50 protein-coding genes, 1 tRNA gene, 2 pseudogenes and 1 other annotated feature are annotated in these 55,514 nt (G+C 73.3%); of the genes and pseudogenes, 24 read left to right on the top strand and 29 right to left on the bottom strand.

Annotation, left to right across the window (positions count from 1 at the left end):
* Positions 1-63: 63 nt before the first annotated feature.
* Positions 64-1,308, bottom strand: coding sequence for a cystathionine gamma-synthase (locus SPI96_RS04820; RefSeq protein ID WP_321081231.1), 1,245 nt, complete (start codon positions 1,306-1,308; stop codon positions 64-66).
* Positions 1,309-1,338: 30 nt separating this feature from the next.
* Positions 1,339-2,916: a pyridoxal-phosphate dependent enzyme gene (locus tag SPI96_RS04825; protein WP_321081276.1), complete on the bottom strand. Its 1,578-nt coding sequence runs from the start codon at positions 2,914-2,916 to the stop codon at positions 1,339-1,341.
* 129 nt (positions 2,917-3,045) lie between these two features.
* Here SPI96_RS04825 and SPI96_RS04830 point away from each other — a divergent pair, with 129 nt between their 5' ends.
* Positions 3,046-4,068: a 3-methyladenine DNA glycosylase gene (locus SPI96_RS04830; protein WP_321081232.1), complete on the top strand. Its 1,023-nt coding sequence runs from the start codon at positions 3,046-3,048 to the stop codon at positions 4,066-4,068.
* Positions 4,069-4,267: 199 nt separating this feature from the next.
* Positions 4,268-4,765: a hypothetical protein gene (locus tag SPI96_RS04835; RefSeq protein ID WP_321081233.1), complete on the top strand. Its 498-nt coding sequence runs from the start codon at positions 4,268-4,270 to the stop codon at positions 4,763-4,765.
* A gap of 51 nt (positions 4,766-4,816) precedes the next feature.
* Here SPI96_RS04835 and SPI96_RS04840 read toward each other — a convergent pair.
* Positions 4,817-4,898: transfer RNA gene (locus SPI96_RS04840), tRNA-Tyr, on the bottom strand.
* 145 nt (positions 4,899-5,043) lie between these two features.
* Between SPI96_RS04840 and SPI96_RS04845 the strand changes: the two genes are divergently transcribed.
* Both SPI96_RS04845 and SPI96_RS04850 read left to right on the top strand, forming a co-directional pair.
* A complete protein-coding gene (locus SPI96_RS04845; protein ID WP_321081234.1) occupies positions 5,044-5,532 on the top strand; it encodes a YajQ family cyclic di-GMP-binding protein in 489 nt (162 codons plus the stop codon).
* A gap of 28 nt (positions 5,533-5,560) precedes the next feature.
* Entirely contained in the window at positions 5,561-6,067 is a 507-nt protein-coding gene (locus tag SPI96_RS04850) for a hypothetical protein (protein ID WP_321081235.1), read from the top strand.
* A 104-nt stretch (positions 6,068-6,171) separates the two neighbouring features.
* Here SPI96_RS04850 and SPI96_RS04855 read toward each other — a convergent pair whose 3' ends face one another.
* Positions 6,172-7,584, bottom strand: a complete 1,413-nt coding sequence (locus SPI96_RS04855; RefSeq protein WP_321081236.1) for an FAD-dependent oxidoreductase — start codon at positions 7,582-7,584, stop codon at positions 6,172-6,174.
* Positions 7,585-7,729: 145 nt separating this feature from the next.
* On the opposite strand from SPI96_RS04855, the gene rarD reads away from it, so the two are divergent.
* From rarD to SPI96_RS04870, 3 genes are read left to right on the top strand one after another with little or no spacing between them, the layout of a single operon-like run.
* Positions 7,730-8,740, top strand: coding sequence for an EamA family transporter RarD (rarD, locus tag SPI96_RS04860; protein ID WP_414601907.1), 1,011 nt, complete (start codon positions 7,730-7,732; stop codon positions 8,738-8,740).
* A gap of 9 nt (positions 8,741-8,749) precedes the next feature.
* On the top strand, positions 8,750-9,247 hold the full coding sequence (locus SPI96_RS04865) for a hypothetical protein (RefSeq protein ID WP_321081237.1): 498 nt from the start codon (positions 8,750-8,752) through the stop codon (positions 9,245-9,247).
* On the top strand, positions 9,244-9,750 hold the full coding sequence (locus SPI96_RS04870; protein WP_321081238.1) for an HIT family protein: 507 nt from the start codon (positions 9,244-9,246) through the stop codon (positions 9,748-9,750). Before SPI96_RS04865 ends, SPI96_RS04870 begins: the two co-directional genes overlap by 4 nt.
* 43 nt (positions 9,751-9,793) lie before the next feature.
* On the opposite strand, the gene SPI96_RS04875 is transcribed toward SPI96_RS04870, so the two are convergent.
* The 6 genes from SPI96_RS04875 to SPI96_RS04900 form a co-directional block, all read right to left on the bottom strand.
* Positions 9,794-10,858, bottom strand: coding sequence for a polyprenyl synthetase family protein (locus tag SPI96_RS04875; RefSeq protein WP_321081239.1), 1,065 nt, complete (start codon positions 10,856-10,858; stop codon positions 9,794-9,796).
* Positions 10,855-12,294 carry a geranylgeranyl reductase family protein gene (locus SPI96_RS04880; RefSeq protein ID WP_321081240.1) on the bottom strand — a complete coding sequence of 480 codons (1,440 nt, stop codon included), beginning with the start codon at positions 12,292-12,294 and terminating at the stop codon, positions 10,855-10,857. Before SPI96_RS04880 ends, SPI96_RS04875 begins: the two co-directional genes overlap by 4 nt.
* Positions 12,291-14,150, bottom strand: a complete 1,860-nt coding sequence (gene menD / locus SPI96_RS04885) for a 2-succinyl-5-enolpyruvyl-6-hydroxy-3-cyclohexene-1-carboxylic-acid synthase (RefSeq protein WP_321081241.1) — start codon at positions 14,148-14,150, stop codon at positions 12,291-12,293. Before menD ends, SPI96_RS04880 begins: the two co-directional genes overlap by 4 nt.
* Positions 14,151-14,336: 186 nt before the next feature.
* Complete coding sequence (locus SPI96_RS04890; protein ID WP_321081242.1) at positions 14,337-16,490, bottom strand: PhoX family phosphatase; 2,154 nt, start codon at positions 16,488-16,490, stop codon at positions 14,337-14,339.
* Positions 16,491-16,682: 192 nt separating this feature from the next.
* Positions 16,683-17,762: an o-succinylbenzoate synthase gene (locus tag SPI96_RS04895; RefSeq protein ID WP_321081243.1), complete on the bottom strand. Its 1,080-nt coding sequence runs from the start codon at positions 17,760-17,762 to the stop codon at positions 16,683-16,685.
* A 39-nt stretch (positions 17,763-17,801) separates the two neighbouring features.
* Positions 17,802-18,464 (bottom strand): hypothetical protein, encoded by a 663-nt coding sequence (locus SPI96_RS04900; RefSeq protein ID WP_321081244.1) that lies wholly within the window; start codon positions 18,462-18,464, stop codon positions 17,802-17,804.
* Between the two features lie 138 nt (positions 18,465-18,602).
* On the opposite strand from SPI96_RS04900, the gene SPI96_RS04905 reads away from it, so the two are divergent.
* On the top strand, positions 18,603-19,481 hold the full coding sequence (locus tag SPI96_RS04905; protein ID WP_321081245.1) for a phosphatase PAP2 family protein: 879 nt from the start codon (positions 18,603-18,605) through the stop codon (positions 19,479-19,481).
* A 27-nt stretch (positions 19,482-19,508) separates the two neighbouring features.
* Here the strand turns inward: SPI96_RS04905 and SPI96_RS04910 are convergent, their stop codons facing one another.
* From SPI96_RS04910 to SPI96_RS04920, 3 genes are read right to left on the bottom strand one after another with little or no spacing between them, the layout of a single operon-like run.
* On the bottom strand, positions 19,509-21,044 hold the full coding sequence (locus SPI96_RS04910) for a dihydrolipoamide acetyltransferase family protein (RefSeq protein WP_321081246.1): 1,536 nt from the start codon (positions 21,042-21,044) through the stop codon (positions 19,509-19,511).
* On the bottom strand, positions 21,041-22,096 hold the full coding sequence (locus SPI96_RS04915) for an alpha-ketoacid dehydrogenase subunit beta (RefSeq protein ID WP_321081247.1): 1,056 nt from the start codon (positions 22,094-22,096) through the stop codon (positions 21,041-21,043). The genes SPI96_RS04910 and SPI96_RS04915 overlap by 4 nt, the downstream gene beginning before the upstream one ends.
* Positions 22,097-22,098: 2 nt before the next feature.
* The gene (locus SPI96_RS04920; RefSeq protein ID WP_321081248.1) at positions 22,099-23,268 is read right to left on the bottom strand and encodes a thiamine pyrophosphate-dependent enzyme; all 1,170 of its coding nucleotides are present in this window, start codon (positions 23,266-23,268) and stop codon (positions 22,099-22,101) included.
* Positions 23,269-23,468: 200 nt separating this feature from the next.
* Between SPI96_RS04920 and SPI96_RS04925 the strand changes: the two genes are divergently transcribed.
* From SPI96_RS04925 to SPI96_RS04960, 8 genes are all read left to right on the top strand, one after another.
* Entirely contained in the window at positions 23,469-23,939 is a 471-nt protein-coding gene (locus SPI96_RS04925) for an Lrp/AsnC family transcriptional regulator (RefSeq protein WP_321081249.1), read from the top strand.
* A 133-nt stretch (positions 23,940-24,072) separates the two neighbouring features.
* A complete protein-coding gene (locus SPI96_RS04930; protein ID WP_321081250.1) occupies positions 24,073-25,563 on the top strand; it encodes an NCS2 family permease in 1,491 nt (496 codons plus the stop codon).
* Between the two features lie 45 nt (positions 25,564-25,608).
* Positions 25,609-27,828: a S9 family peptidase gene (locus SPI96_RS04935; RefSeq protein ID WP_321081251.1), complete on the top strand. Its 2,220-nt coding sequence runs from the start codon at positions 25,609-25,611 to the stop codon at positions 27,826-27,828.
* 187 nt (positions 27,829-28,015) lie between these two features.
* The gene (locus SPI96_RS04940; protein ID WP_321081252.1) at positions 28,016-28,636 is read left to right on the top strand and encodes a GNAT family protein; all 621 of its coding nucleotides are present in this window, start codon (positions 28,016-28,018) and stop codon (positions 28,634-28,636) included.
* A 344-nt stretch (positions 28,637-28,980) separates the two neighbouring features.
* Positions 28,981-29,961 (top strand): 1,4-dihydroxy-2-naphthoyl-CoA synthase, encoded by a 981-nt coding sequence (locus SPI96_RS04945; protein ID WP_321081253.1) that lies wholly within the window; start codon positions 28,981-28,983, stop codon positions 29,959-29,961.
* Between the two features lie 51 nt (positions 29,962-30,012).
* Positions 30,013-31,581: an aspartate:alanine exchanger family transporter gene (locus tag SPI96_RS04950; protein ID WP_321081254.1), complete on the top strand. Its 1,569-nt coding sequence runs from the start codon at positions 30,013-30,015 to the stop codon at positions 31,579-31,581.
* 120 nt (positions 31,582-31,701) lie between these two features.
* The gene (locus SPI96_RS04955; protein ID WP_321081255.1) at positions 31,702-32,925 is read left to right on the top strand and encodes an AMP-binding protein; all 1,224 of its coding nucleotides are present in this window, start codon (positions 31,702-31,704) and stop codon (positions 32,923-32,925) included.
* Positions 32,926-33,077: 152 nt separating this feature from the next.
* Positions 33,078-33,950: a 1,4-dihydroxy-2-naphthoate polyprenyltransferase gene (locus SPI96_RS04960; protein ID WP_321081256.1), complete on the top strand. Its 873-nt coding sequence runs from the start codon at positions 33,078-33,080 to the stop codon at positions 33,948-33,950.
* A 103-nt stretch (positions 33,951-34,053) separates the two neighbouring features.
* Here the strand turns inward: SPI96_RS04960 and SPI96_RS04965 are convergent, their stop codons facing one another.
* A complete protein-coding gene (locus SPI96_RS04965) occupies positions 34,054-34,344 on the bottom strand; it encodes a DUF4229 domain-containing protein (RefSeq protein WP_321081257.1) in 291 nt (96 codons plus the stop codon).
* Between the two features lie 49 nt (positions 34,345-34,393).
* On the opposite strand from SPI96_RS04965, the gene SPI96_RS04970 reads away from it, so the two are divergent.
* Positions 34,394-34,834, top strand: coding sequence for a PLD nuclease N-terminal domain-containing protein (locus tag SPI96_RS04970; RefSeq protein ID WP_321081258.1), 441 nt, complete (start codon positions 34,394-34,396; stop codon positions 34,832-34,834).
* Between the two features lie 296 nt (positions 34,835-35,130).
* On the opposite strand, the gene ccsB is transcribed toward SPI96_RS04970, so the two are convergent.
* The 5 genes from ccsB to SPI96_RS04995 form a co-directional block, all read right to left on the bottom strand.
* Positions 35,131-36,189 (bottom strand): c-type cytochrome biogenesis protein CcsB, encoded by a 1,059-nt coding sequence (ccsB, locus tag SPI96_RS04975; RefSeq protein ID WP_321081259.1) that lies wholly within the window; start codon positions 36,187-36,189, stop codon positions 35,131-35,133.
* 2 nt (positions 36,190-36,191) lie between these two features.
* Entirely contained in the window at positions 36,192-37,874 is a 1,683-nt protein-coding gene (locus tag SPI96_RS04980) for a cytochrome c biogenesis protein ResB (RefSeq protein WP_414601908.1), read from the bottom strand.
* The gene (locus SPI96_RS04985; protein WP_321081261.1) at positions 37,856-38,614 is read right to left on the bottom strand and encodes a cytochrome c biogenesis CcdA family protein; all 759 of its coding nucleotides are present in this window, start codon (positions 38,612-38,614) and stop codon (positions 37,856-37,858) included. The genes SPI96_RS04980 and SPI96_RS04985 overlap by 19 nt, the downstream gene beginning before the upstream one ends.
* Positions 38,615-38,625: 11 nt before the next feature.
* Positions 38,626-39,243, bottom strand: a complete 618-nt coding sequence (locus tag SPI96_RS04990) for a TlpA disulfide reductase family protein (protein ID WP_321081262.1) — start codon at positions 39,241-39,243, stop codon at positions 38,626-38,628.
* A gap of 117 nt (positions 39,244-39,360) precedes the next feature.
* Positions 39,361-40,035: a histidine phosphatase family protein gene (locus SPI96_RS04995; RefSeq protein WP_321081263.1), complete on the bottom strand. Its 675-nt coding sequence runs from the start codon at positions 40,033-40,035 to the stop codon at positions 39,361-39,363.
* Positions 40,036-40,121: 86 nt separating this feature from the next.
* On the opposite strand from SPI96_RS04995, the gene SPI96_RS05000 reads away from it, so the two are divergent.
* A complete protein-coding gene (locus SPI96_RS05000; RefSeq protein ID WP_321081264.1) occupies positions 40,122-40,916 on the top strand; it encodes a hypothetical protein in 795 nt (264 codons plus the stop codon).
* A gap of 52 nt (positions 40,917-40,968) precedes the next feature.
* On the opposite strand, the gene SPI96_RS05005 is transcribed toward SPI96_RS05000, so the two are convergent.
* From SPI96_RS05005 to SPI96_RS05015, 3 genes are all read right to left on the bottom strand, one after another.
* Positions 40,969-41,235 (bottom strand): glutaredoxin family protein, encoded by a 267-nt coding sequence (locus SPI96_RS05005; protein ID WP_321081265.1) that lies wholly within the window; start codon positions 41,233-41,235, stop codon positions 40,969-40,971.
* 152 nt (positions 41,236-41,387) lie between these two features.
* Complete coding sequence (locus SPI96_RS05010; protein WP_003792170.1) at positions 41,388-41,486, bottom strand: 30S ribosomal protein bS22; 99 nt, start codon at positions 41,484-41,486, stop codon at positions 41,388-41,390.
* A 162-nt stretch (positions 41,487-41,648) separates the two neighbouring features.
* Entirely contained in the window at positions 41,649-42,905 is a 1,257-nt protein-coding gene (locus SPI96_RS05015) for an acetoin utilization protein AcuC (protein WP_414601909.1), read from the bottom strand.
* A 305-nt stretch (positions 42,906-43,210) separates the two neighbouring features.
* On the opposite strand from SPI96_RS05015, the gene SPI96_RS05020 reads away from it, so the two are divergent.
* Together SPI96_RS05020 and SPI96_RS05025 are read left to right on the top strand one after the other, a co-directional pair.
* Positions 43,211-44,533, top strand: coding sequence for a TrkH family potassium uptake protein (locus SPI96_RS05020; protein WP_321081279.1), 1,323 nt, complete (start codon positions 43,211-43,213; stop codon positions 44,531-44,533).
* Positions 44,526-45,200 (top strand): TrkA family potassium uptake protein, encoded by a 675-nt coding sequence (locus SPI96_RS05025; protein ID WP_321081266.1) that lies wholly within the window; start codon positions 44,526-44,528, stop codon positions 45,198-45,200. Before SPI96_RS05020 ends, SPI96_RS05025 begins: the two co-directional genes overlap by 8 nt.
* A gap of 3 nt (positions 45,201-45,203) precedes the next feature.
* On the opposite strand, the gene proC is transcribed toward SPI96_RS05025, so the two are convergent.
* Genes proC through topA form a run of 4 tightly spaced genes read right to left on the bottom strand, consistent with a single transcriptional unit; the run spans position 45,204 to position 50,878 of the window.
* The gene (gene proC, locus SPI96_RS05030; protein WP_321081267.1) at positions 45,204-46,046 is read right to left on the bottom strand and encodes a pyrroline-5-carboxylate reductase; all 843 of its coding nucleotides are present in this window, start codon (positions 46,044-46,046) and stop codon (positions 45,204-45,206) included.
* A 43-nt stretch (positions 46,047-46,089) separates the two neighbouring features.
* Positions 46,090-47,019: a sugar phosphate isomerase/epimerase gene (locus SPI96_RS05035; protein WP_321081268.1), complete on the bottom strand. Its 930-nt coding sequence runs from the start codon at positions 47,017-47,019 to the stop codon at positions 46,090-46,092.
* A gap of 1 nt (position 47,020) precedes the next feature.
* Positions 47,021-48,043, bottom strand: coding sequence for a Ppx/GppA family phosphatase (locus tag SPI96_RS05040; RefSeq protein ID WP_321081269.1), 1,023 nt, complete (start codon positions 48,041-48,043; stop codon positions 47,021-47,023).
* A 3-nt stretch (positions 48,044-48,046) separates the two neighbouring features.
* A complete protein-coding gene (gene topA / locus SPI96_RS05045) occupies positions 48,047-50,878 on the bottom strand; it encodes a type I DNA topoisomerase (protein ID WP_321081270.1) in 2,832 nt (943 codons plus the stop codon).
* Positions 50,879-51,059: 181 nt separating this feature from the next.
* Between topA and SPI96_RS05050 the strand changes: the two genes are divergently transcribed.
* A complete protein-coding gene (locus SPI96_RS05050) occupies positions 51,060-51,746 on the top strand; it encodes a hypothetical protein (protein ID WP_321081271.1) in 687 nt (228 codons plus the stop codon).
* A gap of 42 nt (positions 51,747-51,788) precedes the next feature.
* Here SPI96_RS05050 and SPI96_RS05055 read toward each other — a convergent pair whose 3' ends face one another.
* The 3 genes and pseudogenes from SPI96_RS05055 to SPI96_RS05065 all read right to left on the bottom strand — a co-directional run.
* Positions 51,789-53,438: a methyltransferase gene (locus SPI96_RS05055; RefSeq protein ID WP_321081272.1), complete on the bottom strand. Its 1,650-nt coding sequence runs from the start codon at positions 53,436-53,438 to the stop codon at positions 51,789-51,791.
* Between the two features lie 16 nt (positions 53,439-53,454).
* Positions 53,455-53,865: a nuclear transport factor 2 family protein gene (locus SPI96_RS05060; RefSeq protein WP_321081273.1), complete on the bottom strand. Its 411-nt coding sequence runs from the start codon at positions 53,863-53,865 to the stop codon at positions 53,455-53,457.
* Between the two features lie 98 nt (positions 53,866-53,963).
* Positions 53,964-54,437: pseudogene (locus SPI96_RS05065) on the bottom strand (integrase core domain-containing protein); the annotation flags it as partial.
* A gap of 73 nt (positions 54,438-54,510) precedes the next feature.
* On the opposite strand from SPI96_RS05065, the gene SPI96_RS05070 reads away from it, so the two are divergent.
* The 3 genes and pseudogenes from SPI96_RS05070 to SPI96_RS05080 form a co-directional block, all read left to right on the top strand.
* Positions 54,511-54,825 (top strand): transposase, encoded by a 315-nt coding sequence (locus tag SPI96_RS05070; protein WP_321081274.1) that lies wholly within the window; start codon positions 54,511-54,513, stop codon positions 54,823-54,825.
* Positions 54,783-54,916, top strand: a sequence feature (AL1L pseudoknot). Its footprint overlaps the gene before it by 43 nt.
* Positions 54,822-55,094 carry an IS3 family transposase gene (locus SPI96_RS05075; protein ID WP_321081275.1) on the top strand — a complete coding sequence of 91 codons (273 nt, stop codon included), beginning with the start codon at positions 54,822-54,824 and terminating at the stop codon, positions 55,092-55,094. (Overlaps the previous feature by 95 nt.) The genes SPI96_RS05070 and SPI96_RS05075 overlap by 4 nt, the downstream gene beginning before the upstream one ends.
* 240 nt (positions 55,095-55,334) lie before the next feature.
* Positions 55,335-55,514: pseudogene (locus SPI96_RS05080) on the top strand (IS30 family transposase); the annotation flags it as partial.

Genomic DNA, 55,514 nt, shown 5'->3' on the forward strand with positions numbered 1-55,514 from the left:
AATTCCGGCCCCTTTCGCCCCCGGAGCGCATGTGGAGAGGGGCAGAGGGGAAGGGGTGAGGGGTCAGAGGCGGCGCAGGGCCTGGTCGAGGTCCGCCACGAGGTCCTCGGCGTCCTCGATGCCCACGGACAGGCGCAGCAGGTCGTCGGGGACGGCCAGCTCGGTGCCAGCCACGGAGGCGTGGGTCATCTCGGCCGGATAGTTCATGAGCGACTCGATGCCGCCCAGGGACTCGGCCAGCTGGAACAGGCGCGTGGACTCGGCCACCGTGCGGGCCGCCGCGGCCCCGCCGGCCAGGCGCAGGGACACCATGCCGCCGAACCCGCGCATCTGCCGGGCCGCGAGCTCGTGCCCGGGGTGGTCCGGCAGGCCGGGGTAGAGCACCTGGGTGACGGCGCTCTGGCCCGTGAGCCACTCGGCCACCGCCTGGGCGTTCGCCTGGTGGCGGTCCATGCGCACTCCGAGGGTCTTCAGGCCGCGGGTGGTGAGGTAGGCGTCGAACGGCCCGTTGACGGCGCCGGCGGCGAACTGCTGGAACTTCACCCGCTCGGCCAGCTCGGCATCCGGGATCACCAGGGCCCCGCCGATCACGTCCGAGTGGCCACCGATGTACTTGGTGGTCGAGTGCACCACCACGTCCGCACCGAGGGCGATCGGGCTCTGCAGGTACGGGGTGGCGAAGGTGTTGTCCACCACAAGCAGCGCCCCGTGGGCGTGGGCGATCTCCGCGGTCGCGGCGATGTCCGTGATCTTCATCATCGGGTTGGAAGGGGTCTCCAGCCAGACCATCACGGGCCCGTCGGCGGCGGCGCGCTCGACGGCGGCGGCCACGGCGTCGGCCTCGGCCATGTCCACGACGGCGTGGCGCACCCCCCAGGGTTCGAGCACCCGGGAGATGAGTCGGTAGGAGCCGCCGTAGACGTCGTTGCCCATCACGATCGTCAGGCCCGGGCGCCCGGCGCCCATGATCAGCGCGGTCTCGGCGGCCAGGCCCGAGGCGAAGGTCAGACCGGTGGCGCGGGGGGTGCCGTGCTCGTCCACGCCGGCTTCGAGGGCGGCCAGCTGCTCCTGCAGGGCGTCACGGGTGGGGTTGGTGCCACGCCCGTAGTCGTAGCCGCGGCGCAGCTCGCCGACCCGCACGGGGGCGTAGGTGCTGGAGATGTGCAGCGGCGGCACCACCGCACCGAACACCTCGTCGAGGTGCTGGCCGGCGTGCACCGCCCGGGTGCCGAAGCCCTGGGCCGTGGCGCCGGCGGAGCCGCCGTCCGTGCTGGGGCGGGGGGCGTCGGCGGGGTTCTGCTCGGTCATCGGGTCCGTCCTTTCGGGTCCGGGTGAGGCTCAGGCGGTCACGTAGGCCAACAGGTCGTGCAGGGAGACGATTCCCCGCACCAGCCCGGCGTCCACCACGAGGAGAGCGTCCTCGGACTGCAGACGACGCGCGGCCTCCCGCAGCCCGGTGGCCGCGCCGATGCTGGACAGGGGGCCGGCCATGGCCGAAGAGACCGGGGCCCCGGGGGCGAGGCGGCCGGAGGCCAGCCCGGCGGCCAGGCTCTCGGCGCGGACGGTGCCGTGGACCTCGTTGATCCGCAGGTCGTGCCGGGGCTCGGCGATCACGGGCAGGGCGTCCACGCCGTAGCGGACAAGGGTGCCGACGGCCTCGGCGACCGTGGTGTCCGGGGAGGCTGTGACCAGCATCGGCACGGAGCCGGGGAACAGGTCCTCCTTGTCCTCGAGCAGGTCTGCAAGGCTGGCGGTCCAGCGATCGGCCGGGCGGGGGGCGTCCCCGGCCTCCGCGGAGCCGTCGTCGGGCTGCGCGGCGGTGTTCTCGAACGCCTCCACCGGGGTGCCGGCCCCACCGGCGGCGCCCTGGAGGCCGTCGTCGGGGGTCTGCGGTGCCGCGGAGCGGGCCCGGCCCTGTGCCCAGGCGGGCAGGATGGTCTCGGGGCGGGCGTAGTGGAAGCCGCGGTCGTCCATCCAGGTGTCGTCGAAGACCTTGCCGAGGTAACCGCGGCCGGAGTCCGGGAGCACGATCACCATGACGTCCTCGGGGCCGAGGTCCTCGGCCGCGCGCAGCCCTGCGGCCACAGCCATGCCGGAGGAGCCGCCCACCAGCAGGCCCTCCTCCGCGGCCAGGCGGCGGGTCATGGCGAAGGCCTCGTCGTCCGTGACCGCGAGCACCTCGTCCGGGACGGACGGGTCGTAGTTGCCCGGCCACATGTCCTCGCCGACGCCCTCCACGAAGTACGGACGGCCGGTGCCGCCCGAGTAGACCGAGCCGGCCGGGTCCGCGGCGATCACCCGCACGGGCCCGCCCTCACGCCCAGCGGAGACCTCCTTGAGGAACCGGCCGGTGCCGGTGATGGTGCCGCCGGTGCCGGCGCCGATCACCACATGGGTGACACGCCCGGCGGTGTCCTCCCAGATCTCCGGGCCGGTGGTCTCGTAGTGGGAGGCCGGAGCGGCCGGGTTGAAGAACTGGTTGAGCTGGAAGGCGCCCGGGATCTCCTGCTCCAGGCGGTTGGCCACACCGTAGTAGGACTCGTCCGACGCCGGGTCCACCGCGGTGGGGGTCACCACCACCTCGGCCCCGTAGGCGCGCAGCACGTCCCGCTTCTCCTGGCCGACCTTGTCCGGGGTGACGAACACGGTGCGGTAGCCCTTCTGCTGGGCCACCAGGGCCAGGCCCACGCCGGTGTTGCCGGAGGTGGGCTCCACGACGGTGCCGCCGGGGGCCAGGCGGCCCTCGCGCTCGGCTTCCTCGATCATCTTCAGGGCGATGCGGTCCTTCACGGAGCCACCCGGGTTCAGGTACTCCACCTTCACCAGGACGGTGGCGGGCAGGTGGGCCGCCACGGAGTTCAGACGCACGAGCGGGGTGCCGCCGATGAGGTCGAGCACGGAGTCGGCGCAGCGCAGGGGACGGTCGGCGGTGGTGTCGGTCTGATCAGTCACGGTGCCCACGCTACGCGAGAGCCCGGACACCGTGACCGGCCCACGACACCGAGCGCCATGGGAGGGCTCCCGCCGGGGTGTACGGTGCGGGCCATGAGCCCGTGGCATGCCTCCGCAGCGGAGCCGGCGAGCCCGGACGCGCTCCGTGTGCTGCGCCCGCCCGTGCCGGTGGATGTGGCACTGACGCTGCGTCCCCTGCAGCGGGGCACCGCCGATCCCACGGTGCGGGCCACAAGCCAGGGCGTCTGGCTCACCCGGCGGGAACGGGTCGACGGCCGCCCCCTACCTGCCACGCTGCTGCTGCAGCCCGGCCCCGAAGGCACGGTGACGGTCCGTGCGTGGGGTCCGGCCGCGGCCGCGGCGGCGGGCCGGGCGGAGGCTCTGCTGGGCCTTCCCGACGACGGCTGGGCCGGCTTCGATGCCCTCCTCGCCGGGGGCGCGGGGCGGGCCCTCCCGGCGCCGCTGCGTGAGGCACGCCGGCGCACCCCGGGGCTGCGCCTGCCGGGGGCTGGGGCCCTGGCAGCCCAGCTGATGACGGTGGTGCTCGAGCAGAAGGTGACCCACGACCAGGCCCGTCACGGCTGGCGGTCCCTGGTGCGCCTGGCCCATGAGGTGCAGGACGCCACCGCCCCGGGGCCCGTGCCCGCCGGGATGCTGCTGCCGCCGGCACCGGAGGCGGTGCTGGCCGTCCCGTCCTGGCAGTGGCACACCCGGGCCTGGGTTCAACCGGCGCAGCAGCGTGCGCTGCTGGAGGTGGTCCGGCGCGCGGACGCCGTCGACCGTCTGGGTGAGGCGACGCCGGCCTGGGACCCCGCCGCGGCCGCCGGGCTGGCCCGCACCCTGTTGCGGATCCCCGGGATCGGCCCGTGGACGGTGGCCGAGGCCCTGCAACGCAGCCACGGGGCCGCGGACCTGGTCTCTGTGGGGGACTTCCATGTGGCGCACCTGGTGGGCCAGGTGTTCACCGGCTCCCGCACGGACGATGCCGGGATGCTGCGGCTGCTGGCGCCGTGGGCCGGGCACCGGCAGCGGGTGGTGCGCCTGATCGGGCTGGCGGGGATCCGCAAGGAGCGATTCGGGGCGCGGATGGCGCCGACGGACATGCGCCGCTTCTGAGGCCGTGTTCTCTGGCCCCCTGCTCGCGGGCAGAACCGGGTCCGCTCCTGCACAGGCGCTCGCGGCCGGGGCCGCATCCCCACCCGGAGCCCTCCCCCGAGCGGAGAGGGCCCGCGCCGGGCGAGGCTGGTCCCGACCGGCCCGCCGGGGCCGGCCCGGCCTCCGTGCGGCGGCCGGACACGACCCGACAGGAGGACCCATGCCCGTCCCTGAGAACCCGCTCACCCGTCTCGACGTCGCCGGCCGCCACGGCCCGGGCACCGCGGGCCCGCTGCGCCCGGGTGAGCGCGGCACGGTGCTCATCGTCAGCGGCCCGGCCGACGCGGAGGAGGCGATGAGCGAGGCCGTCGCGTGGATCACCGCGTTCGAGCACGACTGCGGGCTCGTCCTGGACACGGAGGCCACGAGCCTGTACGCCGTCAAGGAGCTGGGCGGTCCGCCGTGGGCGGGGTCGGCGGAAGGGGCAGGACCGGCGGACGGGGCGGGGCAGGACGCGGCCGCGGAGCGGGAGGAGCGGCGGCGTCAGGCTCAGACGCTGGCACCGTACCTGGACTTCGTGCTGGCCGGGGGCCGGTGGTACCACCGGGCCGGGCTCTCCCCCGCCGCGTGGGCGGACCGGGTGGCGCAGGTGGAGGGCTCCGTGGCCCCGGGCTCGCTGGGGACCGTGTGGGACGTGTATCCGCTGCCGACGCCCTGACAGCACGACGAAGCCCCGGGACCGTATCGGTCCCGGGGCTTCGCTCCGGTGTGGCAGATGAGGGATTCGAACCCCCGTAGGCAATGCCAGCTGATTTACAGTCAGCCCCCTTTGGCCGCTCGGGTAATCTGCCGGGCTACCGCGCGGCGGGCGACGCACCAGGCGCGCCCACCGTTCAGGCGAGAGACGACTCTACAGCACGAGGGAGCCTCCCCGCCACTCGGCCGTGCCGGATAGTCTGGGGCGAGCATCCGTCCCGCCCTGAGCAAGGAGCCCCCATGGCCAGCGATTCCACGTTCGACGTCGTCAGCAAGGTGGACAAGCAGGAGGTGTCCAACGCGCTGAACCAGGCGCAGAAGGAGATCGTCCAGCGCTACGACTTCAAGGGCGTCGGCGCCGAGATCGACTTCTCCGGGGAGAAGATCCTCATGAAGGCCTCCTCCGAGGAGCGCGTCAAGGCCGTCAAGGACGTCTTCGAGTCCAAGCTCATCAAGCGCGGCATCTCCCTGAAGTCCCTCGACGCCGGCGAGCCGTTCGCCTCCGGCAAGGAGTACCGCATCGAGGCCTCCATCGAGGAGGGCATCGACCAGCCCACCGCGAAGAAGATCACCAAGCTCATCCGCGACGAGGGCCCCAAGTCCGTCAAGGCCCAGATCCAGGGCGACGAGCTGCGCGTGTCCTCGAAGTCCCGCGACGACCTGCAGGCGACCATCGCCCTGCTCAAGGGCTTCGAGGATGCGGACCTGCAGTTCATCAACTTCCGCTGATCCCACCGCCCGACCCGGAGAGACCCCCATGCTCCTGCTCATCGACCCCCGCGGCGCCGTGTGGTCCGCCGACGTCACCTACGGCCGCGCCGTGGCCCGCCACACGGTGGACGGGCGCCCCCTGGACGACCTGCCGTTCCGCCGCGCCGCGCTCGTGCTGGACCTGGAGGACTACGTGGACCTCGCGCTGCGCCACGGCGTGTGCGTGCCCCGCGGCCTGCTCCTGGACGGAGGGTGGGTGGACACCGTGCTCAAGCCCGGCACCCTGGAGGCCCAGCGCCGCAACCAGGACCGCGTGGCCGAGCAGCTGCGCCCCGTGGAGCGCAACACCGAGGACGACACCGTACGCCTGTACCAGCGGGACACCATGCTCGACGGCGCTCAGGACGACCTCAACGAGCGCATCGAGAAGGCGCAGGAGGACGCCACACGCACCCTGCAGGCCCCACCCCGACACGAGCTCATCCACCACTGGCGCGGCCTCGGCGGGCCGCTGCCGGCCAGCATCGTCGAGAACCTCGACGACGCCGAGTGAGCCCAGGCCCCATCTGAACCCGGCAGCACACACGGGAACGGCCGCCCACCCTGCAGGGTGAGCGGCCGTCGTCATCGGTGCCGCCGGCGGCACCGGGAGGGCGCTCAGGCCAGGCCGTCGCCGGCGCGGCTGATGCGCGTCATCTCCTCGCGGTCCACGACCTTCACACGCTCGCGCGCCACCGGGCCGGCCTCGGTGGCGGCCGCACCGAGCGCCTTCTCGTGTTCGTCGAGGGCGTGCCAGCCCGCCCAGGTGGTGTAGGGCACCCCGCGCTCCTCAAGCAGCGCGATGACGGCGGCCTCCTCCGGCTCCTGCGCGGTGTAGAGGCCCGGCTCGTCCTCGATGAGGTGGCCGATGGTCTCGAGTGAGTCGCCCTTCGTGGAGCCGATCAGGCCTACGGGGCCGCGCTTGATCCACCCGGAGGTGTACAGGCCCGGCACGGGGGCGCCCTGCGCGTCGAGCACCCGGCCCTCGGCGTTGGGGATCACGCCGCGGACGTCGTCGAACTCCACGCCGTCCACGGGCGAGCCGAAGTAGCCCACCGCACGGTAGACGGCCTGCACGCTGTAGTCCACGGTCTCCTCGGTGGGGCGGACCCCGCCGGTGCCGTCGAGTTCCATGCGGCGCATGCGCAGGCCGTCGAGGCGGCCGTCGCCGTCGGCATCGAGGAACTCCTCCGGGGCCTGCAGGAAGTGCAGGTGCAGGCGGCGGGAGGCCTGCTCGGTGCGGTCCTCCTGCTCCATGAGCCAGTTGGTCAGGGTGCCGACCATGGTGCGGACCTGGTTGTTCTCCTCGATGGCCTTCTCCGAGGCCTCGTCGAACTCGAAGTCCTCCTCGTAGAGCACGATGTCCACGTCCCGGGAGTGCGCCAGCTCGCGCAGCTCCAGCGGGGTGAACTTGATCTGCGCCGGGCCGCGACGGCCGAAGACGTGCACGTCCGTGACCGGCGAGGCGGCCAGGTCCCGGTACACGTTGTCCGGGATCTCGGTGGGCAGCAGGTCCTCGGCGTGCTTGGAGAGGATGCGGGCGACGTCGAGGGCCACGTTGCCGTTGCCGATCACCGCGACCTCGGTGGCCTCGAGCGGCCAGTGACGGGGCACGTCCGGGTGGCCGTCGTACCAGGAGGCGAAGTCCGCGCCGCCGAAGGAGCCGGAGAGCTCGACGCCGGGTACGTCCAGGGCGGCGTCACGCACCGCACCGGTGGAGAGCACCACGGCGTCGTAGTGGCGGCGCAGGTCCTCGAGGGTGAGGTCCGTGCCGACGTCCACGTTGCCGAGGAAGCGGATGTCCCCGCGGTCCATCACCTTGTGCAGCGCGGTGATGATGCCCTTGATGCGGGGGTGGTCCGGGGCCACGCCGTAGCGGATCAGGCCGAAGGGGGCGGGGTAGCGGTCGAACAGGTCGATGCTCACCGGGAAGTCCCGCTTCTCCTTGGTGAGGATGTCCGCGGTGTACACACCGGCGGGGCCGGCGCCGACGATGGCGATGCGGAGCGGGCGGTCGGGGCGGTCGGTCACAGCGGGACGTCCTTCCGGGGCGGCGATCTGGGGGCGAAACCGACCTCCCATGCTACCGGGCACTCCTGCCTGAAGCGCCAGGGGCCCCGTTCCGGGGCCGTCACGACCGCCTCGGCAGACTCCCGCACCGCCGTACCCTGGGCCGGTGAGTTCCCGCGCGTCCGCCCCCACCCCACCGCCGTCCTCCCCCGACACCGGCGCCCTGCCGATGGTCCAGCCCGCCCCGTCCGGCTCCTCGCCGCAGGGCCTGGCCCTCGGGCTGTCCGCGTACGTGATCTGGGGCCTGGTGCTGCCGCTGTACGTGACCGCGCTGGCGCCGGCCGGTGCGGTGGAGATCGTGGTGGTCCGCATCGGGTTCTCACTGCTGTTCTGCCTGGTGCTGTTGGCCGTGCTGCGCCGACTGGGTGAGCTGCGCGAGGCACTGCGCACCCCAAGCCGTTGGGGTGCCACCGCCCTGGCCTCGGGGCTGATCGCCGTCAACTGGCTGCTGTACGCGCTGTCCGTGGTGAGCGGCAACGTGCTCCAGGCCTCCCTGGGCTACTTCATGAACCCGCTGGTCAACGTGCTGCTCGGCGTCCTGCTGCTGGGCGAGCGGCTGCGCCGGGCGCAGTGGGCCGCGGTGACGCTGGCCGCCGTCGCGGTGCTCGGGATGACCGTAGCCCTGGGCGCGGTGCCGTGGCTCTCGCTCGGGCTGGCGTTCTCCTTCGGCCTCTACGGGCTGGTGAAGAAGCGCCTGCCCACTCCCGGCCACCCCGTCACGGGCATGACCGCGGAGACGCTCGTGCTCACGCCGGTGTTCGTCGTGGGCACCGTACTGCTGCACGGGGCCGGTCAGCTGACCACGCTCACTGAGGGTGCCGGCCACTTCTGGCTCATGGCCGCCTCGGGTGTGCTCACGGCTGGGCCGCTGATCCTGTTCTCCGCTGCCGCCCGTCACCTGAGCCTGACCACCCTGGGCCTGATGCAGTACGTGGCCCCGCTGGGGCAGTTCCTCGTGGCGGTGCTCGTGCTGGGCGAGCACATGGCCCCGGCCCGGTGGGCGGGCTTCGCGCTGATCTGGGCCTCGCTGGCGTTGTTCACCCTGGACCAGGCCCGGCAGGCCCGGCTGCGCCGACGCGCCCGCAGAGCCCTGACGGGCTCACAGGCCCACGCCTAGACTGGCCGCATGCCTCCCAAGCCCGCCGCCCCCGTGTACCTGCCCGCGTTCCAGAGGCTCGTCCCGGAGCTGCTGGGCGAGCCCTGGGCCGAGGACGACGGCCTCTCCGACGTCGAGATCGACCGCCGCCTGGCCGACTCCCCCGCCGCCGCCCAGCTGGGCGAGCACCTCGTGCTGCCCACCGCGCTGCGGGAGTTCTACCGTGCCGTCGGCAACGCCGGCGACCTGTTGGAGACCGTCCACTACGTGTGGGATCCGGACGACCTCGAGGAGCGGGACGGGTTCCTGATGTTCCTCGAGGACGAGGCTGAGACGGTCGTCTGGGGCCTGCCGGTGGAGAACCTCTCCCTCCCGGACCCCCTCGTGTGGCGCCGCTCCGCCGGCGCTGAGGCACCGGAGGGCGACTGGGAGGACGAGGGCGGCACGTTCAGCGAGTTCATCATGGACCTGCTGGCCTGGACCTTCGAGGACACCGCCGACGACGACGGCCGCGGGGCCCCGCGATGAGCGCGCCCGCGCGCCCGCCCGCCCCGGTGAGCCACGCCCCCGAGGGCTACGTGTGCCCGTTCTGCGGGCTGGTGGCCGGGGACGTCTCCGACCCGGGGAACCGGTGCGAGCTCACGGACACCGTCCACCAGGACGAGGACGTGATCGTGCTGATCGCCGCCGACGGGTTCGGCGAGCACGAGGGCCACGCCATGGTCTGCCCGGCCGAGCACCACGAGAACCTCTACACGATGCCGGACCGGGTGCTGCAGCGGATCGCCCTGACCGCCCGCCAGGTGGCCCTGGCCATGAAGGCGGCGTGGGCGCCGGACGGGGTGTCCACGCGGCAGCACAACGAGCCGGCCGGCAACCAGCATGTATGGCACTACCACCTGCACGTGTTCCCCCGCTATGAGCAGGACCTGCTCTACGGGCAGCGCCGCCACGCGGTGGACCCGGCCGTGCGCGCACAGCGGGCACGAGAGCTGGCCGCAGCTCTGGACATGGGCCCCACCCGCATCTGAGACAGGTCCCGGGCCCGCATCTGGGGCAGGGACCGGGGTCGGCTCAGCTGGCGCGGTCCACCACGTAGTCCGCGAACGCCTCGAGGGCGGCCTTCACGGGCGACTCCGGCAGCGGGGCCAGGGCATCCTTGGCCTCCTGGGCCCAGGCACGGGTGATCCGTCCGGCCTCGGCGAAGGCCGGGTGCGCGGTCAGGGCCGCGACCGCCCGGGCGAGGGCGGCGTCGTCGTCCAGGCCGCCGCGTACGAGATCCAGCACCTCCCGCGCCTGCTGCGCCTGCTCCCCCTGGGCGGCGGCGTCCCGCTCCAGCAGCAGGGTGGCCAGGGTGGGCACGCCCTCGCGCAGGTCGGTGCCGGGGGCCTTGCCGAGCTGCTCGGCGGTGCCGGTCAGGTCGATGAGGTCGTCGGCGAGTTGGAAGGCCACACCCACCTTCTCCCCGTACTCGGACATCACCTGCACGGTCTGCTCGTCCGCGCCGCCCAAGTGCGCCCCGAGGACGCCGGCGGCGGCGATCAGCGAACCGGTCTTGCCGCCGAGCACCGCATAGTAGTGCTCCAACGGGTCCTGGCCCTCGCCCACACCCCGGGTCTCCCAGAGCTGGCCCTGCACGAGGCGCTCGAAGGTCTCGGCCTGCACGCGCACGGCCCGCGGCCCGAGCTCGCTCATCAGCTGCGAGGCGCGGGCGAACACGAGGTCCCCGGCGAGGATCGCGGCCGAGTTGCCCCACAGCCGGTGCGCGGCGGCGGCACCGCGGCGCACGGGGGCCTCGTCCATGACGTCGTCGTGGTACAGGGTGGCCAGGTGGGTCATCTCCATCACGACGGCGGCCTGGCGCACCTCCGGGCCGATCGCGCCGACCTGCCCGGTGGGCAGGCCGGGGTCGCCCAGCAGGGAGGAGAGCACGGTGAGCACGGGGCGCACCCGCTTGCCGCCGGCGGAGGCCAGGTGACGGGCGGCCTGAGTGGAGAAGTCGTCCTCGAAGGCGAGGGCGTCCAGCAGGTGGGCCTCCACCTGCTCAAGTGCGGTGAGCACGGCCGAGAGCACCGGGCCGTGCTCGGCCAGGGCGTCGAATCCGGAGGGCAGGGCGAAGCCGGCGTCAGCAGTGGTCACCGGGCAAGCCTACCCAACGAGGGTGCGTCGGCCGTCGTGAGCGACGAGGTGGCGGACTCGAGCAGCCGCACAGCCCGGTCCACTACATCCCCGCCGCGCGGGTCCACCACGTTGCCCATCACACGCGCCACCGTGCGCAGCAGCGGCGGGGCGGCCATGCCGGTGGCCAGGGCGGCCCGCATGACGTGCGGATCCCCGATGAGCCGGGCGAACCGGGCCCCGAGGGCGAAGTGCGCGCCCCACAGGTGCTGGGTGATCACCGGGTAGCGGGAGAGCACGGTGTCCGCGGCGGCCGCGTTCGGGGCGGCGACGGCGTCCACGGCCAGCTCCGCGGCGATCCTCGCCGCCTCCATGGCGAAGCCGATGCCCTCGCCGTTGAACGGGGAGACCATGCCGGCGGCGTCGCCCACCAGCAGCATGCCGGGCACGTGCTGCGGGGTGCGGTTGAAGGCCATAGGCAGAGCCGCACCCAGGATCCTCGAGGTGCGGGTGTCCTCACTGATCCCCCATTCGGGGGTGAGGGCGCCGGTCCAGCGACGCAGCAGGTCTCGGTAGTCGAGCCGGCCGAACTGCGGGGAGGTGTCCAGGATGCCCAGGCCCACGTTCACGGTGCCGTCGGCGAGGGGGAACAGCCAGCCGTAGCCGGGCAGGGGGCGGCCCTCGGCGTCGGGCAGGCTCAGCCAGGATTCCATCCACTCCCCACGGTCGCCCGGCGGCCGGGGCACGGCACCGTCCGGGCCCACCGGGCCGGCGGTGTGGTACGCCCGCACGGCCACACCCATGGGGCGGTCGGTGCGCCGGTGCACACCCATCGAGACGGCCGCCCGGGCGGAGACGCCGTCACAGACCAGCACCACGGGGGCCTGCCAGAGAGCCACACGGCCCGTCTTGCGCCCGTCCGGACCCACCACCTGGGCCCGCAGACCGTCCACCCGGCCGGAGGCATCCCGGGTGACACCCGTGACGGCGTGGCGCTCGAGCACGGTGGCCCCGCGGCGTCGGGCATGCTCCACGAGCAGGGCGTCGAAGTCCCGGCGGGCACGGGTCAGCGCATAGTCCGGCCACGTGCTCGTCTCGGGCCAGGGCACGTCCACCGTGCGCCGGCCGGCACGCAGGCGCAGGCCGCGGATCCGTTGCCAGCCGCCGTCGTCGCCGGGACCGCCGCGGTGCTCGATGCCCAGCAGACGCAGCTCCCGGACCGCCTGGGGCGTCAGGCCGTCACCGCAGACCTTGTCCCGCGGATGCGCGGACTTCTCCAACACCACCACGTCCAGGCCGGCCGCGGCCAGGTGGGCGGCGGCTGTGGCCCCGGCCGGGCCCGCCCCGGAGATCAGCACATCCGCACGGCGGGGCGCCTCCTCGGCTCCGGCGGGGCGGTCGGCCAGCAGCGGCGCGGCGGCGTCCGCTGCGTCAGCTGCGTCGGCGGGGACGGTCATGACTCCTCCTGGAGGGCGGGGGCGGGGTCCGCGGCGGGGGCCGGGCCAGTAGCCGGCCGGGCGGACGGGACGGTGGCGCGCACGGCCTCGGCCAGGGCCGCGGTCACCTGCGGGCGCACGGCGCGGTCGGCCCGCACCTCGAGGGTCCGGAGGCCGCGGGCCGGGGCGGCCAGCGTATGCAGCAGGCCCGGCCGGTCCGTGATCACCCGGTGCGGCACCCCGTACCCGGCGGCGAGCGCGGCCAGATCCGCCCGGTGGGGGGTGCCGAAGAAGCGCTCCACCGTGGCCGCCATGCCCCGGGTGCGGCCGACAGCCCCGTGCTCGAGGCCGGCGAAGATGGCCCCGCCGGCGTCGTTCACCACGACGACGTCCAGCTCGGGCTCGGGCTCGTCGGGGCCGACCAGCAGCGCACCGAGATCGTGCAGGGCGGTGAGGTCCCCCACCAGGGCGACGGTGCGCCGTCCGGTGCCCAGGGCGATGCCGCAGGCGGTGGCGAGGGTGCCGTCGATGCCGGCCAGGCCGCGGTTGGCGAAGACCTGCGTATCCGGGGCGCCGGGCGGGCGCCAGGCCAGGTCCACATCCCGGATGAGGGAGGAGGAGCCGAGCACCACGGGGCCGCGGGCCACCGCCGGCAGCACATGTGCCACGGACTGGGGGCCGAGCCCGTGCAGCGCCTCCTGGTGCAGCAGCTCCGCCTCGAGGGCGGCCTGGGCGTCCAGGCTGGCGCGCTGCCACGCGGCCAGCCAGCCGGGGGTGCCACTGCCGGCGAGGTCCGCGAGCTCCTCCACGGTCCGCACAGGCCGTTCCCGGCGGCGGCCCGGCAGGTGCCAGGGGGCGGGCTCGGGGGTGTGCAGGGCGGTGAGGACCTCCGGGCGGGCCAGCAGCGCGGCCACGGTGCGGGTGAGGGTGGGGCGGCCGAACAGGACGACCCGCTCGATGTCCGCGGCCAGGGGGTGGGCGTCGGGTCCGGTGCCGCCGGCGGTGCCGAGCAGCAGCGGGTACGCACCGATCGCGTTCGGGCCGAAACGGGCATCGGAGCTGGGCTCGGCGAGCAGGGGCAGACCGAGGGCCAGGGCGAAGGCGGCCGCGGCCGGGCCGGCGCCGTGGCCGGCGAGCACCACGGTGCGGCGGGGCGGACGCCGCGCCGCATCCAGGTCCACCAGACCGGACAGCTCCGCGCCCGGGGGCCGCCACGCCGGGGCGGCGGAGGGCAGGGCGTCAGAGGCCGGGGCGTCGCAGATCTGGGCGAGCTGGCCGGCATCGGGCACGAGGGGGTCGCGGAAGGCGACGTTCAGGTGCACCGGCCCGCACGGGGACTCCTCGAGGTCCGCGCCCTCGGCGGCGGGGGCGAGGCCCTCGGCGCACAGCAGCGCATCCCGGACCTGCGCGGCGGTGCGGCGCAGGTGCTCGGCGGCGTCCACGCCGGGGGCGGGGTCGGCGTCGAGGGCGATCCCGCAGCGGGCATGCAGGTGGAACAGCCCCTCCTGGGCGGTGGTCTGGTTCGCCCCGGTGCCATGCAGCTCGGCGGGACGGTCCGCGGTGAGCGCCACCAGGCGGGTGCCCGCGTGGTGGGCCTCCATCATGGCCGGCAGCAGGTTCCCGACGGCGGTGCCGGACGTGGTGAGCACGGCCACCGGACGCCCCGTGGCCAGGGCCAGCCCGTGGGCGAGGAACCCGGCCGCACGCTCGTCCACCCGCACGTGCAGGCGCAGACGGCCAGCGCGCTCGAGCGCAGCGAACGCGTACACCAGCGGTGCCGACCGGGAGCCGGGGCAGACGACGGCCTCCCGCATCCCGCCCTCGCACAGGGCGTCCGCGACAGTGCGGGCGAGGCGGAAGGAATCGACGGAGGTCATGGTGGCCACCAGTCTAGGTGTGAGCGCCCGAACCCGATCGCACCGAGCCTGGACGCACCGGCCCCAGACGCACCGAGCCCGGACGCGGCGGGGCCGCCGCAGCGCAGTGCCACGACGGCCCCGTCCGGCAGGGCACCCCCGGAGGAGGGGGCGGGGCCGCCGCGGCAGGCCCCGGGCCCAGGAGGGTCAGCGACCGCGCCCCTTGCCGGGCTTGCCCTGGCCGGCACCCTTCTGGGCGCCCTTCTGGGCACCCTTCTGGGGGCCCTTCTTGTCCGCCTTCTGGGCACCCTTGCCGATGCCGCTGTTGCCGGTCGCGTTGAAGACCTGCACCACGGACGGCCGCGGGGCCGCCACCTTGTCCCCCACCTGCACCGGGCCGGCCGGGTCCAGGAAGTCGGGGAAGGCGGAGGTGTGGGCACCCCAGGTGCCGTTCTCACCCGGGTGCTGCACGTTCACGAACACGGAGTCGTCGCGGTCGTGGATCACGGGGCCGCAGGTCTCAGCGTCCCGGGGCACGGCGAGGAACTGCTGCACGCGGCCGCGCTCGGGGCCCTCAAGGCTCACCTTGTGCAGGGCGTCGGCGTAGCCGATGGTGCCGGGCTGACCGTCCGTGGAGATCCAGAGGTTGCCCTCGGAGTCGAACGCCACGTTGTCCGGGCAGGAGATCGGGGAGACCTTCTCCTTGGGGTAGCCGGCGAAGTACGCCGAGGAGGAGACCTTCGGGTCGCCGGCCAGCAGCAGGATCACCCAGCCGAAGGAGGTGGCGGTGTGGTCGCCGCCGCACTCGGTCAGCTCGATCACGTGGCCGTCGCGGTTGCCGACCACCGGGTTGGCCTCGTCCACCTCCGTGCGGCGGGTGTTGTTGGTCAGGGCCGCGTACACCTTGCCGTTGACCGGGTTGGTCTCCACGTCCTCCGGGCGGTCCATCTTGGTGGCACCGACCTTGTCTGCGGCCAGGCGGGTGAACACGAGCACCTCCGCCAGGGACATGCCCGGCACGAAGGAGCGCTCATGGGAGGCCAGCGGGATCCAGGTGCCGGAGCCGTCGAACGCGCCGTCGGCGGGCAGGGTGCCGGTGCCGTCGATCTGCCAGTCCGGGGAGTCGCCGGAGAACCTGGCCACGTAGAGGGTGCCCTTGTCCATCAGACGCATGTTGTGGCGCTTGTCCCCGGGGCGGACCTTCTCGGCGGAGACGAACTTGTAGATGTAGTCGTGGCGCTCGTCGTCGCCGGAGTACACCACGGCATGGCCGGAGGGGGCGATGACGGCGGTGCCGGCCTCGTGCTTGAAGCGGCCCAGCAGGGTGTGCTTCACCGGGGTGGAGGTGGGGTCCTCCGGGTCGATCTCCACGACCCAGCCGAAGCGGTGGGACTCGTTCTCGTAGCCGGGCTTGGTGGCGTCGAAGCGGTCGTAGAAGTCCTCCCAGCGGCGGCGCGTGGCGGAGGTGGAGATGCCGTAGCGCTTCTCCTCCGCGGTGCCGCGGCCCTTGAAGTACTGGTTGAAGTTCTCCTCGCCGGAGAGCACGGTGCCCCACGGGGTGGTGCCGCCGGCACAGTTGTTCAGGGTGCCGAGCACGCGGGTGCCGGTCGGGTCCTCAACGGTCTTGAGCAGGTCGTGACCGGCGGCCGGGCCCTGCACGCGGAACTCGGTGGTGCCGGTGATGCGGCGGTTGCGGCGGCCCCCGCGCACGTACTCCCACTTGGCGCCCTGCTTGGCGCGGCGCAGCTCCACGATGGACAGGCCGTGCGCCTGGATGGCGGTGTCCACCACGTCCTTGGGGTTCGAGGCCAGGTACTCCGGGGAGAACATGATGTTCTCGTTGGTGTACTCGTGGTTGGAGACCAGGTAGCCGGAGCGGTCGTTGCCGCCGTCGGAGATCACGTTCAGGTAGTCGTTGTTGTACCCGAACTGCCCGGACTGCGAGGCACCGGTCTGGCGGCGGATGTCGAAGTCCTGGGAGTCGGCGAAGAGCGGGTCGCCCCAGCGGATGATCACGTCCCAGTCGTAGCCGGCAGGGACGGTGACGTCGTCCACGGTGCGGGTGACCGGGCCGATCGGGTCGAAGGCCAGCTTGCCGCCGCCGGTGGGACGGGTGCCGTGGTCCGCGAGGGCCTCGGGGGCGCCGGCGACCTGGCCGCCGACCACCACGGCCGCGGCCAGGCCGCCAACGCCGAGGGCGGCACGCCGGGAGATGGCACGTTCGGCGACCTGCTGGAAGGTCTCGTTCATCGAGGTGTTCGGTGCGGGCTGGGCGCACGCATTGCCGCACTTGAGGTCACAGGTGACCGCGGAGCGGTTGCCGCGGGTGTGGCCGGCCATGGGGAGGAGACGCTTGAGCATGGTGTCCTTCTCGACGGGGGTCTCTCGGCCTGCGCGCGGGGCGTTCGAGGCCGGGCCGCGGAGGGGATGCCCGCGGTCCGTGCCCACCCTCACGCAGACGCAGTAGCACCGGGGGACGGTCCGGTGAACCCGGGCCGAACAGTTGCCGACACCCCGATGACCTCCCCCGCCCTGACAGGCCCCGAGGCCGGTTCAGCCGCCGGCAGTGAGCACTGCATGGGCCGCGCACAGCCGCTCGGCCCACCACCGTTGGCCCGCAGCGTCCTGCCGGGCCCGGGCCAGCAGGGCCGGGTCCGGCTCCGGCGCCCGCTCCCCCGGGGCGGGCAGCAGGCCGCCGGCGGGCCGCCAGGGAGGGGAGACGACGTCGTGCCCGAACAGGGCCACCGTGCCGAGCCCGCACGCGAAGGGCAGGGCGGGCAGATGCGCTGCGAGCGCCGCCCCGCCGGCGATCCCCACGGAGGTGTCCAGCGCCGAGGAGACGACGGCGTCCAGCCCCGCGGCCTCGACGATGGCCGCGGCGCGGCGCACCCCGCCCAGGGGCTGGACCTTCACCACGATCAGGTCGGCCGCATCCGCCTGTGCGACGGCGAGCGGGTCTGTCTCCTTGCGGACGGCCTCGTCTGCGGCGATCCGGGTGGCGACCCCGCGCTCACGCAGCATCCGCCGCACCCGGGCCAGCGTGCGGATGCCGGGCACCGGCTGCTCGGCGTACTCGAGCCCCACGTCCGCGAGCTCGGTGAGCATGGCCACGGCCTCCGCCGCCGTCCACCCGGCGTTGGCGTCCACCCGGATCGCCGCCTCCGGCAGCAGCTGCCGCACGCGGCGCACCCGGGCCAGGTCCGCGCTGTGGCTGCCGGCCACGAGGCCTCCGCCGGTCCGGTGTTCGGCCACCTTCACCTTCACCGCGGTGATGCCCTCGCCGTACCGGGCCAGGACGCCCTCGACGTCGGCGGCGTCCACCGCGGGCACGGTCGCATTGACGGGCACCTCGGCCCGTACGGGGGCGGGCCACCCCTGCCAGCCGGCCTCGACGGCGGCGGCCAGCCAACGGGAGGACTCGGCGGGGCCGTACTCCGGGAACGGGGAGAACTCGGCCCAGCCGACGGGCCCGCGCAGCAGCAGCGCTTGGCGTTCGGTCGTCCGGCGGAAGGGCACACGCATCGGCAGGGTGACCGCCACGGCCTCGGCCAGCAGCTCCTCCACGGAGGGCAGGGCGGGGCCGCCGGACGCACCGGGCAGCGGGGGCAGGGTCGGTGCGGCGGGCTCGTCCATGCGCACCAGGCTCTCACGCCCGATGGGCCGTCGGCCCGGTCAGGCGACGGCCACGTAGCCGAGCGTACGGGCCAGAGCCGTGGCCCGCTCGCGGGAGCCGAGCACCGCCTCCAGCCCGGCGACGACGTCCGCCACCACCTCGGCGCGCAGGTGCCAGTCCGGGGTGAACGGCTCGTCCGCGCGCGCCCAGGCCGCCCCGACCGCGGCGAGGGCACGGGCCATCTCCGTGAGGTCCCGGAACACCGGCTCGGGCTCCCCGAGGCGGTCCTCCCAGCCCTCCTCGCCGGGGGCCATGAGCACTCGCCCTGTGGAGGCCTCGTGGATGAACGGCTCGGCACCCTGCTTGGCCACCACGGTCCAGTCCTCGGTCCAGTCCACCAGCTGCGCACCGGTCCGGTGGTTCCAGCGGTAGCCGGCCTGCTCATCCCAGAGCCGGTCCAGGGGGAAGAGCATCAGCGGCAGCCCGACCGTGTCGATCTCCACCCACTCGGGCCCCACGTACCGGTAGAAATCGGCGAGGTCCGTGGCGAGCGGCTCCTCCGCAGCCCACTCGATGGGCTCCTGCCGGGAGAGCGGGCCGAACACGGCCAAGGCCTCCCGGGCCGCCACGAGGTCGTGCGGGTCCAGGGTGATCCTCGGCGCGGGGCCCGAGAGCATACCCGGGGCGGACAGGGGGGCGGTGGCGGGGCGCACGCGGTCCATGCGGCCAGGGTAGGCACGCCCCCACCCCGCCCGGGCGACCACGGTGTGACGCCCAGGTGAAGCCTGCGTGACCGCGAGGCCACCGGCCCGGTCGGTCGGAACACCCTCGGTGGCGCGGTGGCCTGCCACAATGACCGCATGAGCCCCGACGACCGCCGGACTGCGAGCACCCCCGCGCCCCGCACGCGCTGGTGGGCGGCCGCCGGACTCGCCGCGGCCGGCGTCGCCCTCGTCCACCTGCTGGCGGTGGTCTCGGGCACCGGGCAGCGCGTGGAGTACCAGCTCTTCCACGCCGTGGAGGACAGCTTCGGGCAGCAGCCCGGGCTGCGGGAGCGGATCCTGTCCGTTGCCCCTCCGGCCGCCGCCCTCACCGCCGCAGCGGCAGCCGTGGCCTGCCTGGCCGGGCTGGGCACCCCCGCCGGACGACGCCGGGCCCTCACCGCCCTCACTGTGCTGGCGGGGGCGAACCTCACCACCCAGGTGCTCAAGGCGATGCTGCCCCGCCCGGACCTGGCCAACGGGGTGCCCTGGACCGCCGGGAACTCTCTGCCCTCAGGGCACATGACCCTGGCCGTCTCCGCGGCCGCCGCCGCCCTGCTGCTCGCCCCCGCCCGGCTGCGCCCCGCCCTGGCCGTGCTCGGAGCCGCGCTCGCCGCCTTCACCGGCGCCGCCGCCTACCTGGCCGCCTGGCATCGCCCCTCGGACATGGTCGCCGCCGCCCTCGTGGGAGCCGCATGGGGGCTCGCCGCGACGGCCACCCTGCCAGCACGGGCCGGGCGGACGGAGCGGGCTGTCTCGGCGACGCAGGCCTCCCCCGTGCCGGCCGCCCTGCTCGGCGGCTTCGGCTTGCTCGGCACCACCACCGGCCTGGTGCTGCTCGCCCTGACCCTCGGTGCCCCCGCCACCACCGCAGCAGACCCCCACCCCCTCGCCGTCACCGCCGGGGTGCTGCTGAGCGCCGCCCCGGCGGTGGGCGGGCTCGGACTGCTCCTGGCGGCTCTGCGCCGGACCCGCTGAGGGCCCTGCACCGGACCCGCTGAGGACTCAGAGCCGAGCCAGCGCCGCCCGCGGGTCGTTCAGGCACTCCGCCACGAACGTGAGGAACGCGCTCGCGGTGGCCCCGTCCGTCACCCGATGGTCGAAGCAGACGGACAGCTCGGCCACCCTGCGCACCAGGATCTGCCCGTCCACCACCCACGGCCGCTCCAGGATGCGCCCGATGCCGAGCATCCCCACCTCCGGGTGGTTGAGCACAGGTGTGGCCCCGTCCGTGCCCAGTGGCCCGTAGTTGTTCAACGTGAACGTGCTGCGCATCAGCTCCGCCGGGGTGCACCGGCCCTCACGAGCCCGGGCGACCGTCTCGGCAATCGCCGTGGTGAGCTCCTCGGCGCTGAGCCGCTCGGCGTGCTCCACGGAGGGGACCATCAGGCCGCGGTCGGTCTGCACGGCCAGGCCCAGGTGGACGCCGTCGAACTCGACGATCTCCTCGGTGCCGTCCTCAGCCCGCTCGATGCGGGCGGCCAGCACCGGGTGCCGGCGCAGCCCGGCCAGCGTGAACCGGGCGATCAGGGCCAGCAGGGACGGCGCCCGGTCCGGGTCCTTCTCCCGGAGCTCGGCGCGCAGTTGGAGCAGGGCGGTGACGTCCACATCCAGCCAGGCGGTGACGTCCGGGACGGCGGTGCGCGAACGCACCATCTGGTCCGCGATCGCCCGCCGCACCCCGGTGATCGGGGTGCGGGAGGCCACGGTGAGCCCGCTCCGGCGGTCCCGGCTGCCCACCTCGGCCGTGGCCGCCGGCGCGAGGGAGGCAGCTTCCACGCCCGACGACGGCGCGGCGCTCCCCGCCGCGGTCGCCTCACCGGCATGCCCAGCCGGTCCACCGGCGGCCTGGTTGTTGCCGGCGGTCTGGGTGCCGGCGGCGGCGAGCACGTCGGCGCGGGTGACCATCCCCTCCGGGCCGGTGCCGGGCACGGCGGCCACGTCCACCCTGAGCTCCCGGGCGAGCCTGCGCACGATCGGCGAGCTCACGCGCGGGGCCTGCGCGGCTTCCGCGGCCTGCGCGGCCTCCGCGGCGGGGGCCGACGTCGTTGCGGAGGCGGTGGCCGGCGTCGTCTGCGGCACGGCTGAGCCGGCGGTGCGGGGGTGCCGGGGGCGGCGGGTGCGTCCGGTGGTGGCGTGCCCGGAGGTGCCGTAGCCGATGAGCACATGGCCGGAGGCGTCCCCGTCCGTCGCGGCCCCTCCCCCGGCGTCGGGCTCCGGAGCCGGCTGCACGCCGGCGCGCTCCTCCTCCCGGTAGGACAGCGCGCCGGGGACGTCGCCGTCCTCCTGTGGGGAGCCCTCATCCGGGGACCCCACGGTGATCAGCGGGCCACCGACGGGCATCGTCTCCCCCTCGGCCCCGTGCAGGGTCAGCACGGTGCCGGCATAGGGGCAGGGCACGTCCACGACGGCCTTGGCGGTCTCCACCTCGACCACCGGCTGGTCCACGGACACCTCCTCGCCCTCGGTGACCAGCCAGCGGGCGACGGTGGCCTCGGTGAGGCCCTCGCCGAGATCCGGCAGGGTGAAGGTCTGGTTCATGCTCGGGCCTCCTCGGTCACGGGGTCCAGGCCCCAGTTCAGGTCGTCGACGGCGTCCAGGATCCGGTCCACGGACGGCAGGTGGTGCTCCTCGAGCTTCGGCGCCGGGTAGGGGATGTCCCAGCCGGTCACGCGCAGCACGGGGGCGGCGAGGAAGTGGAAGCAGCGCTGCTGCAGGCGCGCGACCAGTTCGGAGGCCACCGAGGCGAAGCCCTGCGGTTCGGCCACCACCACGGCCCGGCCCGTCCTGGCCACGGAGGCGGCCATGGTGTCCTCGTCCAGCGGGTTCAGGGTGCGCAGGTCCACGACCTCCACGGACACCCCCTCCGCGGCGGCGGCCTCGGCGGCGGCCAGGCAGGTCTGCACGGACGGCCCGTAGGACACCAGGGTCACGTCCGTGCCCTCCCTCACGACGGCGGCCCGCGCCCAGGGCGTGCCGCTGGCGGCAGCCTCGGACAGCCGGGCCCAGCGCCGCTCGAACTCGGCGCGCAGATCCTCGAGGTCGAGCTCTGCCCTGGTCCAGTACAGGCGCTTGGGCTCCATGAACACGACGGGGTCGTCCAGGCGGATGGCCTCGCGGAGCATGAGGTAGGCGTCCTGCACCGAGGCCGGGGTGTACACCTTCAGCCCCGGGGTGTGGGCGTAGTAGGACTCGGAGGAGTCGCAGTGGTGCTCCACGCCGCCGATCCCTCCTCCGTAGGGGATACGGACGGTCACCGGCATGGGGACCGCGCCCCGGGTGCGGTTGCGCATCTTCGCCAGGTGGGAGGCGATCTGCTCGAACGCCGGGTAGGCGAAGGCGTCGAACTGCATCTCCATCACGGGGCGTGCCCCGCCCAGGGCCATGCCCACGCCCAGGCCGGCGATGCCGGACTCGGCCAGCGGGGTGTCGAAGCAGCGCTCCTCGCCGAAGCGTTCGGTCAGGCCGTCGGTGATGCGGAAGACGCCACCGAGGGTGCCGACGTCCTCGCCGAAGACCACCACCGTGGGGTCGGCGGCCAGTTCATCGGCCAGGGCCGCGTTGAGTGCGGCCGCGAAGGTCAGTGCCGCCATGGTCAGGCCTCCTGGACAGATCGGGACAGCCCCTCGGCCAGTTCGGCGCGCTGGGCGGCCAGCTGGGGTGTCTGCACGGTGTAGACGTGGTCGAACAGCTCGAGCGGGTCCGGGGCGGTCTCGGCGCTCAGGGCCTCGCGTAGGCGGGCGGCGACGTCCTCGGCGTCCTGCCGGAAGCGTTCGGTCAGCTCCTCGGTGAGCGCGCCGGTGGACTCGAGGTGCGCGCGCATGCGGCGCAGCGGGTCACGGTCCTGCCACTGCCGGACCTCGGCGTCCTCGCGGTAGCGCGTGGCGTCGTCGGCGTTGGTGTGCGCCTGCATCCGGTAGGTGTCCGCCTCCACGAGGAAGGGACCCTGCCCGGCGCGGCAGAGCTCCACGGCGCGGCCGAGCACCGCCAGCAGGGCGGCGAGGTCGTTGCCGTCCACACGCTCGGCGGGCACCCCGTAGCCCATGCCCTTGTGTGCCAGGGAGGGGGCGGCGGACTGCTTCGCGAACGGCACCGAGATCGCGTACTTGTTGTTCTGCACGAAGAACACCACGGGCAGGCCGAACACGGCGGCGAAGTTCAGGGCCTCGTGGAAGTCACCCTCGGAGGTGCCGCCGTCGCCGACCATGGCCAGGGCGACCACGTCCTCCCCGCGCAGGCGGGCGGCCTTGGCGAGCCCGACGGCGTGCAGCAGCTGGGTGGTCAGGGGTGTGGACTGCACCGAGACGCGGTGCTCGGCCGGGTCGTAGCCCTGATGCCAGGTGCCCCGGAAGGAGACGAGCACCTGCAGCGGGTCCACGCCGCGGGCGAGCACGGCCACGGTGTCCCGGTAGGTGGGGAAGAGCCAGTCCTGCGGCCCCAGGCATGCGGCCGCGGCCACCTGGGAGGCCTCCTGTCCGTGGGAGGAGGGGTACACGGCCATGCGGCCCTGCCGGACGAGGGCGTAGGCCTGGTCGTTGACCCGCCGGCCGATCACGAGGTGGCGGTAGGCGGCCAGGAGGGCCTCCTCGCCCGGCAGGCGGTACTCGTGGCCGGGTGCGGTGCCCTGCTCCTGCGGGGAGAGCAGGCGGCCGTCCTCGGCCAGCAGCTGGATGCGACCCGGCGCCGGGAGCAGGTAGTCCTCGAGGCTGATGCCGGCAGCGGCGGCGGCGTCTGCGGGAGACGGGGCCGTGCGGGGCTCGCTCATGGGTGGCTCCTCTCGATCTGTAGGCATCAGTGTGCCTTCAACGTGCTCTCCGTCACACTATGGATGGGATTACCGGACATTCCGCCACCACAGGCCCGCCCGCATGGACAGAGTGCTAGCGTGAGCCGCACCACGACGACGGTCGTGCGCGCCGGGTGCGCGCCGCACCGCCGACACCCCGCCCGCCCCGAGGAGGACCGATGAGCCAGGACGCCCTGGACCCCGTCGACCGCGCGATCGTGCGCGAACTGTCCCAGGACGGCCGCCTGTCCGTCGCGGCCCTGGCCGAGCGGGTGCACGTCTCCCGCGCCCACTGCTACTCCCGGCTCAACCGCCTCCAGGACGCGGGCGTGATCACCGGGTTCTCCGCCCGCGTGGACCCGGTGCTCGCCGGCTTCACCGCCTCCGCCCACGTGATGCTCAAGCTCCGCCAACACGACTGGCGTGAACTGCAGGCCGCCCTGCTGGCCATCCCCGAGGTGGACCACGTCTCCCTCGTGGGCGGCAACGTGGACGTGATCCTGCTGGTGCGCGCCCGGGACAACGCAGACCTGCGCCGAGTGATCTTCGACCGCATCCAGCCCCTGCCAGCGGTCATGGACACCCAGACGTTCATGATCTTCGAGGACCACGACGCCGGCCACGTCCTCCCACCAGACCCCGCCGACTGACCCCGCCGGGCACGGCAGGCAGGGCAGGCAGGCAGGCAGACACCATCACCCAGACACGAGCACCTCGACATATGCGCGCCACCACGGGCGCACAGAACCGGGGATCCGGCCCCGCCTCACTACCCTGAGGGGCATGTCCTCACGCACCGTGTCCCCCACCCCGCCCGGTCCGGCCGCCCCCGCCGCCGGCGGCGGCCGCCTCGACCGCTTCTTCTCCCTCACCGAGCGCGGCTCCACCGTGGGCCGGGAGGTCCGCGGCGGCGTCGCCACGTTCCTCGCGATGAGCTACATCATCGTGCTCAACCCCCTGGTCCTCTCCGGTGCGGACGCCGGCGGCTCTGTGCTGGGCATCCCGCGCGTGGCCGCAGCGACCGCCCTGGTGGCAGCGCTGGCCTCCCTCGCGATGGGCCTGTGGGCCCGCCACCCCTTCGCCCTGGCCGCCGGCCTGGGCGTCAACGCGTTCGTGGCGATCACCGTGGCCACCACCCCGGGCCTGACCTGGCCGGACGTCATGGGACTCGTGGTGATCGCCGGCCTGCTGATGGTGGTGCTCGTGGCCACCGGCTTCCGCACGGCCGTGTTCAACGCCGTCCCAGAGGCGCTCAAGACGGCGATCGTGGTGGGCATCGGCCTGTTCATCGCCCTGATCGGCCTGGTCAACGCGGGGTTCGTGCGCCGTCTGCCGGATGCCGCCGGCACCACCGTTCCCGTGGGCCTGGGCACCGGCGGCGAACTGGCCGGCTGGCCCGTGCTCGTGTTCATCGTGGGCCTGCTGCTCACCGCCGTCCTCGTGATCCGCGGCGTGCCCGGGGCCATCCTCATCGGGATCGTCGTGGCCACCGTGCTGGCGAACGTGCTCGAGGCCATGTTCCACATCGGCCCCTCCGTGTCCGCCGACGGCGCCTACAACCCGCAGGGCTGGTCCCTGGTGGCCCCCGCCCTTCCCGAATGGACCGCCCCGGACCTCTCGCTGATCGGGCAGGTCTCCCTCACCGGCGCCGTCGAGCACCTCGGCGGGCTCATGGCCGCCCTGCTGGTGTTCGCCATCCTGCTGTCCGTGTTCTTCGACGCGATGGGCTCCATGGTGGGCCTGGCCCGCGAGGCCGGGACCATGCGCGAAGACGGCACCATCCCCCACCAGGACCGCGTGCTGCTCGTGGACGCGCTCGCGGTGACCGCCGGCGGCGGCGCCTCCGTGTCCGCCAACCAGATCTTCGTGGAGTCCGGCACCGGCATCGGCGAGGGCGCGCGCACCGGCCTGGCCTCCGTCGTCACCGGCGGCCTGTTCCTCGTGGCGATGTTCCTGACCCCGCTGGTACACCTGGTGCCCTTCGAGGCGGTGGCCCCGGCCCTCGTGGTGGTCGGGTTCATGATGTGCTCGCAGGTGGTGCGCATCGACTGGACCGACTGGGGTGCCGCCCTGCCGGCCTTCCTCACGTTCATCCTGATGCCGTTCACCTACTCGATCGCCAACGGCATCGGCGCCGGCATGATCGCCTACGCCGTGATCCGCACCGGCCAGGGCCGCGCCCGCGAGGTGCACCCGCTGATGTGGGTGGTGGCGACCGCGTTCGTGCTGTTCTTCGGCATGGGTGTGTTCCGCGGGCTCCTCGGACTCGACTGACCCGGGACTCCCCCGCAGGGCGGGCGGTGTGATGGGATGACGGGCATGACCGAGACCACCCCGCCCGTCCCGCCTGTCGCCGCCGCCCGCCCCGTCACCCGCACCCACCACGGCGAGGCCTTCACCGACGACTTCGAATGGCTCCGGACCAAGGAGGACCCGGAGGTGATCACCCACCTGCACGCCGAGAACGCCCACACCGAGGCCGTCACCGCAGACCAGGCCGGGCTCCGCGCAGACATCTACGCGGAGATCAAGGCCCACACCGTGGAGACCGACCAGTCCGTGCCCGCCCGCCGCGACGGCTGGTGGTATTTCGTGCGCACCCTCGAGGGCCAGGACTACGCGGTGCACTGCCGCGTCCCCGCCCAGGACACCGGCGACGCCGAGGCCGACTGGACCCCGCCCGTCGTCGAGCCCGGTGTGACCCTGCCCGGCGAGCAGGTGGTCCTCGACGGCAACGCCGAGGCCGAGGGGCATCCCTTCTTCTCCCTCGGGTCCCTGGGGATCAGCCCCGACGGCGCCCTGGTCGCCTACGCCGTGGACCTCACCGGGGACGAGCGCTACACGCTGCGCGTGCGCCGGATCGCCACCGGCGAGGACCTGCCGGACGCCGTGCCGGACATCGCCCCGGACGTGCGCTTCGACCGCACTGGCACCCGCGTGCTCTACACCGTGTGGGACGAGACCTGGCGCCCCTACCAGGTGCGCGTGCACACCCTCGGCACGGACCCGGCCCAGGACGCCGTCCTCTACGAGGAGGCCGACCCGGGCATGTGGACCGGGTTCTCCGCGAGCGCGGACCGCACCCAGCTGCTGATCGGAGTGGGCAACTCGGAGGTCTCCGAGACCTGGGTGCTCGACCTGCCCGAGGACGCCGCCGCCCCCCTGCCGGCGCCGCGCCTGCTGGTGCCGCGCACCGCCGGGATGCTGGCCGACGTCGAGCCCTTCGACCATGAGGGCGAGCGCGCGCTGCTGATCGTGCACGACCGCGCCGCCGACGGCACCCCCGCCCCGAACGGGATGCTCTCCTTCGTCCGGGAGGCCGACGTCGCCGACCGTGCCGCCTGGCGGACCGTGGTGGCCCACGCTGAGGACGTCAAGGTGGACGCGGTGACCGTGACCGCTACACACGCGGTGCTGTCTGTGCGCCGGGAGACGACCCCGCGGGTGGTGCTGGCACCGCTGACCGGCCTGCCCGAGACCCTCGACTGGAACGAGCCGGCGTTCGAGGAGGAGCTGTACACCTGCCAGGTGGCGTCCGCGCCGCACGCCTCACCGTTCGTGCGCCTGACCTACACCTCCTGGATCACCCCCGCCCGTGTGCTGGACGTGGTGGCCGCCACCGGCGAGGTGCGCCTGCGCCGGCAGACCGAGGTGCCCGGGTTCGACCCGGACGCCTACGTGGTGGAGCGCTGGTGGGCGCCGGCCTCGGAGCCGTCCTCCCTGACCGGGGAGCGGGTGCGGATCCCGCTGACCGTGATCCGCCGCCGGGACGTGCCCCGTGACGGCACCGCACCGGGGCTGGTGTACGGGTACGGCTCCTACGAGATGTCCATGGACCCGGCGTTCTCCGTGGCCCGGCTGTCCCTGCTGGACCGTGGCGTGGTGTACGTGGTGGCGCATGTGCGCGGCGGCGGCGAGCTGGGCCGGCGCTGGTACGAGGACGGCAAGAAGCAGGCCAAGCGGCACTCGTTCACGGACTTCGTGGACGCGACGGCGTTCCTGGCCGACTCCGGCTGGGTGGACCCGGCACGGATCGCGGCGATGGGCGGGTCCGCCGGCGGGCTGCTGATGGGCGCCGTGGCGAACCTGGCGCCGCAGCGGTACCGGGCGATCCTGGCCGTGGTGCCGTTCGTGGACGCACTGACCTCCATCCTGGACCCGGAGCTGCCGCTGTCCGCGCTGGAGTGGGAGGAGTGGGGCAACCCGATCGAGGACCCCGAGGCCTACGCCGCGATGAAGGCCTACACCCCGTATGAGAACGTGCAGGCCGTGGACTACCCGGCGATCGCCGCGGTGACCAGCCTGAACGACACCCGCGTGCTGTACGTGGAGCCGGCCAAGTGGGTGGCGCAGCTGCGCCGGACCGTGACCGGAGACCAGACGGCGCCGCTGGCTGAGGGTGGCACGCCGATCCTGCTGCGCACCGAGATGGACGGCGGCCACGGCGGTGCCTCGGGCCGGTACCAGGGCTGGGAGGACACGGCGTGGGAGTACGCGTTCCTGCTCACGGCTTTGGGGGCGACCGAGCGCGTCGACTGAGCGGGCGGCGTCGCGTCGAACCGGACAGGGTCGAACCAGACAGTACGGCTGCTTTCAGGGCCGACGGCCCGCCGTACTGTCTGGTTCGAGGGGTCGTACTGTCTGGTTCGAGGCCCGTGGCCCCGCTCGACGAAGGCCGGCTGCGGCTCTGGCCGATGACCCCACAGAGCGCCGCTAGTATGGGCGCATGAGCACCCCCGAGGCAAGACGTGCACCCATCGGACCCGTGACCCTGGAGGGGCGCCTCGTCCGCCTCGAGCCGCTGGGACATGAGCACGCGCCCGGTCTGCGTGCAGCCGCCGCGGAGGTGCGCCACACGGACGTCTGGTTCGCCGCCGTCCCCACGCCGGACCGAGTCGCCGATGAGATCGACCGGCGGCTGGCCCTCCGGGAGGCCGGGACGATGGTCCCGTTCGCCGTCCGCCGGCTCGCCGACGACGCCCTGATCGGCATGACGACGTTCATGAACATCGACGGCTCGCTGCCGCGCGTCGAGATCGGGTCCACCTGGAACACGCCCTCGGCCTCGGGCACCGGCACCAATCCGGAGTCCAAGCTGCTCCTGCTGGCCCAGGCCTTCGAGGTGTGGGGCTGCGTGGCCGTGGAGTTCCGCACGGACTGGATGAACCTCGCCTCGCGGGCGGCCATCGAGCGGCTCGGTGCCAAGCAGGACGGCGTGCTCCGCCAGCAGGCGCTGCGCGACGGCTACGTGCGGGACACCGTCGTCTACTCGATCCTCGCCCACGAGTGGGCGTTCGTGCGCCGCGGGCTCGAGGCACGCGTCGACCGACACGTGAGCGGACGCTGACGCTCCTGGCCGCGGGCGGTGCCCCGATCCTGCTGCGCACCGAGATGGACGGCGGCCACGGCGGCGCCTCCGGCCGGTACCAGGGCTGGGAGGACACGGCGTGGGAGTTCGCGTTCCTGCTCACGGCCCTCGGCGCGACGGAGCCCATGGCCTGACCCCCTGACGCTCCCGTTCGAGAAACGGGGGCATCCAGGGGAGCTTCCGTTCGAGATACGGGGGCACACGGGACAGGAGCACCCGTTTCGTCCACCGGAGTGCCCGGGGGAGCTCCCGGATCTCGAACGGGAGCGTCTTCGAAGGACCCTTTTCCGCGAACGAAATCACCGGTCAGTAGAGTTCTGCCCATGACCGTTCCGACGCCCGCCCCCGACGCCGACCGCCACCCCGTTCCGGCCGTGGTCTCTGACGTCTTCGACCCGCGGCGCTGGCGCCTCGTGGAGGGCTTCGACCTCGAGGACATCACCTACCACCGGCAGGTCGAGCGCGACGCCGAGGGCCGCTGGGTGCGCGACCTGCCCACGGTGCGCATCGCCTTCGACCGCCCCGAGGTCCGCAACGCGTTCCGTCCCGGCACGGTGGACGAGCTCTACCGTGCCCTCGACCACGCACGCATGACCCCGGACGTCGGCACGGTCCTGCTCACCGGCAACGGCCCCTCCCCCCGGGACGGCGGCCACGCCTTCTGCTCCGGCGGCGACCAGCGCGTCCGTGGACGCGACGGCTACCGCTACGCGCAGGGTGACACCGCCGAGACCATCGATCCCGCCCGCGCCGGCCGCCTGCACATCCTGGAGGTCCAGCGCCTGATGCGGACCTCGCCCAAGGCGATCATCGCCGTCGTGAACGGGTGGGCCGCCGGCGGCGGACACTCCCTGCACGTGGTCGCGGACCTCACGCTGGCCTCCCGCCAACACGGGAAGTTCAAGCAGACGGACGCCACGGTGGGCTCCTTCGACGCCGGCTACGGCTCGGCGCTGCTGGCCCGCCAGGTGGGCCAGAAGCGTGCCCGGGAGATCTTCTTCACCGCACGTGAATACTCGGCCGAGGAGATGGTCGCCATGGGCGCCGTCAACGAGGCCGTGGACCACGAGCGGCTCGAGGAGGTCGCCTTGGAGTACGCGGCGGACATCAACGCGCAGTCACCCCAGGCGCTGCGGATGCTGAAGTTCGCGTTCAACCTGGCCGACGACGGCATGGCTGGCCAGCAGGTGTTCGCCGGGGAGGCCACGCGCATGGCCTACATGACCGACGAGGCCGTCGAAGGACGGGACGCGTTCCTGGCCAAACGTGATCCCGACTGGTCCCCCTTCCCCTACTATTTCTGAGCGCCTCGGCGCTCCGCCCCCAACCCACCCCCTCTCAGTGAACGGTCCCCAGTGATAATCGACCTTCTCCAGAATCAGCCCCTGCTCGTCCTCATGGCGACGATCGCCGCAGGGGCGGCCGTCGGTGCGATCCCGTTCGGCCCCCTGCGTTTCGGTGCCGCCGGCGCACTGTTCGTCGGCCTGTTCATGGGCGCCTGGCTGCCGGGCGTGGGCCCGCAGCTCGCCCTGTTCCAGAACTTCGGCCTGACCCTGTTCGCCTACGTGATCGGTCTGGCCGCAGGCAAGGTGTTCTTCCGCGATCTGCGCCGCAACGCCCCGCTCATGGGTGCGGCCGCCGTCGTGGTGATCCTCACCGCCCTGCTGGTGCACCCCCTGTCCCAGCTGCTGAACCTGGACGTTCCGACCGCCGTCGGCGTGTGGTCCGGCTCCCTCACCGCCACCCCGGCAATGGCCCTGGCCGGTGAGCTCACCGGCACCACCGACCCCGCCGTGGGCTACGGCCTGTCCTACCTGGTCGGCGTGATCGGCACGATCGTGATGATCCTGCTGGTCGCCTCCCGCCCGTGGACCGGCTCCCGCGACCCCGAGCCGGCCACCGCCGGCCAGCTGTACTTCCGCAGCGCCGTGGCGGAGCGCAGCATCCGCGTGGCCGACCTGCCCGGCGTGCAGGAGGGCCTGGTGCGTGTGGTCGCGATCCAGCGCGGCGCGGACTCCCTGATGGGCGACCCCGAGACCACGATCCAGCCCGGCGATGAGGTCGTCCTCGACGGCACCGACACCAACGTGGCCCACGCTGTGAAGACCTTCGGCGAGCTCACCGGCAAGACCCCCGCCACCGTGATGCGCTCCCTGCAGACCTCGATGGCGATCGTCACCACCCGTTCGCTCGCCGGCCGCCGTCTGGGCGATCTGGGCCTGAAGGACCGCTTCGGCGCGGAGGTCGCCCGCGTGCGCCGCGACGACGTCGAGCACCTGGCCACCGCCCAGACCCAGCTGAAGGTCGGCGACCGAGTGCTGCTCGTGGCCCCGGCCGACCGCATGGCCGCCCTGCGCAACTACTTCGGCAACTCCAGCCGTGGCGTCTCCGACCTCGACTGGGTCTCCCTGGGCCTGGGCATGGCCTCCGGCTACCTGCTGGGCATGGTCACCATCCCGCTGCCCGGCGGCGCCTCCTTCTCCCTCGGCTCGGCCGCTGGTGCCCTGGTGATGGGCCTGATCCTCGGGGCGATCGGCCGCACCGGCCGCACCGTGTGGGAGCTGTCCACCGAGATCAACCTGACCCTGCGCCAGTTCGGCCTGATGGTGTTCCTGGGCGTCGTGGGCCTGATCTCCGGCCCGGCGTTCGTGTCGACGGTGCTGACTCCGGTCGGTGTGTCCTCGATCATCATGGGTGCGATCTTCACCGTGGTGACCGCCGGTCTGCTGGTGCTCTCCGCCCGCCTGCTGGGGCAGTCCGCTCCGCGCACCTACGGCGCCATGGCCGGCATCACCGGCCAGCCGGCGATCCTGTCCTTCGCGATGTCCCGCACGCACGACTCCCGTGTGACCGAGGGCTACGCGCAGCTGTTCGCCAGCATGATGGTCATCAAGATCGCCCTGGTGCCCTTCCTCGTCGGCTGAGGCCCTTCCGGCTGAGCCCCTCCAGCTGAGCCCCCGGCTCGACCGAGCCCGTCCGCCCGTGCCGCTCCTGCCCTGCAGGGGCGGCACGGGCGTTCGTGCACCGGTCACTAGACTCCCGGCATGCCCGTCTCCCCCGCCGCCCTGCTCCGTGCCCGCGACGCCCTCGCCGCGGCCTTCGAGGGCTCCGGCCCGCCGGTCGAGCTCACGGCTGACGGGCAGGCGCTGCCCCGCCCCGAGGCCCGGGACGCCGCCCGTGGCGGGCACCCGGACGCCGTCGCGGTGGTGCGGACCTCCGGGTCCACGGGCACACCCAAGCAGACTGTGCTGACCGGGGCTGCGCTGACGGCGTCGGCACGGGCGACGGCGCGGCGGCTCGGCGGGGAGGGCACGTGGCTACTGGCGCTGGGGCTGGGGTATGTGGCCGGGCTGGCGGTGCTCTCGCGGTCGGTGCAGGCCGGCACGGTGCCGGTGGCCCTGCCGCCGGGGCGCTTCACGGCGGAGGGGTTCGCGGAGGCCGCCGGGCGGCTGCACGCCCCCAACGCCGGTGCACGGATCGTCTCGCTCGTGCCCACCCAGCTGGCCCGCCTCCTGGCCCCCAACGCCGGCCGGGCCGGGCTGCGTGCTCTGGCTGGGTTCGACCATGTGCTCGTCGGCGGGGCCCGGCTGGACCCTCGCCTGCGCGAGCGGGCGGAGGCGGCCGGGGTGCCGGTGACGGCCACCTACGGGATGTCCGAGACGTGCGGGGGGTGCGTGTACGACGGCGTCCCCCTGCCCGGGGTGCGCGCCGACCTCGTGGCGGACCCGGCGGACCCGGACGCCCCGGCCCGGCTGCGGTTGAGTGGGCCGATGGTCGCCGCCGGCTACCTGGACGACCCGGTGCGCACCGTGGCGCACTTCGGGGGGCCGGGGGGCTCGGGTGATGGGGCCTCGACCGGTGAGGGCTCGGCCCGCTGGTACCTGACCGAGGACACCGGCACCGTGCTGTCCCTGCCGGGCGGCACCCAGCAGGTCGCCGTGACCGGACGGGTGGACGACGTGGTGAACACCGGCGGGGTGAAGGTCTCCGCGGCGGCGGTGCAGGCGGTGATCGAGGCGGACGATGCCGTCGCGGAGGCCGCCGTCCTGGGGGTCCCGGACCCGGAGTGGGGCCAGGCGGTGGCCGCCGCCGTGGTGCCCGCGGACCCCGTCGCGTGGGGCGAGGCGCAGCGGCGGCGCGTGGCCGGCGTCGTGCGCGAGGCGCTGGGCCCGGCCGCGGTGCCCCGGCGCTGGCGGGTGCTGGACGCCCTGCCCCTGCTGCCCCAGGGCAAGACCGACCGGCAGCGCCTGCACGCCATGCTCTCCTGAGCCGCGCACGATGCGAGAATGGGCCGTCGTCGTGCGCGGCCGACCACCCGATGGCGCGCCGCATCGCCCCTCCGGCTGCCCCGGCCCCACGACGAACCGACGGGCCGACACCCCGTCACCCACCCCGCTCCACCCCAGGAGGTCCCCCGACCATGGCCGCCACACTCTCCCAGTGGGTCGCCGCCGCCCGCCTGCGCACCCTCCCGATGGCCGTGGCACCGGTGGTCGTCGGCTCAGCCGCCGCCCACACCCTCGGCGCGTTCCACCTCGGCCGCGCCCTGCTGGCGCTCGTGGTGTCCCTCGCCCTGCAGGTGGGCGTGAACTACGCCAACGACTACTCCGACGGCATCCGCGGCACCGACGACGACCGCGTTGGCCCCTTCCGCCTCACCGCCTCCCGCCTCGTGCCCGCGAGGACCGTCAAGCACGCCGCGTTCTCGTGCTTCGGCGTCGCCGCGCTCGCCGGACTGGCCCTCGTGGCCCTGTCCGGGCAGTGGTGGCTGCTGCTCGTGGGCGTGGCCGCCGTGCTCGCCGCCTGGTACTACACCGGCGGCTCGAAGCCCTACGGGTACCTGGGGCTCGGCGAGGTGTTCGTGTTCGTGTTCTTCGGGCTCGTGGCGGTGCTCGGCACCACCTACACGCAGGCCGGCACGGTGAACGCCCTCGCCTGGGCCGGCGCCGTGGGCTGCGGGCTGATCTCCACGGCCCTGCTGATGGCCAACAACATCCGGGACATCCCCACGGACCGGCAGGTGGGCAAGATGACCCTCGCCGCGCGTCTGGGCGACGGCCCGGCCCGCGCATCCTACGTGGGCATGCTCGCGGTGGCCGTGCTGCTGCCGCTGCCCTTCACCGGTGCACACCCGTGGCTGTGGCTCGTGCTTACCGCCGGCGCCCTCGCCGTCGCCCCCTGCCGGACGGTGCTGCGGGCCCGCGAACGCCGCGCCCTGATCCCCGTGCTCAAGGCGACGGGCGTGGTCGGGACGGTCTACGCCCTCGCCTTCGCCCTGGGCTGCGTGCTCTGACGACGACGGCACGGTGGGGGCCGTCGTCGGGCGCCCCGGCGACGTGCGGCCCGGCACGGTGCGGGTGCTGCGTGTGAGGGGCGCCGGCGTGACGTGGGGAGGGTCAGGGGCGAGGGCCGGCGTCGGGGAAGCGCCCGGCGGTGTAGGCGTCCTCGGCGTCAGCGTCGGACTGCTCGATGCGGCCGCGCCGGCCGGGGCGCCCCTCCCACGCGTTCTGCAGGTCCTGGGACGCACCCAGGCGCAGGCCGGTGAGGAAGAGGTAGCTCACCGCGAAGGTAAGGATCGCCGCCACCGCGACCGCGAACAGCATCGGCAGGCCCAGCACCGCATAGCACAGGGCCCAGAGGGCGATGAACAGGACCACACGCACGAGGCCGTACAGGAAGAGGCGCATTCCGTCAGTCTAGGGGTGGGGCCGAGCTCGGCCTCCTAGACTGGCGGGCATGCCTCGCCTCATCCTCCTCGCCGTCGTGGTGCTCATCGGTGTCACGCTCTTCGCGCTCTTCGAGGCGCTGCTCACCCCGTCCGAGCGGGTGCGCGGCCTCCGCAAGCCGGCGTGGATCGCCGTGATCGTGCTGCTGCCGGCGGTCGGTCCGGTGCTGTGGCTGCTGCGCGGTCGTGCGGGCCGGGATGGGCGTGGCACCGCCCGTCCGGCTCCGCGTCCGATGACCCCCGACGACGACGAGGCCTTCCTGCGCACCCTGCGGGCCCAGCGGCATCAGGCCGAACGGGCGAAGGAGCTCGACCGGCGCGAGCGTTCCCTGGACGCGCGCGAGGAGGAACTGCGCCGCCGTCGTCGTGAGGGGGACGCGGACGGCCGGGACGAGGCGGATGACCGGGGGAACGGGAACGGCCGGGGCGAGGAGGACGGGGAGGCCCGCTGACCCGTGGGCTCCCCGGCGCCCTCTCATCCGACCCTGGCTGCCCCGACCGGTTTCCTCCGCCCCCTGGCCGCCCCGACCGGTTTCCAGCCGTCCGGCGACATTCCAGCGTGTCAGAGCCGCTGGAATGTCGCCGGCGCGCTGAGAAGTGGGAGGCGGGTGCCGGAGCTGGGGGCTGGACTGCTGGAATGTCGCCCGCCCGCTGGAATGTCGCCGGCCCGCTGGGGAACGAGGAGGGAGGCCCCGGGCAGAACCGCCTCCGCCTCCGCCTCCCGCCTCCGTCCCTCCCCCTCAGGCCCTCAGCTGGGCAGGCCGGCGTAGGAGTGCAGGCCGGGGAAGTACTTGTTCACGATCGTGTAGTTGAACACGATGCAGGCCCAGCCGATGATGCTCAGCCAGGCCGCGCGCGAGCCGGTCCACCCGCGGGTGGCGCGGGCGTGCAGGTAGGCCGCATACACCACCCAGATCACGAAGGACCAGACCTCCTTGGTGTCCCAGTTCCAGTACCGGCTCCAGGCGGCCTCGGCCCAGATCGCGCCGGCGATCACCGTGAACGTCCACATCACGAACGCGATCGCATTGATCCGGTAGGACCAGTTCTCCAGCGCCCGCGCCGAGGGCACCAGGCGCAGGAAACTCCACGTCCGCTCCCCCACCGCGGCACGCCGCTCGGCCCGGTCCTGCAGCAGCTGCAGCAGGGACATCGCGGCGGTGAGCGTGAACAGGGCCGTGGCCAGCACGGCGATGGACACGTGGATCACCAGCCACGGCGACTGCAGCGGCGGCTGCAGGTGACCCACCGGCGTCGGGAATCCCATGGTGGCCGCACACATCATGGCCACCACCAGCCCGGACACGAAGGTGCCCACGAACCGCAGGTCCTTGCGGAGCAGGAACCCCAGGTACACGGTCACGATCACCAGCGCGCCGGTGGTCATGAACTCGTACAGGTTGCCCCACGGCACCCGGGAGGTCGCCCACGCCCGCGCGCCCACGGCGAAGGCGTGCATCGCCCAGCCGAGAGCGAGGACGGCCACGGCCACCCCGGCCACCGGGCGCCGGCCCGAGCCGGTGTAGTCCATGTCCTCGTCCACGAGGGCGTCGCCGGGGGCACCGCCCTCCCCGGGCACGACGCCGGCCGCACCGGGCACGACGCCGGCCGTACCCGCCTCGGTGGCAGCCTCGCTGGCGGCCTCGGCGGCCGCTTCAGCCTCGATGCGGCGGATGGTCGCGGACGAGGTGGCCATGTCGACCGCGAAGAGGATGAACGCGCCCGCATACACGAGGGCGGCAATGAACATGAACAGGTAGCTGTACTCGCCCAGCTGCTCGTTCACGGGGGCCGTGGGGTTGAACACAGTCAGTCTCCTGATCGGGGGGTCGTGTCGTCGTCGTCGCCGTCGGGTGCGACCACCGGCCACATCCGTTCCATGGCCTCGCGCAGGGCCACGTGCTCCTCTCGGAGGCCGAATTCCTCGCCGCGGGCGAGCAGGGCGTACTCCACACGGGTGCGTCCGTCCTCGCCGTGGCGGGCGCGGACCCACACGCGGCGGCGGCGGGTGAACAGGCTGATCGCCAGGCCCAGCAGCGCCAGGAGGGCGAACAGTCCCACCCCCCACTTGCCGGGGTCGTAGTGGATGTCCAGGCCCACGTACCGGCGGACGCCGTCGAAGCTGATGGACCCCTTGCCCTGGGGCAGCTGGTGGGTCTGCCCGGGGGTGAGGGTGATGCCGCCGTCGGCGCTGCGCCGGGAGTTCAGTTCGGTGAGGGGCTCGGTGTCCAGCACGTACACGTTCTGCGGCATCCCGCGGTCCAGGCCGAGGTCACCGTAGTAGGAGTTGAGGATCAGTGTGGGGTTCAGCAGCTCCGGGTCCACGGAGACCTGCACGCCGGTTCCCTGTGGGTCGGCGGCGGCGGGCATGAACTGCCCCACGAACCCGAGCTGGTCGGGGCGGGCGTCAGGCACCTTGAGCACGGCCAGGGAGTTGAAGTCCTGGTCCTGTACGCGGGTGACCACGGGCCCCTGGAAGGCGATGTCCCCGTTGCCGTCGCGCACCGTGACCACGGGGGCGTAGCCGTTGCCCACCAGGTATACGCGCACCCCGTCCACGGTGAGCGGATGGTTCACCTTGAGGATCTCCTCGCGGGCGGTGGCGCCGGGGCCGTCCTGCACCTGCATCACGGCGGTGTAGTCCAGGGGCAGGCCCCAGTGGGTCTCGGACTGCCGCTCGAACACGGCCTCGAAGGAGGTGAGCGTGAGGGAGAAGGGCTGGAGGGTGTCGGGGTCGAACCGGGTGCCGGGGGTGAAGGAGTCGTAGGCCACGAGGTTGTTGGCGAACCCCTCCCCCTCCACGATGATCTTCTGCCCCGAGTACTTCGCCATGCCGCCGTAGGCCATGAACGCCAGCACCCCGATCAGGGAGAAGTGGAACAGGATGTTGCCGATCTCCCGCAGGTAGCCGCGTTCGGCGCCCACGGAGGCGGCGCCGTCGCCCTCGGGGCGGAGCTGGACCCGGTAGCGGCGGCGGCGAAGCCAGCGCTGGGCCTGGGCCACGGCCTCCTCGGGGGACGGCCCGCCCTCCTCCAGGACGACGACGCCGGACTCGGGCAGGCGTCCCAGGTTCCGCGGGGTGCGGGCCGGGGGCCGGCGCAGGGCGCGGGCATGCGCGAGGGCGCGAGGCAGCACACAGCCGACGAGGGAGACGAACAGCAGCAGGTAGATCGCGGAGAACCACACCGAGGTGTAGACGTCGAAGAACTGCAGGGCGTCCAGCACGGGGCCCCAGAAGGGGGTGTCCTGGATCCAGCGGTCCACGATCTCGGGCCCGGCCCGGCGTTGCGGCACGAGCGAGCCGGGCACGGCGGCCACGGCCAGCAGCAGCAGGAGCATGAGCGCGGTGCGCATGCTGGTGATCTGGGCCCAGACCCAACGGGCTGTGCCGGCGAGGCCGAGGGCGGGCAGGACGACGTCGTCGCGGTCCCGGGTGCGGGCGGCGCGCCGTGGCGCGCGGGGGGAGGAGGGGCTCACAGGGGCATCACCCATTCGTTCTGGAACCAGGTCTGCAGGCGCACCATCCATTCGGTCCAGAGCCCGGTGAGCATCACGAGGCCCAGGAGGATGAGCACCGCACCACCGGCCACCATGACGGTGCGACGGTGGCGGCGGAACACGCCGAGTGCACGCATGCCGCGTTCCACGCCGAGGGAGATGAGCACGAACGGCAGGCCCAGGCCGAGGCAGTAGACCAGGGCCAGCAGGGCGGCACGGGCCACGGCGCCGGCGTCGGGCGTGTAGGACAGCGCGAACACGGCTGCGAGGGTGGGGCCGATGCACGGCGCCCAGCCCAGGCCGAAGGTCACCCCGAGCACGGGGGCTCCGGCGAGCCCGGCGGCCGGGCGCAGGTGCACCTTCCGTTCGGTCTGCAGGCCCGGCAGCCCGCCCATGAACACCACACCCATGAGGATCACGAGGACGCCGAGCAGCTGGGTGATCCAGGCGAGGTCTCGCAGCAGGCGGAAGGCGAGGCCGGCGAAGAGCACGTTCATGAGCACGAACACGGCGGTGAAGCCGAGCACGAACAGCACGGCCCCGAGCACGACCCTCCCGTTCCGGCGGGTCTGCAGGGCGGCGCCGCCGAGGCCGGAGACGTACCCGAGGTAGCCGGGCACGAGGGGCAGCACGCAGGGCGAGAGGAAGGAGAGCAGGCCGGCGAGCAGGGCGATGGGGGCGGCCAGCAGCAGGGAGCCGTCGAGGGCGATCTGCGCGAAGGGGTTGTCCTGCATCCGTGCCCCGGTCAGGCCTGCGTCTCGGCGACGACCGTGGTGAGCAGGGCGCGCAGGGTGCCCTCCTCGACGGCACCGAGCACGCGGGCGGAGACCCGCCCCTCGGCGTCGAGCACGAGGGTGGAGGGGACGGCCTGCGGGGGGACGTAGTCGGTCATGCTCAGCAGCACGTCACCACGCACGTCCTCCACGGACGGGTACGGGATGCCGAAGGTGCGTTCGAAGGCCTGGGCGGTGGTGGCGGTGTCCCGGACGTTCACGCCGAGGAACTGCACGCCCTGGGGATGGAACTGCTCGTGGAGGGCCACCAGGTGGGGGGCCTCCACCCGGCAGGGGGCGCAGGCGGCGTACCAGAAGTTCAGCAGGGCGGGGGCACCGCGCAGGGACTGGCCGCTCACGGGGGTGCCGTCGAACAGGGTGGAGGAGAACTCCACGGGCTCGCCGCGGTCCTCGCGGGCGATCTCCATGACGGAGCCGTCTCCGGCGATGTAGTTCTTGCCGCCGGCGTTGCCCGCCTGGCGTGCCAGGGAGTCGTCCCCGCCGGAGCAGGCCGCCAGCAGGGGGGCCAGGGCGAGGCCCGAGAGCCCGGACACGAGGGTGCGGCGGGTGGGACGGTGCGGGACGGACATGGGAGGGATCTCCAGGGGACGGGTCCTTCGGACCTGCCGAGTCTACGGGGCCGGTCCCCGCCTGGCGGAACCCTGGGCGGCGGTTTGGTCCGGGGCGGGGCCGGCGTCGTGGGCCGCTCAGGCCCCGGGCAGGGAGGAGGCGTCCTTGAGCAGGGCCCTGTTGGGCTCGTGGTACTCGACGCGCGGTGCGGGGCGGCCCGGCTCGAACACGAGGGAGGTGACGGAGGTCAGAGAACACTCGCGGCGGCGCGGGTCGTGCCAGAGGGGCCGGCCCTCGACGGCGAGCCGGGTGACCCAGATCGGCAGCTGGTGGGAGACGAGCACGGCCTCAGCGCCGGGGCCCTGGGCGGCCACAGCCTCCTCGCGCACCCGGTCCACCACCTGCAGCACCCGGGCGGCCTGTGCCCGGTAGGGCTCCCCCCAGGAGGGGCGCATCGGGTTGCGCAGCAGCGGCCACAGGCGCGGGTCGCGGCGCAGGCGGGCGGCGACCCCGGACATGCCCTCGAAGCGGTTCTCGGACTCGATGATCCCCGGCTCGGTGCCGAGGGGGCGGTCGAGCGCGGCGGCGATGGGGGCGGCGGTCTGCTGGGCGCGCAGCAGCGGGGAGGCGGCGACGACGGCCGGCACCCGGCCCTGTGCCTCGGCGCGGGTGCGGAACCAGTCGGCGACGCCGTCGGCCATGCGGTGGCCCAGCTCGGACAGGCCGAAGCCGTCCAGGCGGCCGTAGAGGACGCGGCCCGGGTTGTGGACTTCTCCGTGGCGGACGAGGTGCACCGTGGCGTGGGTCTGCATGGGTCCAGTCTGTCAGGTGTGAGGACCGAGCGTGCGGGTGCGCGGGTACCGTGGTGCCGGACGCACCGCATCGAGGAGGCACACGCATGACAGGCACCCCGCAGCACGACCCCTACGGCCAGGCCCCGCAGGGCCCCTCCCCGGCGGGGTCCTCCGCCGCGGGGCAGGCCCCCGACGCGGCGGCCCAGGCCCCCTACGGCCAGAACCCCTATGGCCAGGACCCGTACGGGCAGAACCCGTACGGCCAGGCTCCCTACGGCCAGGCCCCCCATGCCCCGTCCTACGGGCAGGGACAGCCCGTCCCCGGCCAGCAGTGGGGCGGCCCGCAGGCTCCGCAGCAGTGGTCCGGGCAGGCCCCGCAGCAGCAGTGGCCCGGCCAGCAGCCCCTGGGCACGGTGCAGCGTCCGGCCTCGATCACCACGGCGTTCTGGCTGATCGTCGCGGCCGGCATCCTGACCATGCTGAGCACGGTGATCAGCGGCGTCATGATGGGCACGGACGCGGGCCGGGAGGCGCTGCGCGAGGAGTTCGCCGCCTCGGAGCCCCAGAGCGGGCTCACCCCGATGCAGGCCCGTCAGCTCGAGGACACCCTGGTGTCGGTCATGCCCGGCGTGATGATCACGCTCGGCGTGCTCGCCCTCGTGGTGTACCTGCTGGTGGCCTGGCGGCTGCGTGCCGGCTCGCGGGCCGCCCGCATCATCGGCACCGTGTTCGCGGCCCTGTCCCTGCTGCTGTTCGTGTTCGCCCTCGCTGCAGGCTCCTTCTCGCCCTTCGACGTGCTGTGGATCGGCCTGGGGGTGGCGGGCATCGCTGTGGCCTACCGCAAGGACGCCACCGAGTACCTGCGCCTGAAGGCCTGGGAGCGCGCCTCGCGCCGCTGACCTTCGCGACGCTCACCCTCGCCTGCCGGGTCCGCCCCGGGGAGGGCCCGGTTCAGACCGTGGTGTCCAGCAGGCGGGCCAGTCGGGCCCGGTCCACCCGCCAGAAGTCCCGCTGGACGCCGTCGACGAACAGCACCGGGACCTCCTCGGCGAAGGTCTGCAGCAGTGCCGGGTGCGCGCCGCCGTCGACCACCTCCCAGGCCACGCCCCGGGGCCGGCAGACCTCGGCGACGGCGGCCTCGGCCTCCACGCAGAGGTGGCAGCCGGGGCTGACCAGCAGCTGGACGCGGGCGGAGGACGGCGGCGGGGCGGGAAGCATGCTCTCAGCGTAGGCGTCCCGACGGCGGCACGCCCTGTGGCCGGGCACGCGCCCCTGCGGCCGCAGGCCTCCGCAGGGTGTCTGCAGACACGACGAGGCCGCGCCCCCGGAAGGGGGACGCGGCCTCGTGGAACGCGCTCAGGGCGCGGGCGTCACTTCTTGTTGCGACGCTGGTGGCGGGTCTTCCGAAGCAGCTTGCGGTGCTTCTTCTTCGCCATGCGCTTGCGGCGCTTCTTGATCACAGAACCCATGGGGACTCCTTGCATCGGGGTGAGGGTCGGCGGCGTGTGGGGACCGCGGGCGTCCGGGTCTCCGGACACGCCGACCCGCATTCCACCGGGTGTGGAACGCATGAAAACGTTCCCGGCCACACTACCGGCCCGGCCGGGTCGGCGTCGAACCGGGGCGACAGCTCAGTCGAACCAGGGGTCCAGCCCGTGCAGGGGGAAGATCTCCCGGCGGGTGGCCATCACCGACTGGTCCACCGGGTCGGCCGGGTCGTAGCCCACCTCCCAGGAGCGCCACCAGAGGTCGGCGTCGTCGCCCATGCTGCGCGGCACCCGGTCCTCCGGATCGCCGTCGAACACGGACATGTCCCCGGTGAGGTCCTCCTCGCGCAGGGCCAGCACATGCCGGCGCCAGGGTTCGGGCACCGGGGTGTCCAACGGGACGGGCCGGTGCAGGACGGCGGCCACCAGGTGCGCCCAGGCGCGCGGCACCACGCGGCGCAGGTTGTACCCGCCCCCGCCCAGGGCGATCCACCGGCCGTGGGCGTGGCAGTCCGCCCAGTCGGAGAGGTCGAGGGCCAGCTGCCGTTGGGCGTCCACGGACAGGCGCAGGTCCGCGAGGGGGTCCTCCCGGTGGGAATCGCAACCGTGCTGGGTGACCAGGGCGTCTGGGGCGAAGGCCTGCAGCAGCTGCGGCACCACCGCGTGCACGGCCCGCAGGAAGCCGGCGTCGCCGGTGCCCGGGGGCAGGGAGACGTTCACGGCGGTGCCCTCGGCCCCGGGGCCGCCGCGCTCGTTGGCGAAGCCGGTGCCGGGGAACAGGCTGATGCCGGTCTCGTGCAGGGAGACGGTGAGCACCCGGGGGTCGTCGTAGAAGATCGTCTGGGTGCCGTCGCCGTGGTGGGCGTCCACGTCCACGTAGGCGACCCGCTCGGCGCCGAGCTCGAGCAGGCGGGCGATGGCGACGGCGGCGTCGTTGTAGATGCAGAAGCCCGAGGCCGCCGCGTGCGCGGCGTGGTGCATGCCACCGGCGACGTTCACGGCGCGGCTCGCCTGCCCGGTCCACACGGCCTCCGCGGCGGCGAGGGTGCCGCCGACGATCCGGGCGGCGGAGGCGTGCAGGTCGGGGAAGGTGGGGCAGTCCTCGGTGCCGAGACCGTGGGGGGCGTCCTCGACGGCGGCCGCGCATGAGGCGGCGCGTACGGCGGCGATGTAGTCGCGGTCGTGGGCGAGGGCGAGCTGGTCGTCGTCGGCGATCTCCGGGTGGATCAGCCGCACGTCCGTGCCGTCCAGCAGGCCGAGCTCGAGGCAGAGCCGGTGCGTCAGATCCAGGCGCAGGGGGGCCATGGGGTGGTGTGGGCTGAAGCGGTAGGCGAGCAGGCTCTCGTCCCACACCACCGCGGCAGGGGCGGGGCCGGAGGGGCGAGGAGTGGTAGAGGTCACACCTCAGGGTAGGCCTGCCCCACGGCCCGGCACCATCGTGGACGCTCCCGCGCCGCGCAGGGCATGGCCCCTCCCGGGGGATACTGAGGCGCGGCCTGTCGCATCCGGCCCGGACCGCTTCCTCTCTCTCCTCCCCTCCTCACCCCGGCCCGAAGGAGCCCCGCATGCCCTCGCACCCGCGCCGCCGCGGCTCCCGGCGGCCCCTCGTGGACGGCCGCCGGGCCGTCGTCTCCCACCGACGCCCGACGGCGCAGCACGCCGACCGCCCGCCCCTCACCCGGGTGCTCCGCGCGGGCAGAACACTCATGGCCGGCTCCCCTGCACGGGCAGCACTGTCCGCATTCGCCCTCGGGGCGCTGCTGTTCACCTTCCTGCTGACCCTGCCGGCGGCCGCCGCCGACGGTCGGGCCACCCCCCTGCACGACGCCATGTTCACGGCGGTCTCCGCGTTCTCCGTGACCGGGCTGACCACCGTGAACACGGCCACCCACTGGTCCTGGGCCGGTCAGGTGATCATCATGGTGGCCATCCAGATCGGCGGCCTGGGCATCCTCTCGATGGCCTCCCTGCTCATGCTCGCCGTGTCCCGGCGCCTGGGCCTGCGCTCCAAGCTGGCCACCCAGGAGGCCGGCATGACCACCGGCAACATGGGCGAGGTGGCCCGCCTGCTGCGCGTGGTGCTGGTGACCGTGCTGACCTGCGAGGCGCTGCTCGCCGTCGTGCTCGTGCCCCGCTTCGCCGCGGACTCCGGCTCATGGGCTGTGGGCCTGTGGGAGGGCGTGTTCTACTCGGTGAGCGCCTTCAACAACGCCGGGTTCTCCCTGCACCCGGGCGGGCTCGCGGACGTCCAGGACGACCCTGTGGTGCTCACGGTGATCGCCGTCGGCGTGTTCGCCGGGGCGCTGGGCTTCCCCGTGGTGAAGGTGGTGCTGGACCGCGGCTGGCGGTTCCGGCAGTGGAACCTGCACACGAAGCTGACCGTGGAGGTCACCGTGCTGCTGCTGGTGGTGGGCGCGGTGCTGCTGATGTGCTTCGAGTACACCAACCCCGCCACCCACGGGGGCAGCACCCTTTGGGAGGGGTGGTGGCGGTCCCTGTTCGGCTCCGTGATGACCCGTTCGGGCGGGTTCGCGATCGACCCCACGGCCGAGCACACCCCGGCCTCCCTGCTGCTCATGGACGCCCTGATGTTCGTGGGCGGCGGCTCGGCCTCCACCGCCGGCGGCATCAAGGTGACCACGCTAGCCGTCATGTTCCTGGCCATCGTGGCCGAGGCCCGCGGAGACAGGGAGGTCACCGCGCACGGCCGGACCATCGCTTCGGAGACCCTGCGCGTGGCCATCTCCGTGCTCGCGCTCGGGGCCACGCTCGTGCTCGTGGCGACCCTGGCACTGGTGACCATCACGGGCGAGTCCCTGCAGCGGCCCCTGTTCGAGGTGATCTCCGCGTTCGCCACGTGCGGGCTGTCCGTGGGGGTCTCCGAGGCCGCCCCGCCGGCCGGGAAGTACCTGCTCACGGCCCTGATGTTCGCCGGCCGCGTTGGTACGATCACGTTCGCCGCCGCCCTGGCCCTGCGCCAGCGCCGCGTGCTCTACCGCTACCCCGTCGAGAGGCCGATCCTTGGCTGACCAGCAGCGCCCGGACCCGAACGCGCCCGTGCTCGTGATCGGCCTCGGCCGGTTCGGGGCGGCCACCGCGGAGGAGCTGGTGGCCCAGGGCCGCGAGGTCCTCGCGATCGAGCGGGACCCGGTGCTCGTGCAGCGCTTCGCCCCGACCCTCACCCACGTGGTGGAGGCGGACGCCACGGACCCGGAGGCCCTGCGTCAGCTGGGCGCACAGGACTTCTCCATGGCCGTCGTCGGGGTGGGGACCTCCATCGAGGCCTCGGTGCTGATCACCGTGAACCTCGTGGACCTGGAGATCCCGCACATCTGGGTGAAGGCGATCTCCGACGCCCACGGCACCATCCTGCGACGGATCGGCGCGCAGCACGTGATCTTCCCCGAGCACGACGCCGGCGTGCGGGCCGCGCACCTGGTGAACGGGCGCATGCTGGACTTCATCGAGTTCGACGACGACTTCGCGATCGTGAAGATGTACCCGCCCACCGAGACCGTGGGCTACACGCTGGCCGAGTCGGACGTGCGGGCGAAGTACGGGGTGACGATCGTGGGGGTGAAGACCCCCGGCGAGGACTTCACCTACGCCCAGCCGGGCACGCGCGTGGGCCCCCGGGACACGCTGATCGTCTCCGGGCACACGGACCTGATCGACCGGTTCGCGGCCCGGCCCTGAGCCTCAGCCGGCGAACTCCTCCCCCATCTCCACGTCCCGCGCGGCGGCGGCGTCCATGGCGCGGGCCACGAGCGCCTCGAAACCGCCGTCCTGGAACGCGGTGATCGCCCGCTCGGTGGTGCCGTTCGGGCTCATCACGGCCCTGCGCAGCTGCTCTGCACTCTGCCCCCCGGCCTCCAGCATGAGCCCGGCGCCCTTCACGGTGGCCGCGGCCATCGCCTCGGCCGCCTCCTGCGGCAGGCCCAGCTCCACGGCGTGGGCGGCGATCGCCTCGGCCAACAGGAACACGTAGGCGGGGGCGGAGCCGGCGGCGGCGACGACGGCGGGCAGCTGCTCCTCCGTCACCGGCACCACCAGCCCCGACCCGGAGAAGAGCGACTCCACGAGCTCCCGCTGCGGCTCCGAGACGGTGTCCGTGGGGGCCAGGCCCACCACGCCCGAGCCGACCGTCAGCGGCGTGTTCGGCATGGTCCGCACCAGCGGCTGGCCCTCCGGCAGCACGGCGGCCAGGGTGCGGGCCCGCACGCCGGCGGCCACGGAGACGACCACCGCCTCCGGGGAGAGGTCCCCGGCGATCCCACGGGCCGCGGCCACCAGGTCCTTGGGCTTCACCCCGAGGAGCACGACGTCGGCCCCGCGCACCGCGGCCGCGTTCGCCCCGGCGTCCTCCTCCGAGGACAGCACGCGCACGCCGTGCCGCTGCGCCTTCTGCCGGGCCGAGGCGGCCGAGCGGGTCGTCGCGGTCACAGCGTCGGCCGTCACCGCCCCGGTCTCCAGGGCCCCGGTCAGGATGGCCCCGGTCATCGTCCCGAGGCCCACGATCGCCACACGAGGGGTCTGTGCCATCTCGGTGTTCCTTTCTGTCGAAGAGGTGCCGCCGCGCACGTACTCAGCGGGCGGCGTCGTCGTCCGGGGCCGGGGCCCGCAGGTGCTCGCGGGCGAACGCGAGCGAGGCCGCGAGCATCTCCTCGCGCTGACCGGCGTACTTCACGCCGCGGGTGCCGACCTCCACGCACACGCTGCCGGCCAGGCCCTCCCGGCCCAGATACTGCAGGGACTCGGCCACGTTCTGTGTGCCCTCCCCCGGGACCAGGTGGGCGTCCTTGGTGCCGTCCACGCCGTCGGTCAGGTGCACGTGGCGCAGCCGGCGCCCCAGTCCGCGCACGTTCGCCAGGGAGTCCTCCCGGGCGATCGCCGCATGGGAGAAGTCCCAGGTGACGTGCTCATAGGGCTCCGGCACCGGGTCCCAGTGCGGCAGGTACATGGTGGCCTCCCGGCCGTAGGCTCGCCACGGGTACATGTTCTCCACGGCGATCACCACGCCCGTCTCCGCCATGATCTCCGCGATGCCGCGGGCGAACCCGGAAGCGTAGCTGCCCTGCCACCGGAACGGCGGGTGGGCCACCACGGTGGGCGCCCCCACGGCGAGGGCGAGGTCCACGGAGCGGCGGATCTTCGTCCATGCCGAGCCCCACACCTGCTGGGTGAACAGCAGGGTGGGTGCGTGGATCGAGTCGATCGGCACCCCGTGCCGCTCCGAGAGCAGGCGCAGCCGGGCCGGGTCCTGGCTCCACGCGTTGTGGGTGACCATCACCTCCACGCCGTCGTAGCCGAGATCCTGGGCGGCGGCGAACACATCCTGGGTGCCCAGCGGGAACACGGAGGAGGAGGACAGGGTCACGGGGATCTGCGCGCCTCTGCGCAGTTCGGGGGTCAGGTGGGCGGTGGAGACCAGCGGCGGCTCCAGTCCGGGCTCGTCCGGGGCCCAGGCGTGGGCTCCGGCCCCCGAGATCAGCTCGGCGTCCTCATTGCGGTTCATCTCAGCGCACCCCCAGGGCGAGTCCGGGCAGCAGGCTGTCCGTGTTCAGGTCGACCGCGCCCACCCCCGGGCGGACACCCTCGGGCAGGTGCCCCTGGAGCATGAGCGCGTCCAGGCGGTTCAGGATCAGGCCCTCGCGCAGGGCCCACGGGCAGATCTGCAGCTGCACGACGCCGAAGGCCCGCATCGCGGCCAGGGCCACGAGGGCGCCGGCGAACACCTGCGCCGCACGCGTGTCGGAGACGCCGGGCAGGGCGGCGCGCTCACCTGCGGGCATCGCGGCGAGGCGATTCACCCACAGGTGGAGGTCGTCGGCCCGCAGCAGGCGGGGCACGAACGGGCCCGCCGCGGAGGGGGCCGCCCCGGTGAGACGGCCGAGGGAGCGGAAGGTCTTGGACGTCCCGGTGACCACCACGGGCGACTCCACGGCGGGGAAGGCGGCGAACGCCTCCTCCATGCCCCGCAGGATGTGCTTGCGCAGCTTCTTCACGGACTTCGGGCCGGGCGGGTCGTCCGGGAGCCAGTCCTTGGTGAGCCGGCCCGCCCCGAAGGGCAGGGACACTGCGTGGCTGGGGAGCTCGTCCGCCCCGTAGGCGATCTCGAAGGAGCCGCCGCCGATGTCGAAGTTGAGGATTGAGCCCACCCCCCAGCCGTGCCAGCGGCGCACCGCGAAGTACGTCATGGCGGACTCCTGCTCCCCCGTGAGCTCCACGAGGTGCACGCCGGTCTCGGCCTCCACCCGGGCCAGCACCTCGGGGCCGTTGGCTGCCTCGCGGATGGCGGAGGTGCAGAAGGAGATCATGTCCTCGGCCCGGTGCCGCTCCGCGAAGGCCACAGCCTCGGCGATGAACTCCACGAGCGCGTCCTGCCCGGCCGGGTCGATGGCCCCGGAGGCGTCCAGGTGGCGGATCAGCGGCAGGGAGCGCTTGTGGTCCGCGAAGGGCTCGGGCCGAGCCCCCGGGTGGGCGTCCACGCTCAGCAGATGGACGGTGTTCGAGCCGATGTCCAGGACGCCCAGGCGCACGGGTCAGGCCTTCTTCCGTGTGGTGGTCTTCTTCGCGGTGGCCCTGCGGGCCGGGGCCTTCCGGGTGGCGGGCTTCTTCGCCGGGCCCTTGGCGCGCTTGTCCGCGAGCAGCTGGTAGGCCTCCTCAGCGGTGAGCTCCTCGGGGGCGCGCCCGCGCGGCACGGTGATGTTGGTGACGCCGTCCGTGACGTACGGGCCGAACCGGCCCTCCTTCACCGTGACCTTCTTCCCGGAGACCGGGTCCTCGCCGAACTCGGCCAGCGGCGGCTTGGCGGCCCCGCGGCCGCGCTGCTTGGGCTGGGCGTAGATCTCGAGGGCCTGCTCCTGGGTGATCGTGAAGATCTGCTCCTCAGACTCCAGGGAGCGCGAGTCCGTGCCCTTCTTCAGGTACGGGCCGAAGCGGCCGTTCTGAGCGGTGATGACCTCGCCCTCGGCGTCCGCGCCCACGATCCGCGGCAGGGACATCAGCTGCAGCGCCTGCTCGAGGGTCACGGTGTCCACAGACATGCCCTTGAACAGGGAGCCGGTGCGCGGCTTCTGCTTGGCCGGCTTCTTCTTCGGCTTCGGCTTGCCGTTCTTGTAGTACTCGGTGGGCTGGGCGTCCATCCAGGCCTGGAGCTGCTCCTCTGTCATCTCCGGGATCACCTCGGTGACGTAGGGGCCGTACCGGCCGTCCTTAGCCAGGATCTCCCGGCCCGTCTCCGGGTCCGTGCCGAGCACCCGCTCGCCGGAGCCGGAGCCGGCGAACAGCTCCTCGGCCTTGGCGGGGGTGAGCTCGTCCGGGGCGAGGTCCTCGGGCACGTTGGCGCGCTCCGGCGTCGTGCCCTCGGGGCTGCCGGCGGGCAGGCGACGCTCCAGGTAGGGGCCGTACTGTCCCACGCGCAGCGTGATGTCCTCGGTGACGGGCAGGGAGTTGACGGCCCGGGCGTCGATCTCCCCGAGGTTCTCCACGACGTTCTTGAGCCCCTCCACGCCCCGCTCGGTCTGCTCGGCGGGGGCACCGAAGTAGAAGGTCTGCAGCCAGGCCTCGCGGGCGAGCTCGCCGGCGGCGATGCGGTCGAGGTCGTCCTCCATGCGGGCGGTGAAGTCGTAGTCCACGTACTGCCCGAAGAAGTCCTCGAGCAGACCGATCACCGCGAACGCCGTCCACGAGGGCACCAGGGCGTTGCCCCGCTTGGACACGTAGCCGCGATCCATGATCGTGGAGATCGTGGGGGCGTAGGTGGAGGGGCGGCCGATCTCGCGGCGCTCGAGCTCGGCGACGATCGAGGCCTCCGTGTAGCGGGCCGGCGGGGTGGTCTCGTGCCCGGTGGCCTCGATCGGCTCGCCGGTGAGGGTCTCCCCCTCGGCCACCTGCGGCAGGCGCCGGTCCTTGGCGTCGGGCTTGTCCTCGTCGTTCTCGACGTCCCGGCCCTCCTCGTACGCGTCGAGGAAGCCCTTGAACGTGATCACGGTGCCGGATGCGGCGAACCTGGCCACACGGCCGTCCTCGGCCGTGGCGGAGAAGCGCAGGGTGGCGGTGTAGCCCTTCGCGTCGGCCATCTGGGAAGCCACGGTGCGCTTCCAGATCAGCTCGTAGAGCCGGAACTCGTCCGGGCGCAATTCGGCCTTGACCTGGGCCGGGGTGCGGAAGGAGTCGCCTGCGGGGCGGATGGCCTCGTGGGCCTCCTGCGCGGACTCATTGCGCTTGGCGTAGGTGCGCGGCTGCGCGGGGACGGCGTCCCCGCCGTACAGCTCGGTGGCCTGCTTCCGGGCGGCCTGCACGGCCTCCTGGGAGAGGTTCACCGAGTCGGTGCGCATGTAGGTGATGTAGCCGTTCTCGTACAGACGCTGGGCCACCTGCATGGACACCCGCGAGCTCATGCGCAGCTTGCGCGCGGCCTCCTGCTGGAGGGTGGAGGTGGTGAAGGGGGCCGCCGGACGGCGGGTGTACGGCTTGTCCTCCACGGCGTCCACCGTGAAGTCCTTCCCGGCCAGGCCCGCGGCCAACGACGACGCGGCGGCCTCGTCCAGGTGCGCCACCTTCCCTGCCTCGCCCTTGAGCTGCCCGGCGTCGTCGAAGTCGCGGCCGGTGGCCACCCGCACCCCGTCCACCGTGCTCAGCCGCGCGGTGAAGGAGGAGCCGGCGGCGCCGTCGGCCTTCGCGTCCGGGCCCACCGTGAAGGTGCCCTCCACACCCCAGTACTGCGCGGCCACGAAGGCCATGCGCTCACGCTCACGCTCCACCACCAGGCGCGTGGCCACGGACTGCACGCGCCCGGCGGACAGGCCGCGGGAGACCTTGCGCCACAGCACGGGCGAGAGCTCGTAGCCGAAGAGACGGTCCAGGATGCGGCGGGTCTCCTGCGCGTCCACGAGGTGGGTGTCCAGCTCGCGGATGTTCTCGAGGCCGCGGCGCACGCCCTCCTTGGTGATCTCGCCGAAGGTCATGCGGTACACGGGGACCTTGGGCTTGAGGGTGTCCAGGAGGTGCCACGCGATGGCCTCGCCCTCGCGGTCCGCATCGGTGGCGAGGTAGAGCGCCTCGGCGTCCTTGAGCTCCCGCTTGAGCTCGGTGACCTTCTTCTTCTTGTCCGGGTGCACCACGTAGTACGGCGTGAAGCCGTGGTCCGTGTCCACCGCGAACTTGCCGAAGGGGCCCTTCTTCATCTCCGAGGGCAGGTCCGAGGGCTTCGGGAGGTCCCGGATGTGCCCCACGGACGAGTCCACCACCCAGTCCTCGCCCAGCGCGTTCAGGTACTTCGCGATGGACTTGCTCTTGGCCGGGGACTCCACGATGACCAGCTTCTTGCCCTCGGGCACGGAAGCGGACACGGAAGCGGGGGTGGTGGGCAAGGGTTCCTCCTCGGGAAGACAGGTGGGCGACGCCGCCGGGACGGCGCCGCTCCGGCGCCCGTCATCCTACGGGCCGGTCCCACCAACACTAGCCACAACGCCGGACACGACAACGCCGGGACCGGGACGGGCCCCTGGGCGGGACCTTGCCGCCTCCCGGCGCTCAGCCTATTCTCAGGCCATGCCTCCCCGCCGGTTCCACACCTCGGACGCCCCGGACACCTCGGACACATCGGTGCCGACGGCGGAGCTCGTCCGCCGCTGGGAGTCCGCGGCCCGCCCCGCGCCCACCGTGGCAGAGGTGGGCTCCATGCTGGAGGAGTGCTACCGCGCCAGGCCCCTGGCCCCGGAGATCCTCTCGGGAGGACACCTCCAGAATGACGAGGAGCTGCGGGACGGGACGCAGAAGGTCCTGTGGACGATCACGGACCCCGTCACCCTCCTGCACTGCGCCCGGCACGCCTACGGCTCCCTCGACGCGTACCTGAGGCACCTCGAGTCGGGGCGACAGGAGGAGGACGAGGCCATCCAGGCAGAGGACGGCATCGAGCGAGCCGACGTCGCCTGCTGGACAGGGCTGGAGAGCCCGATCCCCGAGGAGGACCATCCCTACGGACTGGTCCTCACCCAGCACGCCCTGGGGCAACGCGTCACCGTGATCCTCGAGGTCGAGGACGGGGCGGTGACCGGGTTCAAGGTGGAGGGCGTGCTCGGGCGGATGGTGGACGAGCACCTCGAGGGGCTCGTGGGCTTCCCCGAACCGGACCCCACCTTCCACGAAGCCGTCCCGGTGATGAGGCGCGGGGACCCCGGCGACGAGATGTTCGTGCGGCATCTGCGTCAGGCCGCCCGGTTCGGCCTGATCTGACGCCGGGGCCGCGCCCAGGCCCTGGAACTCAGGCCCTGGCGTTCAGGCCTCGACGAGGAACCCGTCCTCGTAGAGCTCACGAACGGCCACGAGCAGCGCGGTCTGGGCGGTGGCGTCCAGCTCGAGCAGGGCGGCGAGCGCCCCGACGATCTGCCCGACCGTCAGCTCGCCGTCACTGGCCGCGAGCAGGCCGGCGGTGGCGGTGTCCAGACGGGCGGTGCGCCGGAACCCGGAGCCCTGGCGGGCCAGGATCACCTCCGGGTGCTCGGCGCCGAAGCGCTGGTGGCGTTCCTCGGTGACGTCCTCGGCCACCCGCAGGTGCAGTCCGCGCAGCACCGCGAGCGCGGGGTCGCCGTCGGACGCCGCGCCGCCCATGCCCGCCGCGAGCCGGTCCCGGCGGGCGATCGCGGCCGCCCACGCGGGGCCCAGGGCGTCGTCGACCGGGCCGGTCAGCTCCTCCGCCACCGTCCAGGCCCGGCCCTGCGAGCCGTCCGCGGCCGGGCGGCGCAGCCACACGTGCCCGAAGCCGACGCCGGCCACACCCCGGGCCGTGAAGTCCTCCAGGTACTCGGCGTACCGGCGCTGATACGCCTCCGGGTCCAGCTCCAGGGAGGAGTCCTGCAACCAGGTCTCGGCGTAGCCGGCCGCGTCCTGCACGTCCCGCTGCACGAACCAGGCCTGCATGCCCTCAGCCACCCAGGAGCGTGGGCGCGCGTCCCAGGCGGGGGCGCCGTCGTCGTCGGAGGCCGCGGGGATCTCCCAGTTGGCGAGCATCTGCGCGGTGCCGCCGGCGGCGAGCACTCCGGACAGGCCGGCCACGAGCTCCGCCACCAGGCGGTCCCCCTCGCGGCCGCCGTCCCGGTAAACCATCACCGGGGCGTCCGGATCCGTGCGCGGGGTGATCACGAACGGCGGGTTGGAGACCACCATGTCGAACCGGCGGCCTGCCACGGGCTCGAGCATGTCCCCGACCAGCAGCTCCACCCGCTCCTCGAGGCGCTCGCGGTCCAGGCCCAGCACGTCCGCGTTGAGCAGCAGGTTGAACCGGGTGAACTCCAGGCAGCGCGGGGCCAGGTCCGTGGCGGTCACGTGCCGGGCGTGGGCGAGCAGGTGGAGGGTCTGGATGCCGCAGCCGGTGCCGAGGTCCAGGGCGGTGTCCACGGCCCGGCGCTGGACGGCCCCGGCCAGGGTGAGCGAGGCCCGCCCGATGCCCAGGACGTGCTCGGCCGGCAGGGGGCCGCGGCGCTGCAGGGCGGTCTGGTCCGAGGCCACCCACATGCGGCCCGGCTCGTCCGTCTCGTACGGGGAGAGGTCGCAGGTGGCGCGCACGGTGCGGCCCTCCCCGGGCGCCCCGTCTGCCCCGTCCCCGGCGTCCTCCACGACGACGAGCCCGGCCTCCACCGCGCCGTCCAGTCCCAGCGCGGGCAGGGCCGCGGCGAGGTCCTCGGCGGGCACCGGGTCCCCCAGCATGAACGCCCCGACGAGGGCCGCGAGCGCGCGCCGGGGGTGCTCCCGCGGCAGGGTCGCGAGCACGTGGCGGGCGGCCTCGGCGTGCTCGCGGTCCAGGGCGGCGACGGCGGCCGGGCCCAGCAGGTCTTCGACGGCGTCCGTGGTGTAGGGCAGGGCGGCGAGGTCGTCAGCGAGGGCGGCGGCCGTCGTCGGGGTCAGGCGCGGGGCGGGGGGCAGGCTCATGCGTGTCCAGGCGGGCTCAGGCGAGCGGGGTGGAGAAGTAGGTCTCGCGGTCGGTGGCGGCGCCGTCGGCGTCGAAGGTCCAGAAGTCGGAGAACCCGAAGTCCATCTCCTGGCCCGAGCGCATGCGGCCCACGAAGCGGCCCTGGACGGCGGCGCGGGAGCCGTCGTGGATCACGGTGTGCACGGTGTGGCTGCCGGAGGCGATCTGGCGCTGCTCGCGGTAGAACCGGTCCAGGTCCTCGCGGCCCTCCAGGGGCGGGAAGCCGGGGCGGCGGTAGACGGAGTCCTCGGAGAACAGGGAGAGGAGGGTGTCGAAGTCCCGGGCGTCCACGGCCTCGTAGTAGCGGCGCAGGACCTCAGCGTGGCGCTGCTGCACGGCCTCGTCCTGGGCGTCCTGGGGGGCGGGGGTCGAAGGCTGATCAGTCATGGCGTCCTCTCGGTGGGCGGGGTCCCCAGCGTAGCCATGGGGTTGTCGGCCGCACAGGGCGGGCAGGCGCGGCCGGGGCGGGGTCGTCGCGGACCGCCCTAGGTGTGAGGTCCAGGGACGTTGGTCAGTCGCGTGAACGGTGCCTGGCCTCCAAGAGCCGAGTGAGCGCGGTGATGATTGTAGAAGTGCAACCACCCGGCAAGAGCGTCATCGCGTTCCTGTGTGGAGGTGTAGAACCGGGCATAGGCCCACCCGTCAGCGAGCGTTCGGTGGAACCGCTCGACTTTCCCGTTCGTCTGTGGTCGGTAAGGACGCGTGCGCTTGTGCACGATGCCCAACTCCCGGCAGGCCTTAGCCCAGGCACCAAAGACGTACGCGGCCCCGTTGTCCGTGAGCACTCGCCGGGTACGCACGCCCCGTGCTGCGAACCAGGCCGTGGCCCGCTGCAGCACCCCGATCGCGGTCACAGCCTTCTCGTCCGTGCAGATCTCCGCGTAGGCCACACGGGAGTGATCATCGACCACGGTGTGCACGAACGCGGTGCCGACCCGCGGGTTGCCGTTCTGGTTCCGGCCTGTGCGATGAGCGGTGGCGATCTGAAGCGCACTGGGTTTCGTTCCGATCCAACTGAAGGAGAATCGGAACATGCCCAAGAAGTTCAGCCCCGAGCTGCGTGAACGCGCCGTGCGGATGGTCCTGGAACGCCAAGCCACGCAAGGAGGGCCCCGTTCGCATTCCATCCGGGCGGTAGCCCCGCAGCTCGATGTCAGCGAAGAGACCTTGCGGATGTGGTGCCAACGCCACGGCCACGAAGTAGCCCAGGCACCCGCCTCAGAGACCCCTGCCGAGGAGATCCGCAGGCTCAAACGCGAGCTGGCCGAGGCCCGGCGCGCGAACGAGATCCTCAAAGCTGCCTCGGCTTTTTTCGCAGCGGAGCTCGACCGCCCCACGACGAGATGATCGCGTTCATCGACGAACACCGCGATCAGTTCGGGGTCGGGGCCATCTGCCGCACCCTTGGTGCGACAGAGTGTGGGTTCATCACCTCCCGGGCCTACCGCGCCGCGAAGACACGACCGCCCTCCGAGAGGGCTCTGCGAGACAAGCTCCTCATCGAGGAGCTCGAGCGGATCCACGCGGAGAACTACAGCGTTTACGGGGTGCGGAAGATGCACCATGCGATGGCCCGCGCGGGTGGGAGATCGGCCGGGAGCACGTCGGGCGGCTGATGAAGCTCGCCGGCGTGGAAGGCGTGCGCCGTGGCCGTAAGCCGGTCACGACGAAGCCGTCCCGCAAGCCGGATGCCAGCCCTGACCTGGTGGAACGCAGGTTTACTGCGGAACGCCCCAACCAGCTGTGGGCCGCTGACATCACCTACGTGCGTATTCTCGGCGGGTTCTGCTTGAGTCGCGTTCAGGTGGATTCAATTGGTCGTCGCAGCACCCCCAGAATCACTGGAGGTATGGGCGATGGCCAACAAGGACTGGGCGAGGAAGATCAGTGACGTGCCCGAGGGGACACGGCGGCAATGGAGAGCGGATCGGGCCCTGCGGGCCCCGATGCGCTCGCCCGGCAGGCCACAGCCCTCACGAGAGGTCCAACGCCAGTTCTGGCGGGTGATCGCCACCGGCGTCACCACGGCCGAGGCG

Source organism: Micrococcus sp., from assembly GCF_034179925.1.
Classification (GTDB): domain Bacteria; phylum Actinomycetota; class Actinomycetes; order Actinomycetales; family Micrococcaceae; genus Micrococcus.

Bases quoted from the DNA above. Each gene is read 5' to 3' on its own strand.
- SPI96_RS05050 (WP_321081271.1), top strand. From the start codon at position 51,060: ATGCCTCCCCGCCGGTTCCACACCTCGGACGCCCCGGACACCTCGGAC.
- SPI96_RS04980 (WP_414601908.1), bottom strand. From the start codon at position 37,874: ATGGGTGATGCCCCTGTGAGCCCCTCCTCCCCCCGCGCGCCACGGCGC.
- SPI96_RS04870 (WP_321081238.1), top strand. From the start codon at position 9,244: ATGAGCGCGCCCGCGCGCCCGCCCGCCCCGGTGAGCCACGCCCCCGAG.
- SPI96_RS05005 (WP_321081265.1), bottom strand. From the start codon at position 41,235: ATGCTTCCCGCCCCGCCGCCGTCCTCCGCCCGCGTCCAGCTGCTGGTC.
- SPI96_RS04935 (WP_321081251.1), top strand. From the start codon at position 25,609: ATGACCGAGACCACCCCGCCCGTCCCGCCTGTCGCCGCCGCCCGCCCC.
- SPI96_RS04965 (WP_321081257.1), bottom strand. From the start codon at position 34,344: ATGCGCCTCTTCCTGTACGGCCTCGTGCGTGTGGTCCTGTTCATCGCC.
- SPI96_RS04820 (WP_321081231.1), bottom strand. From the start codon at position 1,308: ATGACCGAGCAGAACCCCGCCGACGCCCCCCGCCCCAGCACGGACGGC.
- SPI96_RS04905 (WP_321081245.1), top strand. From the start codon at position 18,603: ATGAGCCCCGACGACCGCCGGACTGCGAGCACCCCCGCGCCCCGCACG.
- SPI96_RS04895 (WP_321081243.1), bottom strand. From the start codon at position 17,762: ATGGACGAGCCCGCCGCACCGACCCTGCCCCCGCTGCCCGGTGCGTCC.
- SPI96_RS04960 (WP_321081256.1), top strand. From the start codon at position 33,078: ATGGCCGCCACACTCTCCCAGTGGGTCGCCGCCGCCCGCCTGCGCACC.
- SPI96_RS05010 (WP_003792170.1), bottom strand. From the start codon at position 41,486: ATGGGTTCTGTGATCAAGAAGCGCCGCAAGCGCATGGCGAAGAAGAAG.
- SPI96_RS04845 (WP_321081234.1), top strand. From the start codon at position 5,044: ATGGCCAGCGATTCCACGTTCGACGTCGTCAGCAAGGTGGACAAGCAG.
- SPI96_RS05070 (WP_321081274.1), top strand. From the start codon at position 54,511: ATGCCCAAGAAGTTCAGCCCCGAGCTGCGTGAACGCGCCGTGCGGATG.
- SPI96_RS04865 (WP_321081237.1), top strand. From the start codon at position 8,750: ATGCCTCCCAAGCCCGCCGCCCCCGTGTACCTGCCCGCGTTCCAGAGG.
- SPI96_RS05075 (WP_321081275.1), top strand. From the start codon at position 54,822: ATGATCGCGTTCATCGACGAACACCGCGATCAGTTCGGGGTCGGGGCC.
- SPI96_RS05000 (WP_321081264.1), top strand. From the start codon at position 40,122: ATGACAGGCACCCCGCAGCACGACCCCTACGGCCAGGCCCCGCAGGGC.
- SPI96_RS04830 (WP_321081232.1), top strand. From the start codon at position 3,046: ATGAGCCCGTGGCATGCCTCCGCAGCGGAGCCGGCGAGCCCGGACGCG.
- SPI96_RS04890 (WP_321081242.1), bottom strand. From the start codon at position 16,490: ATGCTCAAGCGTCTCCTCCCCATGGCCGGCCACACCCGCGGCAACCGC.
- SPI96_RS04995 (WP_321081263.1), bottom strand. From the start codon at position 40,035: ATGCAGACCCACGCCACGGTGCACCTCGTCCGCCACGGAGAAGTCCAC.
- SPI96_RS04850 (WP_321081235.1), top strand. From the start codon at position 5,561: ATGCTCCTGCTCATCGACCCCCGCGGCGCCGTGTGGTCCGCCGACGTC.
- SPI96_RS05020 (WP_321081279.1), top strand. From the start codon at position 43,211: ATGGCCGGCTCCCCTGCACGGGCAGCACTGTCCGCATTCGCCCTCGGG.
- SPI96_RS04930 (WP_321081250.1), top strand. From the start codon at position 24,073: ATGTCCTCACGCACCGTGTCCCCCACCCCGCCCGGTCCGGCCGCCCCC.
- SPI96_RS05035 (WP_321081268.1), bottom strand. From the start codon at position 47,019: ATGAACCGCAATGAGGACGCCGAGCTGATCTCGGGGGCCGGAGCCCAC.
- SPI96_RS04990 (WP_321081262.1), bottom strand. From the start codon at position 39,243: ATGTCCGTCCCGCACCGTCCCACCCGCCGCACCCTCGTGTCCGGGCTC.
- SPI96_RS04880 (WP_321081240.1), bottom strand. From the start codon at position 12,294: ATGACCGTCCCCGCCGACGCAGCTGACGCAGCGGACGCCGCCGCGCCG.
- proC (WP_321081267.1), bottom strand. From the start codon at position 46,046: ATGGCACAGACCCCTCGTGTGGCGATCGTGGGCCTCGGGACGATGACC.
- SPI96_RS04955 (WP_321081255.1), top strand. From the start codon at position 31,702: ATGCCCGTCTCCCCCGCCGCCCTGCTCCGTGCCCGCGACGCCCTCGCC.
- SPI96_RS05055 (WP_321081272.1), bottom strand. From the start codon at position 53,438: ATGAGCCTGCCCCCCGCCCCGCGCCTGACCCCGACGACGGCCGCCGCC.
- SPI96_RS04915 (WP_321081247.1), bottom strand. From the start codon at position 22,096: ATGGCGGCACTGACCTTCGCGGCCGCACTCAACGCGGCCCTGGCCGAT.
- SPI96_RS04945 (WP_321081253.1), top strand. From the start codon at position 28,981: ATGACCGTTCCGACGCCCGCCCCCGACGCCGACCGCCACCCCGTTCCG.
- SPI96_RS04925 (WP_321081249.1), top strand. From the start codon at position 23,469: ATGAGCCAGGACGCCCTGGACCCCGTCGACCGCGCGATCGTGCGCGAA.
- SPI96_RS04910 (WP_321081246.1), bottom strand. From the start codon at position 21,044: ATGAACCAGACCTTCACCCTGCCGGATCTCGGCGAGGGCCTCACCGAG.
- SPI96_RS04835 (WP_321081233.1), top strand. From the start codon at position 4,268: ATGCCCGTCCCTGAGAACCCGCTCACCCGTCTCGACGTCGCCGGCCGC.
- SPI96_RS04900 (WP_321081244.1), bottom strand. From the start codon at position 18,464: ATGGACCGCGTGCGCCCCGCCACCGCCCCCCTGTCCGCCCCGGGTATG.
- menD (WP_321081241.1), bottom strand. From the start codon at position 14,150: ATGACCTCCGTCGATTCCTTCCGCCTCGCCCGCACTGTCGCGGACGCC.
- SPI96_RS04970 (WP_321081258.1), top strand. From the start codon at position 34,394: ATGCCTCGCCTCATCCTCCTCGCCGTCGTGGTGCTCATCGGTGTCACG.
- SPI96_RS04920 (WP_321081248.1), bottom strand. From the start codon at position 23,268: ATGAGCGAGCCCCGCACGGCCCCGTCTCCCGCAGACGCCGCCGCCGCT.
- SPI96_RS05060 (WP_321081273.1), bottom strand. From the start codon at position 53,865: ATGACTGATCAGCCTTCGACCCCCGCCCCCCAGGACGCCCAGGACGAG.
- SPI96_RS04940 (WP_321081252.1), top strand. From the start codon at position 28,016: ATGAGCACCCCCGAGGCAAGACGTGCACCCATCGGACCCGTGACCCTG.
- SPI96_RS04985 (WP_321081261.1), bottom strand. From the start codon at position 38,614: ATGCAGGACAACCCCTTCGCGCAGATCGCCCTCGACGGCTCCCTGCTG.